41 protein-coding genes (1 of these 41 running past the window's edge) are annotated in these 57,671 nt (G+C 39.9%); 18 read left to right on the top strand and 23 right to left on the bottom strand.

The window, feature by feature from the left end:
• From ADICYQ_RS03295 to fabF, 5 genes are all read right to left on the bottom strand, one after another.
• Window positions 1-333, bottom strand: the 5' portion of a protein-coding gene (locus ADICYQ_RS03295) for an OsmC family protein (RefSeq protein WP_020892214.1). It extends 75 nt beyond the left edge of the window; only the first 333 of its 408 coding nucleotides appear in the window; the start codon lies at window positions 331-333; its stop codon lies beyond the left edge, outside the window.
• A 6-nt stretch (window positions 334-339) separates the two neighbouring features.
• Window positions 340-576, bottom strand: a complete 237-nt coding sequence (locus ADICYQ_RS03290; RefSeq protein WP_040414304.1) for a thioredoxin family protein — start codon at window positions 574-576, stop codon at window positions 340-342.
• 51 nt (window positions 577-627) lie between these two features.
• Complete coding sequence (locus tag ADICYQ_RS03285) at window positions 628-933, bottom strand: ArsR/SmtB family transcription factor (RefSeq protein ID WP_020892212.1); 306 nt, start codon at window positions 931-933, stop codon at window positions 628-630.
• 238 nt (window positions 934-1,171) lie between these two features.
• Window positions 1,172-2,182: a glycoside hydrolase family 43 protein gene (locus ADICYQ_RS03280; protein WP_438830472.1), complete on the bottom strand. Its 1,011-nt coding sequence runs from the start codon at window positions 2,180-2,182 to the stop codon at window positions 1,172-1,174.
• A 532-nt stretch (window positions 2,183-2,714) separates the two neighbouring features.
• On the bottom strand, window positions 2,715-3,956 hold the full coding sequence (gene fabF, locus ADICYQ_RS03275) for a beta-ketoacyl-ACP synthase II (RefSeq protein WP_020892209.1): 1,242 nt from the start codon (window positions 3,954-3,956) through the stop codon (window positions 2,715-2,717).
• A gap of 626 nt (window positions 3,957-4,582) precedes the next feature.
• Here fabF and ADICYQ_RS03265 point away from each other — a divergent pair.
• On the top strand, window positions 4,583-5,926 hold the full coding sequence (locus ADICYQ_RS03265; RefSeq protein WP_020892208.1) for a glucuronyl esterase domain-containing protein: 1,344 nt from the start codon (window positions 4,583-4,585) through the stop codon (window positions 5,924-5,926).
• A gap of 234 nt (window positions 5,927-6,160) precedes the next feature.
• Here ADICYQ_RS03265 and ADICYQ_RS03260 read toward each other — a convergent pair whose 3' ends face one another.
• Together ADICYQ_RS03260 and ADICYQ_RS03255 are read right to left on the bottom strand one after the other, a co-directional pair.
• Complete coding sequence (locus tag ADICYQ_RS03260; RefSeq protein ID WP_020892207.1) at window positions 6,161-7,780, bottom strand: ATP-dependent DNA ligase; 1,620 nt, start codon at window positions 7,778-7,780, stop codon at window positions 6,161-6,163.
• Entirely contained in the window at window positions 7,777-8,793 is a 1,017-nt protein-coding gene (locus ADICYQ_RS03255; protein ID WP_020892206.1) for a ligase-associated DNA damage response exonuclease, read from the bottom strand. The genes ADICYQ_RS03260 and ADICYQ_RS03255 overlap by 4 nt, the downstream gene beginning before the upstream one ends.
• 263 nt (window positions 8,794-9,056) lie before the next feature.
• On the opposite strand from ADICYQ_RS03255, the gene ADICYQ_RS03250 reads away from it, so the two are divergent.
• Entirely contained in the window at window positions 9,057-10,157 is a 1,101-nt protein-coding gene (locus tag ADICYQ_RS03250; protein ID WP_020892205.1) for a PKD domain-containing protein, read from the top strand.
• Between the two features lie 209 nt (window positions 10,158-10,366).
• Here ADICYQ_RS03250 and ADICYQ_RS03245 read toward each other — a convergent pair whose 3' ends face one another.
• Complete coding sequence (locus ADICYQ_RS03245; RefSeq protein ID WP_200861874.1) at window positions 10,367-11,437, bottom strand: aryl-sulfate sulfotransferase; 1,071 nt, start codon at window positions 11,435-11,437, stop codon at window positions 10,367-10,369.
• On the bottom strand, window positions 11,403-11,603 hold the full coding sequence (locus ADICYQ_RS27555) for a hypothetical protein (RefSeq protein WP_200861873.1): 201 nt from the start codon (window positions 11,601-11,603) through the stop codon (window positions 11,403-11,405). The genes ADICYQ_RS03245 and ADICYQ_RS27555 overlap by 35 nt, the downstream gene beginning before the upstream one ends.
• A 354-nt stretch (window positions 11,604-11,957) precedes the next feature.
• On the opposite strand from ADICYQ_RS27555, the gene ADICYQ_RS03240 reads away from it, so the two are divergent.
• Window positions 11,958-12,407, top strand: coding sequence for a KTSC domain-containing protein (locus tag ADICYQ_RS03240; RefSeq protein ID WP_020892201.1), 450 nt, complete (start codon window positions 11,958-11,960; stop codon window positions 12,405-12,407).
• A gap of 224 nt (window positions 12,408-12,631) precedes the next feature.
• Here ADICYQ_RS03240 and ADICYQ_RS25715 read toward each other — a convergent pair whose 3' ends face one another.
• From ADICYQ_RS25715 to ADICYQ_RS03210, 7 genes are all read right to left on the bottom strand, one after another.
• The gene (locus ADICYQ_RS25715) at window positions 12,632-13,252 is read right to left on the bottom strand and encodes a Gfo/Idh/MocA family oxidoreductase (protein ID WP_020892200.1); all 621 of its coding nucleotides are present in this window, start codon (window positions 13,250-13,252) and stop codon (window positions 12,632-12,634) included.
• Window positions 13,231-13,833 carry a Gfo/Idh/MocA family protein gene (locus ADICYQ_RS25710; protein ID WP_152520452.1) on the bottom strand — a complete coding sequence of 201 codons (603 nt, stop codon included), beginning with the start codon at window positions 13,831-13,833 and terminating at the stop codon, window positions 13,231-13,233. Before ADICYQ_RS25710 ends, ADICYQ_RS25715 begins: the two co-directional genes overlap by 22 nt.
• A gap of 293 nt (window positions 13,834-14,126) precedes the next feature.
• Window positions 14,127-15,560 (bottom strand): pectate lyase, encoded by a 1,434-nt coding sequence (locus tag ADICYQ_RS03230; RefSeq protein ID WP_020892198.1) that lies wholly within the window; start codon window positions 15,558-15,560, stop codon window positions 14,127-14,129.
• Between the two features lie 454 nt (window positions 15,561-16,014).
• Complete coding sequence (locus tag ADICYQ_RS03225; RefSeq protein WP_051160103.1) at window positions 16,015-17,046, bottom strand: PorP/SprF family type IX secretion system membrane protein; 1,032 nt, start codon at window positions 17,044-17,046, stop codon at window positions 16,015-16,017.
• Window positions 17,043-22,763, bottom strand: coding sequence for a T9SS C-terminal target domain-containing protein (locus ADICYQ_RS03220; RefSeq protein ID WP_020892195.1), 5,721 nt, complete (start codon window positions 22,761-22,763; stop codon window positions 17,043-17,045). The genes ADICYQ_RS03225 and ADICYQ_RS03220 overlap by 4 nt, the downstream gene beginning before the upstream one ends.
• 339 nt (window positions 22,764-23,102) lie before the next feature.
• Complete coding sequence (locus ADICYQ_RS03215) at window positions 23,103-24,131, bottom strand: PorP/SprF family type IX secretion system membrane protein (protein ID WP_051160102.1); 1,029 nt, start codon at window positions 24,129-24,131, stop codon at window positions 23,103-23,105.
• Window positions 24,128-29,824, bottom strand: coding sequence for a PKD domain-containing protein (locus tag ADICYQ_RS03210; protein WP_235114336.1), 5,697 nt, complete (start codon window positions 29,822-29,824; stop codon window positions 24,128-24,130). The genes ADICYQ_RS03215 and ADICYQ_RS03210 overlap by 4 nt, the downstream gene beginning before the upstream one ends.
• Window positions 29,825-30,219: 395 nt before the next feature.
• Between ADICYQ_RS03210 and ADICYQ_RS03205 the strand changes: the two genes are divergently transcribed.
• From ADICYQ_RS03205 to ADICYQ_RS03195, 3 genes are read left to right on the top strand one after another with little or no spacing between them, the layout of a single operon-like run.
• Window positions 30,220-32,064 carry a glycoside hydrolase family 2 protein gene (locus ADICYQ_RS03205; protein ID WP_020892192.1) on the top strand — a complete coding sequence of 615 codons (1,845 nt, stop codon included), beginning with the start codon at window positions 30,220-30,222 and terminating at the stop codon, window positions 32,062-32,064.
• Complete coding sequence (locus ADICYQ_RS03200) at window positions 32,061-33,233, top strand: aldose epimerase family protein (protein ID WP_020892191.1); 1,173 nt, start codon at window positions 32,061-32,063, stop codon at window positions 33,231-33,233. Before ADICYQ_RS03205 ends, ADICYQ_RS03200 begins: the two co-directional genes overlap by 4 nt.
• Before the next feature lies 1 nt (window position 33,234).
• Window positions 33,235-34,179, top strand: a complete 945-nt coding sequence (locus ADICYQ_RS03195) for an SMP-30/gluconolactonase/LRE family protein (protein ID WP_020892190.1) — start codon at window positions 33,235-33,237, stop codon at window positions 34,177-34,179.
• 149 nt (window positions 34,180-34,328) lie between these two features.
• On the opposite strand, the gene ADICYQ_RS03190 is transcribed toward ADICYQ_RS03195, so the two are convergent.
• Together ADICYQ_RS03190 and ADICYQ_RS03185 are read right to left on the bottom strand one after the other, a co-directional pair.
• Complete coding sequence (locus ADICYQ_RS03190; protein ID WP_020892189.1) at window positions 34,329-35,438, bottom strand: geranylgeranyl reductase family protein; 1,110 nt, start codon at window positions 35,436-35,438, stop codon at window positions 34,329-34,331.
• A gap of 9 nt (window positions 35,439-35,447) precedes the next feature.
• Window positions 35,448-35,804: a hypothetical protein gene (locus ADICYQ_RS03185; RefSeq protein WP_020892188.1), complete on the bottom strand. Its 357-nt coding sequence runs from the start codon at window positions 35,802-35,804 to the stop codon at window positions 35,448-35,450.
• A gap of 444 nt (window positions 35,805-36,248) precedes the next feature.
• Here ADICYQ_RS03185 and ADICYQ_RS03180 point away from each other — a divergent pair, with 444 nt between their 5' ends.
• From ADICYQ_RS03180 to ADICYQ_RS03160, 5 genes are all read left to right on the top strand, one after another.
• On the top strand, window positions 36,249-36,947 hold the full coding sequence (locus ADICYQ_RS03180; protein ID WP_020892187.1) for an orotidine 5'-phosphate decarboxylase / HUMPS family protein: 699 nt from the start codon (window positions 36,249-36,251) through the stop codon (window positions 36,945-36,947).
• Between the two features lie 18 nt (window positions 36,948-36,965).
• Window positions 36,966-37,991, top strand: a complete 1,026-nt coding sequence (locus ADICYQ_RS03175) for a zinc-binding dehydrogenase (RefSeq protein ID WP_020892186.1) — start codon at window positions 36,966-36,968, stop codon at window positions 37,989-37,991.
• 2 nt (window positions 37,992-37,993) lie between these two features.
• Window positions 37,994-38,785, top strand: a complete 792-nt coding sequence (locus tag ADICYQ_RS03170; RefSeq protein WP_020892185.1) for an SDR family NAD(P)-dependent oxidoreductase — start codon at window positions 37,994-37,996, stop codon at window positions 38,783-38,785.
• Between the two features lie 23 nt (window positions 38,786-38,808).
• Window positions 38,809-39,693, top strand: coding sequence for a sugar phosphate isomerase/epimerase family protein (locus ADICYQ_RS03165; protein WP_020892184.1), 885 nt, complete (start codon window positions 38,809-38,811; stop codon window positions 39,691-39,693).
• Window positions 39,694-39,758: 65 nt separating this feature from the next.
• Entirely contained in the window at window positions 39,759-40,631 is an 873-nt protein-coding gene (locus ADICYQ_RS03160) for an SMP-30/gluconolactonase/LRE family protein (protein ID WP_020892183.1), read from the top strand.
• 219 nt (window positions 40,632-40,850) lie between these two features.
• Here the strand turns inward: ADICYQ_RS03160 and ADICYQ_RS03155 are convergent, their stop codons facing one another.
• The 3 genes from ADICYQ_RS03155 to ADICYQ_RS03150 form a co-directional block, all read right to left on the bottom strand.
• Window positions 40,851-42,344, bottom strand: coding sequence for a glycoside 3-dehydrogenase (locus ADICYQ_RS03155; protein ID WP_020892182.1), 1,494 nt, complete (start codon window positions 42,342-42,344; stop codon window positions 40,851-40,853).
• A gap of 98 nt (window positions 42,345-42,442) precedes the next feature.
• Window positions 42,443-43,132, bottom strand: coding sequence for a (Fe-S)-binding protein (locus ADICYQ_RS28120; protein WP_020892181.1), 690 nt, complete (start codon window positions 43,130-43,132; stop codon window positions 42,443-42,445).
• Window positions 43,119-45,329, bottom strand: coding sequence for an FAD-binding and (Fe-S)-binding domain-containing protein (locus ADICYQ_RS03150; RefSeq protein ID WP_020892180.1), 2,211 nt, complete (start codon window positions 45,327-45,329; stop codon window positions 43,119-43,121). Before ADICYQ_RS03150 ends, ADICYQ_RS28120 begins: the two co-directional genes overlap by 14 nt.
• 192 nt (window positions 45,330-45,521) lie before the next feature.
• Between ADICYQ_RS03150 and ADICYQ_RS03145 the strand changes: the two genes are divergently transcribed.
• From ADICYQ_RS03145 to ADICYQ_RS03115, 7 genes are all read left to right on the top strand, one after another.
• Window positions 45,522-46,820: a Gfo/Idh/MocA family protein gene (locus tag ADICYQ_RS03145; RefSeq protein ID WP_020892179.1), complete on the top strand. Its 1,299-nt coding sequence runs from the start codon at window positions 45,522-45,524 to the stop codon at window positions 46,818-46,820.
• A 35-nt stretch (window positions 46,821-46,855) separates the two neighbouring features.
• Window positions 46,856-47,608, top strand: coding sequence for a 3-keto-disaccharide hydrolase (locus ADICYQ_RS03140; protein WP_020892178.1), 753 nt, complete (start codon window positions 46,856-46,858; stop codon window positions 47,606-47,608).
• 12 nt (window positions 47,609-47,620) lie between these two features.
• Complete coding sequence (locus ADICYQ_RS03135; RefSeq protein ID WP_020892177.1) at window positions 47,621-48,505, top strand: phytanoyl-CoA dioxygenase family protein; 885 nt, start codon at window positions 47,621-47,623, stop codon at window positions 48,503-48,505.
• 13 nt (window positions 48,506-48,518) lie between these two features.
• Window positions 48,519-51,638, top strand: coding sequence for a PVC-type heme-binding CxxCH protein (locus ADICYQ_RS03130; protein WP_040414298.1), 3,120 nt, complete (start codon window positions 48,519-48,521; stop codon window positions 51,636-51,638).
• A gap of 34 nt (window positions 51,639-51,672) precedes the next feature.
• Window positions 51,673-52,500 carry a 3-keto-disaccharide hydrolase gene (locus tag ADICYQ_RS03125; protein ID WP_040414297.1) on the top strand — a complete coding sequence of 276 codons (828 nt, stop codon included), beginning with the start codon at window positions 51,673-51,675 and terminating at the stop codon, window positions 52,498-52,500.
• A gap of 70 nt (window positions 52,501-52,570) precedes the next feature.
• A complete protein-coding gene (locus ADICYQ_RS03120; protein ID WP_020892174.1) occupies window positions 52,571-53,647 on the top strand; it encodes a Gfo/Idh/MocA family protein in 1,077 nt (358 codons plus the stop codon).
• Between the two features lie 63 nt (window positions 53,648-53,710).
• Window positions 53,711-54,709 (top strand): 3-hydroxyacyl-CoA dehydrogenase family protein, encoded by a 999-nt coding sequence (locus ADICYQ_RS03115; RefSeq protein ID WP_020892173.1) that lies wholly within the window; start codon window positions 53,711-53,713, stop codon window positions 54,707-54,709.
• Between the two features lie 205 nt (window positions 54,710-54,914).
• Here ADICYQ_RS03115 and ADICYQ_RS03110 read toward each other — a convergent pair whose 3' ends face one another.
• Together ADICYQ_RS03110 and ADICYQ_RS27315 are read right to left on the bottom strand one after the other, a co-directional pair.
• Window positions 54,915-56,585 carry a glycoside hydrolase family 88 protein gene (locus ADICYQ_RS03110; RefSeq protein WP_020892172.1) on the bottom strand — a complete coding sequence of 557 codons (1,671 nt, stop codon included), beginning with the start codon at window positions 56,583-56,585 and terminating at the stop codon, window positions 54,915-54,917.
• 11 nt (window positions 56,586-56,596) lie between these two features.
• A partial coding sequence (locus ADICYQ_RS27315) for a hypothetical protein (RefSeq protein ID WP_040414295.1) occupies window positions 56,597-57,671 on the bottom strand: 1,075 nt, incomplete at its 5' end.

Here is a 57,671-nt window from a genome sequence, read left to right as displayed (position 1 = left end):
CTTCTCAAGGTTCTTCCTTAACAAGGCGGGATTTAATTTTTGATCCTGGCTGTAAATGGTCAAATTGTATTCAATATTGTCCATTCTAGGTGGGTTTTCAAGACGTACTGCATTCACCTCAACAGTAGCTTTTGTGTAAGTGAATTTCATTAATGCTGAAAAACGTTCCACATTTTTTAGCATGCAAGCAGAGAATGATCCCAATAATAACTCGGCAGGATTAGGCAGGGTTTCAGCAGTTTTAGAAGTCGTGCCAAAAGCAATGGCTGACTCTTTTATCTGAATCTCTGCATCTTGGTTTGAAATGGATGAAGCATTGATTTGATAATCCATATTTATTTAATTTAAAAGATCCAAAACTTCTTTTTTTGATGGTACACGACCTTTAATTGTGATCACATTATCGACAACCAATGCTGGCGTGGTCATGACGTTGAATTTCATGATCTCCATGACATCCTCAACCTTTTCAATGCTTGCATCAATTCCATTTTCTGCAATCACCTCTTTTACAACTCCTGTCATTGATTGACATTTTGGACAACCTGTTCCTAAGATTTTAATTACTTTAGTCATAATAATTTGAGTTTGTTTATCGTCAATAGGCGATAGGATTAATAAATAATATCAGTCGAAAAATTGTTGAAACAAAGCTTTAGCAATCTTCCAGTTTTTTTGATTGATACAATATTTTATCTTGGGAGGTTTTAATTCCCCTTGAATTAAACCGGCGGTTTTTAACTCTTTTAGATGTTGAGAAATGGTAGATTGTGCCAAAGGAAATACCTCTACCAAATCGCCAGTGCAACAACAGGATTGGTTTTCAAGATGCTTTAGTATGGCAATACGTGTAGGATGCCCCAAAGCTTTTGCGAATTTCGCTAAAGCTTCGGTTTCTTTTGTGTAAGTGCTATGTTCTAAATTTCTTTTCACCTTTCTAATCGTAAATATACGATAGGTTTTTAAGGGCTTTTGTGACTTAAGTCATGTTTGCAGAAAAAATTAGTTCAAATAGTCTTTTTGTCCCGCAACTTAAGGGGTAGGATACTTAAATTATAACCTATTAAGGTTATAATTTAAGTATCATGGGTTTAGGACCTAAAAATAGTTAATAAGGTATGTAGGGGGAAGGGGGTATCCTTCATGAAGCAAGTAAGGGGTTCTATCAATTTTAATTGTTATTCAAAAGTCTTTTTTGAACCCCTTCATTAGTCATTTTAACTGGATTAATAAAACCCTCTTCATCAAAAGTCATTTCATCTATACAAGTTTCACGGTGGTTACCATTTGTAGTGCCCAAGGGGCGACGGTGGTAAACAATATAATACTCATCTGTATCTGGAATTTTGATTACTGAGTGATGACCAGCACCGGTGGCAATATTTGGATCCTGCTGTAATACTTTACCTATTCGTTCAAAAGGACCAAAAGGAGTATCCCCAATGGCATACGCAACACTGTAATCCGGTCCTCCCCAATTCCCTTCTGACCACATAAAGTAATATTTATCATTTCGTTTGAATACAAAAGGTCCTTCAACATATTCATCAGGAGTTACCTCCTTGAATGTTTCGCCGTCATCAAAAGGCACTATGCTCAATAAATCATCACTTAGTTGGATGATATTACAATGTCTCCAGCCCCCATAATACATGTAATGCTTTCCATCATCGTCTTTAAAAACAAATTGGTCTATGGGCTGAGCACCATTGTGAAATGAATTGATCAAGGGTTTTCCCAGGGCATCTACAAAAGGACCTTCAGGGCTATCGGCCACTGCTACTCCAATTCCCCCCATCTCATCGTCGCTCTGAATATCGTTGGCACCAAAAAATAAATAGTACTTATCATTGGCCTTTATGATGGAAGGAGCCCAAATGGAATAGGCTGCCCATGAAACATCTTTAATGTCCAACACCCGGGAATGCTTTTCCCAATTCACCAGGTCTTTTGAAGAAAAAGCATCAAGAAAAGTTTGCTTCAGGTATTGGGGATTGATCGTATTCTTCTGAAGTGCCAACTGCTGTTCAGTTAAATCTGTTGTATTGTCAGCATCTCCATAATCATCTGAAAAGGTAGGATAAATCCAATATTCATCTTTGAATACTATACCTTCCGGATCTGCATACCAGCCTGGAAATACAGGGTTTCCAGAATAGATTGTTTTTTTTTCTTCTTCCACTTTCTCCTTTTTTTGAGGCTGACACGAGGAAAGAATTGTTACTGCAAGTAAAAATGATAAGATAGGAGACTTCATTGGGTTTATAATCTTTTTTAAATTGGTTAGACCTTTCTTAGCTGGGTATTGGCAAACAAGGTGCTAGTAATTAAGTGTTTTGTAGTTACAAAAGTGAATATAAGTTAAAAAGTTGATCGTCCCAATGAGTTAAATACCTGGGTTGCCTACTTTGTGAAGCCCTCAAAAAAAGTGAGGGGCATTTTTAAAACCAGGACTATTTTAATGGCGAATTATTTTAGATATCTTTCGGTAAAAGAGGTTTTACCTGCGATGAAGAAAGTTTTGTAAACAGGGATTTTTTCGACCTTTTACTAATTCGCACATGGAGTTGCTCTGTTTCTGTGAATGAGTAGATTACAAATAAAGATAAACCAAGTCAAGGGACTTTTATCAGTGCCTTGACCTGGTAAAAAAATGATTATTCCGAAAACCTTAACCAGCCCATAGGGCTGTCAAGGTGAAAATTAAGCAAATTTTAGATGCGCTTAAATATAGTTGTTGCGTTATGGCCACCAAAACCAAAGGTATTGCTCATGGCAACATTCACTTCCCCTTCAGCCGCATCTTTTATCACGATAGGCATTGATTTGGGAATCTCAGGATCAATTTCTTCGGTGTTTATGGTTGGAGGAATGATGTTGTTTTGGATTGCCTTAATGGATAATATAGCTTCAATGGCTCCTGCAGCTCCCATTAAATGGCCAGTCATTGATTTTGTTGCACTAATTTTAAGGTTTTTGAAATTGCTTTTAAATGTTTTGTCTACTGCTTTCATCTCGCTTAAATCTCCTACAGGAGTAGACGTAGCATGCGCATTTAGATAGTTAATCTCTTCCGGATTAAGCTTGGCTTCTTCCATCGCCAATTCCATTGCTTTTATTGCACCTATACCTTCAGGGTGTGTTGCGGAGATATGGTAGGCATCGTCAGTCATTCCAGCACCAACTATTTCAGCATAAATTTTAGCCCCTCGTTTTTTTGCATGTTCATATTCCTCCAGAATCAATGCTCCAGCTCCTTCTCCCATTACGAAACCATCTCTTTGAACATCGAAAGGGCGGGATGCTTGTTGGGGATTATCATTTCGGGTAGACAATGCTTTCATGGCATTGAAGCCTCCTACAGAAGACTCGGTAATCGGCGCTTCTGACCCACCAGTAACCATTATTTTGGCTTTGTTTAAGCGGATATAATTGAAAGCATCCATAATAGCGGAGTTTGAAGAGGCACAAGCGGAAACGGCCGTATAGTTGATTCCCATCAATCCAAATTTCATAGCGATCATGCCTGAAGCCATATTTACTAGCAACTTTGGAATAAAAAATGGGTTGAAGCGAGGGTTTTTACCATTCTCAGCATAATTGATTACCTCATCTTCAAAAGTTTGCATACCCCCCTGTCCTGAGCCCCAAATTACCCCTACGTCAAAGGGAGAGAGCTTTTGCATATCAAACCCACTGTCCTCAATGGCCTCAGCAGCCGAAATAAGTGCGTACTGAGTAAACCGATCACCTCTTTTTATTTCGTTTCGATTAAGGTATTTCTCAGGACTGAATTCCTTCAATTCACTGGCAAAGGTTGTTTTGAATAGAGTAGGGTCAAATTTGGTGATTTTTGATACTCCACTTTTACCATTGATGGCACTTTGCCAAAATTCGTCTACTGAATTTCCAATTGGAGTCAAAGCTCCCAATCCTGTTATTACGACTCTTTTCATAGGTTCTATTTTTTACTGGAATAGGGTTAAGTAGATTTTAGAACTTAATTATCATTGAGAGGTGCATTTTTTAATAAAACACCCTTAATTTAAGATAAAACAAGCGCTTATCCTTTAAACGTCCATCCTTTTAATTAAATTTTAAACATCAAAAATAGCCTTACAAGCCATGATTGATTTATGTTAATTGATTACTTTTGAAGCAACTTCTTTCCTCAAAACATTGCTTCTTTAAGCTGCTTTTTTTTAAAGAGCGCAAAACTAACCACGCGTTTTGAAACAAAAAACTTTTTTACCAGTAATTTATCTTTGAGACAGAATTCACCATATGGGGATTTCCTGCACTTTACTTGATTTTGTAGGATTCCTGGATGAGGGTAGTTAAATACCCTTGTTGACTTAAGAAACGGCCGAATATTACAAATGTCTATTGCCTTTCCTGACAAATTGTTAAAAGTCAGCTTTATAAGGAGAAAATTACTTTACCCTTTCAAAACCTTTCCTATTAAACCATTTTGCTATTTTGGTTAAATAGTCTGTTTGGCGATTTAAATAAACAAAAAATTAGTCAGCTCCTTTTCATTTTATTATTTTAGCCTTGTATTCTTACGTATAACTTGCCCTCTATGACTATTCGGATTTTATTGCTTTCTCTAATAATTGTTTTGCCTTTTTACAGTTTTGCTCAAAGCCTACCAGTTGACTCCCTTAAAGGTTACGAGGTTGCAGGTAAGATTTGGCCCACTAGTTATGGCAGGAATTGGGAAGAGGCGAATGTGGGCGATTATTCCCTTCCAGACCCATTACTAGATAAAACGGGACAAAAAATAACAAGTTCAAAATCCTGGGAAGGAAGCAGGCGCAATGAGATTATGCAGGATTTTTCGGAACTCATGTATGGGCATACTCCAGAATTCAATTTCAAGCAAAATGCTGAAATAGTTTCTGTTCGCAAGGATGCCTTAGATGGTTTGGCTACCCGTACAATTATAAATCTTAGGTTTTTTGAAGACCCTTCTGCGCCAACTATCCAATTGATGCTTTACCTTCCCAATGCTGCTAAGGAGCCCGTGCCGGTCGTGATGAAAATGAATTGGTATGGCAACAGCAGTTTGGAGAAGGATCCTTCTATTCCACATTCTACCAAGTGGATGCGGCCTATTGCAGAAAAAGGGGTTGTTGACAATCGTGTCACCGAAGCCACACGAGGAATCAATGCCTATCGATTCCCCAATTTGAAGGAGTTGATGAAACGTGGTTACGGGCTTGCCACTTTTTATTATGGAGATGTGGAGCCTGATCATATTGATGGTTGGAAAGATGGTATCCGAGGATATGTCATGCGAACGTCAGGTAAATCACAATTGAAACCCAATGAATGGGGAGCTTTGGGTGCATGGGCTTGGGGAATGAGTCGTTCACTTGATTACCTGCAAACGGTTGCTGCTGTGGATTCAGACAGGGTAGCATTAATCGGTCATTCCCGTCATGGAAAAGCCGTTCTTTGGGCTGGTGCGCAAGATCAGCGATTCGCCGTGGTGATTGCCAACGATAGTGGTGAAGGTGGAGCTGCGCTAGCCAGGCGTAATTTTGGTGAAAACATTGCTTATAGCATTGGCCATGCCTCCTGGAGATATTGTGAGCAGTTTAGGAATTATATCGACAAGGCGGACGAACTACCTTTTGACCAACACATGTTGCTTTCCATGATTGCACCTCGTCCTCTATATGTTGCCAGCGCTACAGACGATCTTTTGGCTGATCCAAAAGGGGAGTTCCTAAGCACCGTTCATGCAGGGCCTGTTTACGAGCTTTATGGTCTTAAAGGTTTGGGGACAAATGAAATGCCTTTACCAGATACTTCAATTGGGAATGAAATTCGCTATCATATTCGAAGTGGAGATCATGACCTGACCCAGTTTGACTGGAAACAATACCTGCAGTTTCTAGACTTTCGTTTCAACAACTAATATCCTTTTAATGCATTGTGCTATCACAGTACCATTAGGACTTTTGATGGCCATAAATAATGGGATCATCTGGTACTGGATCGTGGTTTAGCGTATACAATTCGGTTCAACTCAAGAGTAAATATGAAATTAGCTTCGAAGTAGCTGATTCAAGGTGAATACTCGACAGTAAGAATATTATGATTTCGAATAACCTATCAATTCAGCAAATTATATGTAAAGCAAACTATTTCCTTACCCGTACAAATTCAATAGCTTTTCCAGATCATCCAATGTATTGGCTTCATTGGCAGGTTTGTCTTTCCGCCACCTGAACATCCTGGGAAATCGTAAAGCTACTCCTGACTTATGGCGGGAAGATCTGGCAATTCCCTCAAAAGCAATTTCAAAAACCAATTCAGCTTTTACACTTCTTACTGGCCCAAAACGGTCTACCGTATTTCGTTTTACAAAAGCATCCACTTGGTTGATTTCCTTATCTGTTAGCCCCGAATAAGCTTTGGTAAAGGGAACCAGCTCATCACCTTTCCATACTGCAAAAGTATAATCGGTATACAGGTTGGCCATTCTACCATGTCCTCTCATGGCATATATTAGGACAGCATCAATGGTAAGTGGATCGACTTTCCATTTCCACCAATCTCCTTTTTTACGGCCTACTTTGTAGGTTCCATTCTTGTGTTTTAGCATTAAACCTTCAGCATGGTGCTGTCGGGAATTGGCTCTTTCTTTTACCAAATCTTCCCAATTGCGAAATTCAACCAATTCAGAAATAAGTAATTTTTCAGAAGCACTCTCTTTCACCAATTTTTCCAATTCACTTCTTCTATAGTGCATTGGTTTTTCCCGGATATCTATTCCATTGATTTCCAATAGATCGTAGGCAATCATTAAAACAGGAGCCTTTTTCAGAATGGCCTTACTCACATTTTTCCGCCCTATTCGACTTTGTAAAACATTAAACCCTAATGGTTGGCCGTTTTCGTAGGCAATGATTTCTCCGTCAATTACTGTTCCGTTAGGAAGTGCTTTAGTAAGCATTTCAAATTCAGGGAATTTATCGGTTACCAATTCTTCCCCCCTCGACCATACAAACAATTGATTCTCCCGCACTATAAGCTGTCCTCTTATGCCATCCCATTTTCTTTCTGCCATCCAGGTATCAGTATTACCCAATTCCTGAGGATCCACCTCTATGGCATAGGCGAGATAAAAAGGGTAGGGCTGTGAGATTTTATCTGCCGGATCGGATGCTACAATTAATTGATGGTAGCTAGTGGTCTCAGCTCTCCAATTACCCATCAAACGATGGGAGAGGGTGTTTTCCTCTATGCCACTGTGTTTTGCCAAAGCACGGGTCATTAACTTTTGAGAAACACCAACACGCCAGCCCCCGGTCATTAGCTTGTTAAAAACAAAGCGTTCGGTTTCATCCAACTGATTCCAGGCCCAAAGCACTCGTTCCTTCTTGGTCTGAAGAGCATCACTTGATGAGGGAGAGACTTGCTCCTCAAGGTCTTTTAATTCAATGATAAAGTCAATCCATTCACTTAGGCTCTTATCGTGTTTGCTTTCCAGGTTGGGGTGCATTAAAGCCATGGTTTCAGCCAAGTCACCTACGATGTGATAGGACTCCTCAAATAACCACAAGGGGACATTGGCTGCAGCAGCTGACCATTCCCTTAGCAGAGCTGTTCTCACCGTTCTTTTGGGTTTTCGATGGCTTAGTATGGCAATCGTCCACAATTTATCCTCCTCACTTGTATCATTAAAGTAATCGACCAAAGCGGCTACCTTTTTCAAGGTTTTGGTGGTTTGGTCAAGCTGTGTAAAAAGATGGACAAAGTTTTTCATTCTGCATCTGTTTTTTCAGTGGCCTCCAATTGTTCTCCCTCAAATTCAGTTGCCTCAATTTGCGTTTCTATACCCTGGTCATTTAACCATTTACTGAAAATATTGGTATAGCCATGGGTTACAATTACTTTTTCGCATTCTGTGGCTTTAATGGCTGTATTCAATCCATCCCAATCGGCATGGTCAGACAAAACAAATCCCCTGTCTACCGACCGCCTTCTTCTGGGTCCTCTCATTTTCATCCAGCCGGAAGCAATGCCTACCTCAAAGGGTTGAAACTTTTTTTGCCAGGACGTTCCTAAGGCAGAAGGAGGTGCGATTACCAAAGCACCTTTAAAGTCCTTTTTATTTATTTCAGGAGTTACATAGGTTGTTTCATTCAATCCTACCCCCATGTTTCGGATAATCTCATTTGTTTTTTCTATGGCACCATGTGTGAAAATCTTGCCGATGGAAGGGTCAACACCTTGGATTAAACGCTGGGCTTTCCCTAAAGAATAGCCAGTTAGAATGGTGACTTTGTCCTCTTCTTTATTTTTTCTCCACCAATTGTTAATGTCCTCAAATACCTCTTTCTGGTCTTGCCATTTAAATACTGGTAAACCAAAGGTGCATTCTGTAATAAAAGTGTTGCATTTTATGGGTTCAAAAGGAGTTGAGAATCCATCATCTTCCAGTTTATAATCACCTGAAGCCACCCAAACCTCTCCTTTATAAGCTACACGCACCTGAGCAGAACCGATAATATGCCCGGCAGGGAAGAAGCTAAATTCCACGCCATTTATGGATTTTTTCTCCAGATATTCCATTGACTCTATATGAATGTCCCCACCCAGACGGTGTTGAATTATGGGTTTAGACAAGTGATGGCAGAGGTAAAATTTATTGCCCCAGCGAGAGTGGTCTGCATGGGCATGGGTTATAATGGCATAATTTACCGGCTTCCATGGGTCGATATAGACATTTGCTCTTTCGCAATAAATACCTTTTTCAGTGAATTGCAGTAAGGACATATTTCAATAACTGGAATTGGTAAAATAAGTTTGAATTTGTGTATTGGATTTTGAGTAAATTAGCCAAGGCTTTAATCATTGTCACTACTATTCTATTTGCTTAAACTAAAAATGAAAGTTATGCCCGATTTAGCATTCAAAATTTAGTTAGGGATAAATTGTCAATTGTGAATAAATAACTGCTAAAACCCATGTAATCAGCTGATATTTGTTAAATTCAAATTTAGTTTAAGAACAATATTTTGCATAAAACACAAAGGTCCATGAAATTGAAAACTAAATTTGGAGTAATAATTATTTTCCTAGCCTTTTTTGGTTGCAAGGAAGAAACGCCAGAGCCGATATTGGTAAAAGCAATATTCAGTCCAGAAGTAAGTACAATAAAAGAAAAGGAACAGGTAACCTTTACGGACCAGTCCACCAATAATCCAACCTCAAGGAACTGGAGTTTTGAAGGAGGTGTCCCTTCCAGTTCAACAGAAAAATCTCCAACAGTCACATTTGAAAGCCCAGGGCAGTATCAGGTAACCTTGACCGTAACGGGCCCAGACAATAGTGATAATGCAACAGGTACAGTTACGGTAGAAGAATTGGTTCAGGTGGTTCCGATTTTTGATGCTGATACGATGCTGATAAAAGTTGGGGGAAGTATCGTATTTGAGGATTTATCGGAAGGTAACCCTAATACTTGGAGCTGGGTTTTTGAAGGAGGCGATCCATCAAGTTCCTCCGAACAGCATCCCACGGTAACTTATGCAGAAGAAGGTTCTTATGCCGTAAGTCTCACTGTTTCTAATGAAGATACAGACGCCAGTGAAACGATAGAAGATTTTATTACTGTGGAAGTCGAGGTTGCTTCTGGTTTTGGGGATGATGCGGATGGGTGGACAATCGTTGGCGATGCCTCAGGAGGATCCAATATTGATGCAGCTTATTCGCCCTTTGCTGGTCTGGATGATTCCGGTTATATATATGCCGAAGATAAAGTAACTGGAGGAGTGTGGTACTTCAATGCTCCAAATAAATACCTTGGGGATAAAGTTGGCTTTTATGGAGGGGCACTTACTTTTTGGCTTATTCAAGATAGCAATATGCGTAATCAGTTTAACTCCAAGGATGTAATCATCAGAGGAAATGGGAAGGAAATGGTTTATTACCATGACGTTTATCCAAGTAAATCCTGGACTTCTTTCACTGTTCCAATAGACGTAGTTGGAGGATGGGTTGATACAGCTGGTGAAGCATTAACCAAGGAGGAAATGGAAGAAATCCTGGCGGAGGTTACCTCTATTTGGATCAGGGGAGAATTTGAGACAGGAGCTGATACCGGTGGATTGGATCAATTTGAAATGATCAAACCATAATGGTTTCCCGAATAGCGTTATTGACTTGATTACTATTCCAAAATTGAAAGTCAATATTGGAATGTAATTATAGCCCTGTGATTGAAGGGCTTAAAAAAAATATACACCAAATTTCACAACTTAACCAGCATCAATGGTGAATTCAAATCATTGATGCTGATTAGTTGTGAATCAAAAATAGGGAAAGATCTGCCCATCATTGAATGGGATTAAAAGTCTAAAGCGGTAATGGCTGGGTCATCTGAGTAAAATACGTAGGTACGCCATATTGTAGCATAGTTTGTTTTGTATAACCAGTCTACTTCTCCATCATCAGATACTTCCCATAATGTGCCATCCCTACCCTCAGCGATCAGCGTATTGCCATTCTTCATTCTCACAGCACTTGAAAGACCAGAAGAGTACAGGTCATTGTCAGTAAAGCTCCACACAACATTTGGTTCATTGTTTTGGCCGGCTACCAAATTATATGGGGGATTTAATTCATATTCAACTACTTCAGATTGGTTTCCATATACATCGTTGGCATAAGCCAACATGTTGCCAGTTTCCAAAAGGTTAGGGTAATGAACATTACTCAACGTAGCTTCACCTATATTGTCATAGGTTTCAGGGTTGCCAAAACGATAAATAAGATCACCACCAAGGCCATAATTTCCTCCGGAATTGGTGCTGGCTTCAGCTTTAGAGGTACTGTGGTCCAATACCCAAATTTCGCTGTAATTATTTACGGTTAAATAGAGCAGGTCATTTTCTTCATCCAAGGTCAGCCCGTTGATGTGCATAATGTCCCCATTACTCCTTGTTTGATAGTTATAATTTACATCAATTTTATTTGGATTTTCTGCTACTGTTCCGTAGTTAGGTTTTGAATCGTCTATGTCCTGTACAATATGATCCATGGCATGCCATTCCCATACAATTTCCTGTGTAAGAGGATTCATCTCAATAATGGATTCAGGGTTAAGACTGTAACTCCCTCCAAAGCCTTGTTCGGCCGCTTCTGTCTGACTCAATTCTTCCCAGGCGGGAAAGATTATATTTCCATTGGATAAGTATTCAACATCGTGATGGGCAGTGTAATCTGAAGAAGAATAGCTGACTTCCCAATCGATAGATTGATCGGCATTGATTTTTCGAAAGATACCTCCATAACCTCCATAGGTGATGGCTGCATTGTTGTCTTTAAGGCAAACCAACATACTTCCATCTGAGAGCAAGTTTATGTCATTGCCCAGACTACTGTTAAAGTCCCAATTGAAAAAGTTCGTCTCCTGCATAGTTAATTAGATGGGCCTCATTGTTCTGTTGATCGGCAATCAAGAAATAAGTTTCCTCATCAGGAGTTTCCTCCATTTCAAAATCGTTTTCTTCCGACATATCCTCAGTACAAGAACCCAGGAGTGTTAATCCAATAAGGGCGGTATTAATCCAAAGCTTTCTCATATTTTATAATTAATTCAAATTCAACATATGACTCAATTTAAGAAGAGCGCCAATCTGATTAAATAGACGCGGTTTATTCAAAAATCCCTTGGTTGAGGTAGTTATTTTTTTATTTCCTTGATTGTTTTAGTCATGATACGCTCATAAAAGTCCTTTTAATAAGGTTTAAAGAGGGCTTTCGGATTTTAGAGATGCATGTAAATCATTCCATGGGGTTTTCGGAGCATTCACAAGTACTGATTCCATTGCTTAAAAAATGGTCGTGGTTGGTGGACGGTTTTTAATAAAGTTCTGATCAGATAGCAATTAAAGGAAAATTAAGCCGTACTTTTGTGGCCGAAAATAAAAAGTCCGATGAAGCGCATAAATGAATACAAAAAACTCTTTGGAGTTGAAAAGGAAATCGAATTGACGACCTTGAAAAAGAAATACCGTGATTTAGTTAAGGAATGGCATCCTGATAAATTTCAAGAAGGAGATGACTTAAAAGCTGAAGCTGAAATACAAAGCCGAAAGGTTATAGATGGATATCATTTTTTAGTGAGCATAGCGCCTGAAACGATAGCGGCTAACTTAGAAAGCTATACAGAAACGATTAACGTAGCTGGGATTGCAGATTATAAACACAAAGGTTTATTACTTGAAATCATCTTTGTTGATGGATCTACTTACGAATACTTTGGTGTGACCAAACAAGTCTATCAAAAAATGATTAATAGCGATAAGCTAAATCGTTTTGCCAAACGAAATATATATCCGAAGTATGTTTATAGAAAAACCAAGAAGAGTTTAGAAACAGCATAAAGCTTTCGAATAAAAGAAGCTCAATATTTTATTGAAGTTTGACTGTTTGGTGACGCTTTTGTCACTCTTTGAGCGCAGCAAATCTGAATCATCTTGATCAGGTTTGCTGCGCTCTTTTTTATATTGTATGTGCTTAAGACTTGCCTATAATCATAATGGGCAAATCGCAATACAAATCATTTTTGGTATGTGGTGGTGTTTTTTAAAACCTTACCCATTATTAATCATGACAACTGAATAACCTTACCTTCTTCTGCAGACTGGTAGGCCGCATAAATTACATTGACGACATCAACTGCCAAATCAATACCTGAACGTGGCTCTCGGTTTTCATGGATAGAATGAATAAAATCCTCGATTTCTAGCGAAAACCCTCGGAACCAGTCTTCGTCACAACTTGGGCGGTTCCAACCTGCTTTGGTCTCTAATTTTTCTGTAAAATTTTCACTTTCAAACGTTCTTGGATCTACGGCATAGGTTTCAATAACGTCATTGGCAGTCATATTGGCTTTGATAACCCCATCCGTCATGTAGGCCGTTACTCTTGTGTTGAGGCCTCCCAATCCTACATCACTTACGATGACGGTTGCCCGGGATCCATCATCAAAACGGATCACAACATTGGCCCAGTCTTCTACGTCAACAGGGTCTGAGCTAATCCATTGATGAGCATTGGCCTTTCGCGCGTTTTCGGAGGCATCAGTATGAATAAGGTCCGCTGTATCTGCCATTACGGAAACTGGTAGAATACTTTTTCCTCTACGTTGTTGTCCTTCCCATTGTTTTAGGTAAAGACAAGCACCTACAGCGTGAGCTCCCATTCTTAGTAAGGCTCCTCCGCCCATGTATTTCCATTCTTTGGAAAAACAGAATTGGAACCGGAATGATTTTCTTCTGCCCTTAGTTCCAGCACTGAGCCCTTGGAAGCTGCAATCAAATTACGCATTTTAACAATAGGAGGAGCGTAAACCCAATTCTCAGCATAGCAAAATAGCACCTTGTTCGCTCTTACCGCCTCTCTAACGGCCTCTGCATTTTTACTTGCCCCAGCTCTCATTTTTGATCGCGCTACGTGGAGCCCAATAGGCTCAGGATCACCAGGATCTCCAAAGTATCCCGTAAGTGGTTTCTCCATTATAATGTGTTTGCCTGCCTCTGCTGCCTTTATGGCAATCTCATGGTGTGATGCTGGAGGCGTACAGATATCAATGACATCAATGTCTTCTCGGGCAAGCAATTCGTCCAGATTGGTCGTCACAAATGAAACGCCAATATCTTTGGCATATGCAGCAGCACTTTCCTGCGTCAATGAGCAGACACCTCTAATTTCTACCAGACCGGGAGTTAAACTCATGTAATTTGCATGATGCATTCGCGCACCATACCGTGCACCTACCATCCCTATACCCAGTGTTTTTTTAGTCATTTGATCCAAAGGTTTTTTATTATTTTTTAATTTATTAGCAAGTAGGAGTATTCCTACTACTACGAAAAGTATCACAGTGATTGTAATACTAAACTAATGGATTTTTGCTTGTTTTAAAAGGGGCTTAGGTATAAAAAGGTTGTTTTACGGGCAATAGGAGTGAGTCTAGCAGAAGGTATAGGCTCATAAATTTTGACCTAAATTAGTTTGGAAAGGGACTTGGATCGATGGGTAGGTTTAATCCAGGGAGACCGACTAATGTATTGTGATCTCCTTGCTCATTAGGTCTCCTATCAGTATTTATCGAGCTCCTTACTCAATGAGATGTACTCAGAAAGTGTGGCGATATTTTCATTGAAAACGGCGCTGCTTATTCGATCCATTGTTAAATACTGACCATTCCAACGTTCTCCACTCGGCATTCTCTTCTTAAAGCTATCATTTTTGCTTATCCAGGCACCAGATTTTTCCTGAGCTTCAAGTATTGCCATAATGTCCCCAGTGATTTCCTCTAAACGCAGGGAGAGTTGGTCTTTTGAAAGAAAATGATGCTCCGATTTCCACAGGTCTTTGCTTCCTAACTTTAGTGCTTTCTCATAGCGTAAGGAACTTTTATCAAGCCGAGATTGCAAATCAGACTGATATCCATATCCTGTACGACGCTCAGGATGAAGGTCCTCAATATTTTCTACCCGAATCCTAGGTCTATCATAGTAAAGCGGCTTGCCAGTTCCTAGTTCTACAAAACGTGCCCATTTACCATTTTCCATTCTTGTCTCCCGAAGCCATCTTAAAGCATCAGGAATTGGCTCTAATATCGTTTTTTTATCCAATACAATGTACAAATCAATTAGGGTATTGATATTATTGACCGTTACCAAAGGACAAACAGCTGCTGGTTCAAAAGTACGCGCCCAGGCAGGCTGGAGAAACTCGTTGTATTGTTGTGCCCAACCTGGTTGTGGGGGAGGAAGTTGGGAAATATTCATGAATCTAGCAGCTTTTCGAAGGCTTTTCTCAATGGCTTCATCATTGGGGTAATATTGATAAGCCTCTATCATTACACGAATACAATCATTGATTCCTCCATCGTTAAAAGTTGCGTAATCATGGTAATCTCCTTGTTCAGGGTACTTATGAGGCCAACCTCCATTGCTTAGTTGCGTGTGCATCATCATTTTCAATGCCCTTTGGGTGGCAGCATTGATAAGACTGTCTTCAAGTTGCTGGTCCAAGGCCATTAAGAAACTGACAGCAGATTGCGTTTGATTGTCATCGAAGCTTACTTTATCATTGTCCAATTTATTGAAGTTGATGGTATGGTCCCAACCACCATTTATGTTTTGACCACGAATCAAAGCATAGGCTGCTTCTTTGGCAAATTCAAGGGCTTGTTCATCACCCGTTGCCTTATAGACACGTAAAAAAGATTGACCTACTGCGGGCGTTCCGGGAGGCTGAACTTCAATAGTTTGATTGTCCAAGGGCACCTCTCCCCATTTCAAAGACAAATCGGGCGTTACAAAGTAAACATAACCGCCTTCGGTGTTTATAGTCTGAAAAAAGGCCACCCCTTTTCTCATTGATGCTTTCACTTTTTCATTTAAATCAACCCTTTCTGCTTGGCTCAAGCTATTGTTTTGCGCAAATATTGTCGAAATATTAAACACGGCCATTAGCCCAAAAAGTGTACAATAGCTAAGCAATTTTCTTCCTTGGAAAGTCATATATGGGTTTATTTATTTTTAATAATTTGTCTAATAAACGAAAAATGCTGTGTTTTATCAAATAGGAATAAAGGAAGCAAAGAATTTTATTTGGCAATGTTAAATTCATGGATTGAACTGTTGCTTTGTATATTTGATAAAATAGTTTGGGATTAATAGCCTATATCCATTATGAGAAGTTCTCGGGTCAATGATTTGGCTAAAGTCATTGATGGGTATATCTTTTATGAGACCTCCAGCTAAAGCAGAAGGCTATTTATGAATTAAATTCTATTTCAAATTTCATTATTTTATGCAATTATCCAAAAGTCAAAATCTTAATAGGAATGGGCTTAAGCCCATTTTAAATTAAAATGTCCGAACTCGGGCTTTAGCCAAAATTTGATTTTTTTACTTAAAAAATCACTGCCTATTGTTTTAATTAATTTTTTAATCTTAATGAATAAAACACTCTTCAATACCTCCAACTTGCATTACCTGGAGGGCAAGGCAGAATGGTTTGCATAAATTTCTTCTTTCGAAGGTCTGTGAAGTAGATAGATACTTCATGGGAAACGTGAGCAGGGTTGCTAAACTTATTGAGCATATAATCATAGCTGTAGGCCATGGTAATGCCACTTAATAGACTAAAACCTAAAACAGCATTGATGGAGTTTTGATCTGGCAATTCATTGAATCGGGTAACGTTTCTGAAGCCAAGTCCTCCAATGAAATTCTCTACCTGTATTTGAGGAATCACTTCTATCTGTTGGAAGGTTCCCTGTCTTTTGTAATTGAAGGAAACAGAAAATACCTTCCGGATATTACCCGTTTTAAACAACCTTCTGTCTAAATTTTTAACATAGCCTCCATGGAAACCCCATTTTATGGGTAGATTATTTCCTATGCCGTCATCCAGAAAGCCAATATTGGGGCGGGAGAGGTGACTACTGCTTACCCCAAACCAAAAGTCAGGCACTTGTAGCAAAGCTCCAAAAGCAATGTCAGGGTACCATTTGCTGTCTTCCCCTGGTAACAGGTCCATGCTGCCAGGATTGACGGTTCGGTTAAGCAAGTCAATTTGATCTCCAAATACCATTTCCTGTAGGGTAATACTTCTGTTAACTAGCCCGAGTTGTCCGCCAAAGCGAAGGAAGCTTTGATTGTTCAACATCAGTTTATAGGAGAGGTATCCGGCTATATCAGTTGATCTTATATTCAATACAGACTCTGAAAATTGAGAAGCAGAAAAGCCAAATCCTACTTTGGTCTCATCAATATAGCTGTCAAAATACAGCCCATAAGCATTAAAGTCATAGCCTAACCCTGGCCATTGTTTTCTATAGTTGATGCCAACTCTGGTGACTTCCATAGCACCTGTAAAGGCAGGGCTTAGGTTAAGCGGTGCCGCGTAGAACTGCGTAAATTGAAAATCCTGTGCCATTAAGCCCAATGGACTGGATAACATACAGGTAATGTACAGCAAAATAATTTTTATCTCTCTCATTCCAAAAGCATAAATGCACCGGTTTCACTAAAATTTCTTCCGTCTGTGGTGGTATAACTCAATTTGTAAATGTAATTGCCTGGACTTGCCTTTTGTCCCCGAAAGCTTCCATCCCATCCTGCATCGTTCGGATCTTCAGAATGGAATAATATCTCTCCCCATTTATCCATAATGGTGAAAGCAAGGCTTTCTACATGCACAAACTTGGGGAAATAAGTATCATTCATACCATCTCCATTCGGCGTAAATACATTCGGTGTTTTAAGAAAATAATCAGTGATTACAATCTCGAAAGTATCGTAGGTTTCACAACCCCAGTTATCAGTGACCATCAGTGTTACTGTATAAGTCCCAGGGACCTGATAATTATAAATTGGATTCTCCTCTAATGCATTGTTTCCATCTCCAAAATCCCAGTAATACAAAACTATATTCCCGCTACTTTTATTGATGAATTGCACCTCAAAATTAACCAGGTTTTCACCGTATATCGGGAAGGCAGCTGATAAATAGTCTCCTTCGGCCAACACAACATTGTTTTCAACAACAAAGCTTTTGGTCTGAATACAGCCAATACCATCTGTAACAGTCACCTGGTAATTGCCAGGTGCATTGGTTTCCATTCGGTAGCCATTATTGGAGACTTCTCCGCTGCTCCAATCGATGGTGTAAGGGGCAACACCACCATCGATATTGAGGTCTATGGTCTCAAGAATTTCCCTTGGCTCACATTGTGTAGAAGTAGTATTGGCAACATTGATGAGGATTGGGTCAGGCCTTCGAACTTCAAAAGTTTGGCTTACAAAACAGCCTGACTGATCAGAAACTTCTACCGAATAATTGCCATTGGTCAGGTTGAAAATGGAGGGGCTTGTTTCTCCAGTACTCCAGCTATAGTTATAAGGTGGCCTTCCTCCAGAAACGGTAAGGTTAATGGCGCCACTATTGCCGTCTTGGCAAACCAAAGCATCATCGACCTGTCCCACAGCAATCAGTAAGTCGGGTTCCAAAAGGTTGAAAGTTCTCTCAATGGTACAACCTTTGGCATCTTCCAGGTAGACTGAATAAACACCTGGTGCTAAATTATACAAGGAAGACTGCTCTGGTCCATGGGCCCAGGTGGCCTTCACCGGTGCTGAGCCTCCGTTTAGATTTAGTAGGATGCTTCCATCCATAGCACCAAAGCAGGAAATAGGATTAACAACCGGGGTTATTTCGAATACAGGTACTTCAGCAATGGTTGCTTCTTTCACCACCGAGCAGCCATTGGCATCTGTCACTGTAACCTGATAAAATCCAGGACCAATTCCTATAAATGAACTTTGAGTAGAGCCTATGTTCCAGCTTATGTTGTAGGGTTCAACACCTCCTTGTATGTCTATAGAAAGATCAGCATCATTGGCATTGTAACAAGATACTTCTGTATGTATCATTGTTACCTCGAGAGGGGCATCTGGTTGCGAAATTTCAATATTCGAGCTTCCTATTTGACAACCATTGGCATCTGTTACGAGCACACTGTAAACGCCTGCCAATTGCGCATCTATATTTGGAGTGTTTGCCGCTATTGGAAGTCCATCTTTGGTCCATTCGTAAATATAGGTACCCACAATTCCTCCTTCAATTAGTAATGAAATGCTACCGGTAGGTTCTCCATAACACAATACATCTACTTTCTCGATTATATCCAATGACAAAGGTTCTGGAGCTGTAATGGTATATTCCTCTGTCACCACACAATCGTTTTCATCCATAATGGTAACTTCATAATCACCTGGTGAAAGATTACTCACTGTCAATGCATCAGAGGTGAACCCGTTAGGTCCGGTCCAGGACATGGTATAATTCCCTGTTCCACCTGAGGGGTTTAATTCAATGCTTCCATCATCAGCACCATAACAGCTGATTTCATACCCGTTTTGTAAGGCTACTTCTGAATTGGCGAGTAATGGATTTGGTTCGATAATGTTGATTATATCTGTAACGACTTCACATCCGTTTTGGTCGGTAATTGTGAGCTGGTAGTCACCAGGCTTTAAATTGCTAATGGAAGGTTTGTTACCAATAAAACTATCAGGACCTGTCCATTCGTATTGGTAATTTCCAGACCCTCCGGAAGTAGTGACGTCTATCCAGGCGTTATCAGCACCAAAGCAAGAACTATTGAAGCCAGTGAAATTAGATACGGAAACATCTTCAATCTGTAAACCTGTAGCCGGTTGAGTGATTTCCAGGTTTTCAATTTCTTGTAAGCAATTATTTACGTCAGTTACCATTAAAGAATACCTGTCAGCAATTAGCCCCGTGAAATACCAAGTGGTTTCAGTAGTGGGAGGAGAGGTACTTACCACGTCATCCGCTTCATTCAATAAGGTATAAATATAAGGCCCGGCAGAAGTTCTGTTGATGATTGCAGCCAAAACCCCAGTGGCCTGGCCAAAGCAATATACATTTACTTTTTCATCTGCCAATTCTCCTATTTCTAATCCTTCTGGTTCAGTAAGGGTATAGCTCTTGTTGATTTCGCAACCGTTAAGGTCAGTTATGGTAAGATTGTAAGTCCCTTGGAATAACTCTTCCAAATTTTCACTTTGGGAAACAAAACCATCTGGGCCTGTCCATTGTATGGTGGTACCACCTGAACCTCCGGAAATATCCAGGTAGATATATCCTTCGTTGCCACCATTGCATTGTACCCCAAATCCATTGTAATCAGATACTTCATCGATCAGGTTTAAAGGGTCAGGCTCTTCAATGTCAAAATCTCTGCTTAAAGTACATCCAGATTCATCGGCAACTATGAGCTCATATTTCCCTGCTTCTAATCCTACAAGGTTTGCTTCTTCAGAAGTAAAGCCATTTGGACCAGTCCAATTGTAAGACAAAAGGCCCTGGTTTCCAATGATATTAAATGAAATGGAGCCATCACTTTCTCCTGCACAGGAAATCTCATAGTCATTGTAGTCAGACAACAGAAGGTCTGTTAATTGAAGCCCTGAGGCTGGTTGATCGACCAATATGTTATCTAAAATGGTAAGGCATCCATTGGCATCTTCGACAGTTACTTTATAAAGGTCACCAGGAAGGTTTATAAAAGCATAAGATTCTCCTGTGAAATTGGATATACTCTGAATGGTAGTTGACTCATCCATAAGCTCCAAAGTAATGGCATATGGAGGCAAAGAGGATTGGTCGATGTTGATTGTAAAAGCCCCGTTGCTCTCACCAAAACAAGCCACTGGAACGCGTGAAGATAGGTCTTCAGAGACGATTAATTCATTGGGTTCGGTAATCTCAAAGGTCCTTTCGATAAGGCATCCATTTTCGTCAGTAAGCTCAAGCGAATAAGTACCCGCCGAAAGGTTTTGGAGGCTGCTTTCAACAGAACTGAAGCTATCAGGTCCTGTCCAGGAATAAGTATAATTGCCTGTCCCTCCTGAAGGATTAGGGTCAATGCTTGCATCTGCAGCACCAAAACAACTTATCTGAAAACCGTTGTTTTCAGGAATATTTTCATTCAATAATAGAGGGGCTGGTTCCTCTAAAATAATGCTGGCAATACTCGCTGTACAAATATTTTCATCGGTTACTATAAACTGGTATTCCCCTGGTTCAAGATTACTAATGTCTTTGCTGGTGGATTCGAAACCATTTGGCCCTGTCCAGAAATAGTCCAGGGTTCCAACACCTCCTGTAATGTCTAAAGTTATACTTCCATCTGCAGCTCCTGCACAAGATATCTGAAAGCCATTGAAATCGGATACAATATTGTCTTGAATAAGTAAGCCGGTCGGAGGTTCATCTACTAATATTCCTTCCAAAAGGGAATTACAGCCATTTTTATCTTCAATCCTAAAATCGTATAAGCCACCTTTTAATTCTGTAAAAAGCAATGGTTCTGATGAAATGGTATTTATAGGCCCTAATACATCGACTAAATCACCATCTAAAAATACTTCGATTGAAAATGGGGTAGGAGTGTCTTCTTGAATTTCAATAGCAATGGTTCCGGTTTCTTCGCCAAAGCACCTTACATCTTCCCTAAGGTCACTTAATTCAGTTAGCGTTAAAGGTGATGGTTCAGAAATGATGAAATTTTCTGCCACAATACAGCCATTCTCATCCGTTAATAAAACTGCGTATTCACCTGGTTCTAATTGTTGACGTGTAAATACATCATCTTCTGAACTTGGTGGCAAAACATCCAAATCATCGGAATTAGGAACGCTTAAATTGTCAAATTTCCCTTTATACCAGGCAATGGTATAACCGGGTACTCCTCCAGATGGATTGATGGTTAATGATCCATCATCGGCCCCATTACAAGTAATGTCTTGCATGGTATCGGAAAGAAGGAGGGCATCTGGTCCTTCTACCGTTATCCAGGAGGTAGTGAATTCACAAACGAGTGGATCTGCCCCTGCGATATCAAACAATCTACCTCGGTCAGTTATTTTGGCATAATAATCTCCAGCAGGTAAGTTTTCGAGTTTGCTTTCCATCCCTATAATTTCGCCCCCATCAGAGATAAATGTACTGATGTCACCTTCAACCTCTTCACCACCTTCATCAAACCAGGTGACGCCATATTTAATCCAGTTTTCTCTAGGATTTCCGGTAAATGGTTGAGACCAGCCCCCGCTTATCAATAGACTGATTTCTCCATCCATATCGCCATAGCAGGCCAGGTGTTCAACAGTTTCAATTATTTCAACAGGCTCAGGAATTATTATTTCAAAACTTTCCCTTCCATTACATTGGAATCTGTCTTCGATTTCCAGGGTATAAGCCCCAACTTCTAAGTTCTGAACCTGAATGACAGCAAACCCATCATCATCGGAAACCACGTCAAAATTAGTAGGTGTCTCATTTCCATCGCTGTCAATGATTACAAAATTATTTACAGGAAGTGCTGCATTGAAGATAATAAATTCTACTACTCCAGTATCGTCATCCGGGCAAAGGTATCCAGCAAAGTTTAATTCAAAATCCAGAGAATAGGCTTGGCCTAGTGGTCCTGCATTTCTGAAATACTCCCTTCCAATATTATCTATAGCGAAAATTTTATATTGTGCTTCTCTATCCAGATCATTATCTAAGCCAAAAACAACTGAAGCAGAGCTTTCAAATGGGGCAGTATTGTCTACAGTAATTTCTGATATTACATTGTCTGTTTCATCTACCAATTGAAAGGTAAAAGGAAAGGATTCTTCATATCTTTGATCTGGTTTGTAGGCACTCACAGTTAAAGTAATAGTGCCTTGGCAACTATTTTCAAAATAATTGAGTGGCAAAATAGGAGGAATGACAAGAACTGTCATAGGATAAATGGCACTTACATCTACTCCATCGGATACCTGGATATTGACAATTATCTCCTTGCCTTTTGCTTCCCAGGTGTCATCGTAAATAATAGTTGTACTTATGGTGTTTCCTATAAAAGTATAACCTTCACCCGCCAGTACTTCGAGGGTTAGATTTGATTTATCTCCTGAATAATCAATGGTTAGCATGTCCAGAGATAGTTCTAAATCTCCTTTATAATGAACCAGCTCATCTGTCTGGTCGGTAATTGTGACTGGAGCAAAAAAGGTGAATATTTCTCCTTTTGTTTCGAAAACCTGATAGGTGATTAATAAAGCAATAACAATCCCTGGAAATATAATTTTTCCATATTTTTTTATATACTTTAGTAGACTTTTTGTAAAAACAATCAATATCTAAATGGTCATTAAAAATTAGACTTACTTAAAGCTGAACCCAGATCAACGATTAAAATTAGACAATACATATTAAATAATTACTTATATTTTTATATAAATATAAAAATTTTAAAACCGGTTTAAATATTGAGTATAATTCGCAAGAAAGAATACTTTAAGTAAATAATAGGAATGGTCTTTAAACCAGAAATTTGTGATATCCAAGTAAAACCTTGCCATTATAGGTATATATCAACTTCTTGAAAAGTGTTTACCCAATTTTACGGTAAGCATTTATAAACCTTCTAATGAAGTAATATCATCAAAAAAAATACCCCGATTTAATAATTTGTCTTAGAATCCCCTGCTATTACTGGTAGGACAGGGAAGGATAGTTTGCATAAACTTTTTCCTTCTAAGGTCTGTGAAATAAATCGATACTTCATGCGAAACATGGGCAGGACTACTAAATTTATTAAGCATATAATCATAACTATACGCCATTGTAATCCCACTTAATAAGCTAAAGCCCAAAACAGCATTGATGGAGTTTTGATCAGGCAATTCGTTGAATCGGGTAATATTTCTGAACCCAATCCCTCCGATAAAATTTTCAATTTGTACTTGAGGAATTACTTCAATTTGTTGGAAGGTTCCCTGTTTTTTGTAATTAAAGGAAACAGAAAATACTTTGCGGACCTCACCTGATTTAAACATTCTCCTATCCAGGTTTTTAACATAGCCTCCATGTATGTCCCACTTTATTGGAAGGTTATTACCAATGCCCTGATCCAGGAAACCGATATTAGGACGGGAGACATGGCTACTGCTTATGCCAAACCAAAAGTCCGGCACCTGAAGCAATGCTCCAAAAGCTATGTCAGGATACCATTTGCTGTCTTCACCAGGCAATACATCAAAAGTGTTTGGATTAATCGTTTGGTTCAATAGGTCTATCTGATCACCAAAAACCAATTCCTGTAAAGTTAGGCTTCTGTTTACCAGTCCTAGCTGGCCACCAAAACGCAAGAAACTTTCACTGTTAAGCAAAAGCTTGTAAGAAATATATCCAGCAATATCTGTAGACCTAATATTGAGTAATGATTCTGAAAACTGGGAAGCGGATAATCCAAATCCAACGTTTGTTTCTTCTATGAAATTGTCATAATAAACGCCTGATGCCGTAAAATCGTAACCTAATCCTGGCCATTGTTTCCTGTAGTTAATCCCTACTCTTGTTGTTTCCATGGCTCCAGCAAAAGCAGGGCTTAAGTTAAGTGGCGCAGCATAGAACTGAGTAAACTGGAAATCCTGCGCTTTTAAGCCTACTGGGTAGGATAAAAAACAGATTATAAAAAGCATTAAGGATTTTATATTTTTCATTCCAAAAGCATAAATGCACCGGTGTCACTAAAATTTCTTCCGTCTGCTGTAGTATAATTCAATTTATAAACGTAATTGCCAGGGCTTGCTTTCTGCCCACGAAAAGTGCCGTCCCAACCGGGATCTTCCAGGTCTGCAGATTGGTACAGGATTTCTCCCCAGGTGTTCATAATGATGATTACAAGACTATTGATATTTAAGAACTTGGGGAAGAAATAATCATTAAGTCCATCACCATTTGGGCTGAATACATTAGGTGTTTTCAGGAAAAAGTCGGTTATCTTTATCGGAAACGATGTGCTCGTTTCACATCCCCAAATATCAGTAACGGTTAATGTAACTGTGTACGTTCCTGGAATCTTGTAACGATAGGTTGGATTCGTTTCCAGGGAATTGTTTCCATCACCGAAATCCCAATAGTATAAGCCTATGTTTCCATTGCTCTTATTAGTAAACTGAACATCAAAGTTTACCAGGTTTTCACCGTACAAAGGAAATGCATCAGAAAGGTAATCCCCTTTAACAAGGATGATGTTGTTTTGAACTGCAAAGCTTTTAGTCTGTATACAACCACTGGCATCAGTGACAGTCACCTGGTAATTTCCTGGTGCATTTGCTTCCATTCGGTATCCTTCCTCAAATACTTCACCACTGCTCCAGGCTATGGTATAAGGGGCTACTCCACCATCGATATTTAAGGAGTAATTTTCTATTATCTTCCTGGGGCTGCATTGCGCAGTTGTTGTGTTTGTTAGATTTATAGAGATAGGATCAGGTCTGCTGACTTCAAATGTTTGGCTGACAAAACATCCCGATTGATCCGTAACTTCCACAGAATAGGAACCATTGGTAAGGTTGGATATAGAAGGACTGCTTTTGCCATTGCTCCAGTTATAGCTATAGGGTGGCCTTCCACCGGATACAGTAAGTGAAATTTCTCCACTTTGACCATTGAAACAGGAAGAAGCATTTTGCACATGCCCTACCGCTACCAGCAATTCAGGTTCAAGCAAATTAAAAGTTCTTTCAATGGTACAGCCACTGCCATCTTCAAGATAGACCGTGTAAACTCCCGGACCCAGGTTGTATATGGAAGATTGTTCTGGGCCATGCGCCCAGGTAGCTGTAACAGGGGCCTTTCCTCCATCAAGGTTAAGCAAAATGCTTGCATCTGTTTCTCCAAAGCAAGAAATTGGGTTGATTACTGGGTCTATTTTAAAAACAGGCACTTCTTCTATGGTGGTTACCTTTATAATCTTACAACCATTTGCATCAGTAACTGTAACTTGGTAAAATCCTGGGCCAATCCCTTCAAAAGAACTTTGGGTAGCTCCTATGTTCCAACTGATCTGGTAGGGCTTGACTCCTCCTTTAATGGCTATGGAAAGGTTGGCATCATTGGCATTATAGCAAGATACTTCCGTTTGTTCCATTACTACTTCCAAAGGTGCTGTCGGTTGTTTGATAACAATAGGAGCACTGTTGATTTGACAGCCATTGGCGTCAGTGACTGTTACTTCGTAGGTGCCGGAAGAAAGTCCCTCAGGCTTAGGGGAATTAAGTGCTATTGGAACCCCATCCTTGGTCCAATCGTAGCTATAAGTGTTAATTATTCCTCCTTCTAGAAGCAAAGAAATACTGCCAGTTGCTTCGCCATAGCATAAAATATCGGTCTTTTCAACAAGTGTGATTGACAGCGGGGCAGGTTCTGTAATAGTAAATTGTTCACTTACTTCGCAGCCGTTTTCATCCCCAACATTTACGGTGTAAATTCCTGGGGAAAGGTTGTTTAAGCTCAAAGCATCAGAGGTAAATCCTTTAGGGCCTGTCCAGTCAATGGTATGAACGTCAGTCCCTCCAGAAGGGCTCAATTCAATATAGCCGTCATTCGCTCCATTGCAACTGATCCCATATCCATTTGAGATACCCATTTCTGAATTGATCAGCAAGGGTTCAGGTTCGATTAAACTTATAATTTCAGTAAGTACCTCACAACCGTTTTGATCTACGACAGTAAGGTGGTAATCACCTGGAATTAAATTTTTGATTGAAGGTGTGTCTGCTGAGAAATTATCTGGACCGGACCACTTGTAAAGGTTGTTTCCTGATCCACCTGAGGTAGTTATGTCTATCCATCCGTCAGCAGCTTCAAAGCAACTGATATTAAATTTGTTAAAAGAAGAGATGCTTACTTCATCAATTTGTAAGCCTGTAAGAGGCTGTGTAATCTCTAGGTTATTAATTTCTTTAAAACAATTGTTGGCATCGATTATCGTAATGGAATACTTTTCTGCAGGCAAATCAGTGAAAAACCAATTGGTTTCATTAGTGGGAGGGGAGGCATTGATCAATTCATTTGCTTCATTTCTAAGTTCATACCGATACGGACCAGCTGAGGTCCGGTTGATAACAGCTGCCAAAACCCCTGTTTCCTGGCCATAGCAAGAAACATTTACTTTTTCATCTGACAATTCTGCTATTTCCAGACCCTGAGGTTCTGTCAAGGTGTAGGTTTTATTGATTTCACAGCCATTGGTATCAGTTATGCTAACATGGTATGTACCGGGGAAAATATCCTCCAAACGAGAAGCTTCAGAAATAAAACCGTCTGGTCCGCTCCATTCAATTTTGGTGGTTCCTGATCCTCCTGTAATGTCCAGGTAAATAAAACCTTCATTTCCACCATTGCAATGGACTCCAAATCCATTGTAGTCAGAAACTTCATCTAATAGAACCAAAGGACTAGGTTCATTAATATCAAAATTGCTGCTAAGGGTACATCCATTTTCATCAAGAACAAGGACTTCATAATTCCCTGATGCCAGTCCATCTAGATTTGGTTCGTTGGAAGTAAATCCATTTGGTCCTGTCCAGCTATAGGATAATGGCCCCTGATTTCCCGAAACATTAAATAAAATCGAGCCATCAAATGCTCCGGCACATGAAATCTCATAGCCATTATATCCTGATAGTTCGATATCAGTGAGCTGAAGACCAGTTTCAGGTTGGTCAACCAAAATGTCGTCCAACCTTTTAATACAGCCATTGGCATCTTCTACTGTTACCCAATACTGGTTTCCGGATAGGTTCTCAAAAGTGAAGGCATCACTGGTAAAATCTGAAATTGTACGGATTGTTTGGTTTGTACCCATTAACCCTAAAGAAAGGGTAAATGGAGCAATTGAAGCTTGATCTATATTAATGGTGAAAGCACCATTACTTTCTCCATAACAGGCTACCGGTACCTGAAGATCGATGGCTTCAGATAGGATTAACTCATTTGGTTCAGTGATTTTGTAAGTAGCCTCGACTAAGGCTCCATTTTCGTCAGCTACTTCTAGTGAATAAAAGCCGGCAGAAAGGTTTTGAAGGTTGCTTTCTATAGAAGAAAAGCCCTCTGGTCCAGTCCATTTAAAGCTGTAATTTCCGGTTCCTCCGGAAGGATTTGGTTTAATTTCCCCTCCAGCATAACCAAAACAACTTATCTGAAAACCATTGACTTCAGGAATGTTGGGGGTCAAGGTTAAAGGCTCTGGAGCATTTAAGATTACGGATGCCAAACTGGCGGTACAATAGTTTTCATCAGTTACAATAAACTGGTATTCCCCAGGACCAAGATTGTTGATGTCTTTTGTAGTCGCTTCAAAGCCATTAGGACCTGTCCAGTAATAATCATACGTACCTTGTCCACCGTTAATGTCAAGGGAAATGTTGCCATCATTTGCCCCTGGAAATGATATTTGATAACCATTATATTCGGAAATAATAGTATCCTGAATTAGTAAGCCTGTTTCAGGTTGAGCTACAAGTATTCCTTCCAGAAGAAAATCACAACCTGTACTGGAAACAATCCTGAAGTCATACAACCCTCCTTTTAAGTTGGAAAAATAGAGCGTGTTTGAGGTAATACTATTTACGGGGCCCATTACATTTAATAGCTCTCCGTCTTTGAATACCTCTATTGAAAATGGAGTAGGAGTATCCTTGTACAGTTCGATAGCGATGGACCCTGTCGCTTCACCAAAACACCTGACATCTTTTCTGAGATCACTCAGTTCCACTAAGGTTAAGGGAGTGGGCTCGGTAATGGTAAAGTTCTTTGCAATGATACAGCCGTTTTGATCTGTAATCAATACCGCATACTCACCTGGGGTCAATTGTTGCTTTGAATATTCATCCCCACTTGAATTGGCAGGTAAAGCAAGCAGTTCTCCACTTACAGGTGAATTGGGGTTTTCAAAATTACCTGCATACCATTCAATTTTGTATTCAGGAGTACCTCCAGCTGGGTTAACTGTAATACTTCCATCCGCTACCCCATTACAGGAGATGTTTTGCGTGGTCTCAGTTAACGTTAAAGGTTCTGGCCCCTCAATGGTTATCCAGGCAGTTGAATTTTCGCAAACTAGTGGTGCTGCACCTGATATTTCAAACAACCTTCCTTCGTCTATTATTTTGGCAAAATATTCACCTGGAGGTAAGTTTTGAAGCTTACTTTCCATCCCAATAATTTGTCCTCCCAAAGTGACAAATGAATTTACCACATCCGACATTTCATTGCCGGCATCATCGTACCAAGTAACATCGTATTGTATCCATTCCTTTCGATGACTTCCAGGAAAAGGCGATGACCAGCCTCCATTTATTAACAGACTGACTTCCCCATTATTGTCTCCATAGCAAGTCACATGGTTCACTGTTTCAACTGTTTCAACAGGTTCTGGGATTACAATTTCAAAGCTTTCCCTCCCGTTGCACTGAAACCTGTCTTCAATTTCCAAAGTATAAGTGCCTGGATCCATTTCTTTGGTCTGAATAACCACGAATCCATCGGCTTCTGAAACAATTTCAAAATCCGTAGGTTTTTCCTTGCCATTACTGTCTATAATAATAAAGTTGTTTACTGGAAGTGTTGCATTAAAGATTATAAACTCTACTATTCCTGTCTTGTCTTCAGGGCAAAGAAGGCCAGCAAAGTTCAATTCAAAATCCAACGAATAAGCCACACCTAATGGTCCTGCATTTCGTAAGTATTCCCTTCCCAAATTATCTACCGCATATATTTTATACTCTATATCCCTATTTAGTTCAAAATCTTGACCGAAGGTAGCCGTTGCGGAACTTTGAAAGGGGGCAGCATTATTTATAGTAACTACCTTTAAGGTATCTCCAATATCATCTATCAATTTAAAGGTAAATGGAAAAGATTCCTCATGTCGCTGATTGGGTTTGTAAGCACTTAATGTAAGTGATATTATGCCTTTACAACTGTTCTCCGAATAAGCCAAAGGAAGAATAGGGGGAATGACAAGTACTTTAAAGGGATATACTTCGCTGAGATCCACTCCATCGGAAACCTGTATATTAACAAATATCTCTTTGCCTTTGGCTTCCCAATTTTCATTGTATAGTATGTTCGGGAATATTGTTTGGCCTGTAAAGCTATATCCCTCTCCTGGTTGTACTTCAAGTTGGAGCTTGGAGTAGTCACCCGAATAGGTAATGGATAACATTTCTGGAGAGATGGTTAACTCACCATTGAATTTAACCAAAGCATCAATTTGATCTTCGATAACTATAGTTGCAAAAGGGGAGCTTATGTCGCCTTTAATTTCAAAAATTTGAGATGCAAATATTAAAGATAAAATGATACTCGTTAATAAAAATTTACTATTTCCTTTCAACTGTTCCAACAAATGATTTTATAAAAAAAACCGTTATAAAAATGCCTTAACCAATTAAGAATTAACCTTCGGATAATTCAAATCGATAGGTAAAAATAGGTATTACAAATTTAATAAGTACCTGAATCATAAATTATTATGAATGGAAGACAATGCCTTGGTCTTTACTAAAAATTCAAATATTTGCCATAAAACTTAGAAGATCCATTATTCATATTTTCAATACCTTTTTTACCAGTATCAAATGAAAATAGCAAGTAAGAGAAATGAATGGATCCGTGTTATTTTATTTTTTGGATTTCAATTAAATTTTAACCTATTTGATTTAATTTTTTAATATTTTCGCTTAATTCCTTTTATTTAATGTCAATTGGAAATCACATTTCCTGAAACAATTACAACCCATGATTCAAAAAATAACCTGTTGGATTGCCTTATTTTTCATTGGATTTCCTGCTTTTTGTCAGCAAGAAAATTGGCAACCAGTACAAGACAAAATTTTATCGGAATGGTCAGCGGATATTGATCCTGGTGCACCACTTCCAGAATACCCAAGACCACAGATGACCAGAGAAAATTGGTCCAACCTAAATGGAATATGGCAATACGCAATATTGAAGAAAGGAGAAAATAAACCTTCCGATTTTCAGGGAGATATTCTGGTTCCTTACGCAGTTGAATCTGCCCTATCAGGAGTGGGTAAAACGGTAGGCAAGGACAATGAGCTTTGGTACCAAAGAGAATTCGATGTGGAGCGCAGCATGAAGAAAGGAAAGCTATTGCTTCATTTTGGAGCAGTGGACTGGGAAGCGGAAATATTTGTCAATGGAAAAAGTGTGGGCATGCATCAGGGAGGCTACGATCCCTTCTCTTTTGAAATTAGCGATGCTTTGGTCACTGGAAAGACACAACAATTGACCGTAAGGGTTTGGGATCCTACTGACGAAGGACCACAGCCAAGAGGGAAACAGGTCAATAAACCCCATGGAATATGGTACACCCCAGTGACGGGTATTTGGCAAACGGTATGGTTAGAGGCGGTTCCTGATCAATACATTGCATCCATAAGGAATACTCCGGATTTGGATAATAAGCAAATTATTATAAAGCCTCAGGTGATGCATGCAGCGCCAGGACAGGTGGTTAGTATAAGCCTAATGGCTAAGGGTACGCTTGTGGCAGAAAAGAAAGTTGCTGCTGGCGAGCAGGCTGTTTTCACATTAGATGAGCCTAATATTTGGGAACCGAACAATCCATTTCTCTATGATGTAGACGTGAGTCTGATGAGTGGGAGAAAGGTGCTGGATGAGGTGAAGAGTTATACGGCCATGAGAAAAATAAGCATGTTGCCAGATGAGAATGGCAATCAACGATTGCTTTTGAATGACAAGTTTTTGTTTCAATACGGTCCTTTGGATCAAGGATGGTGGCCTGATGGATTGTACACTGCCCCAACGGAAGAAGCCTTGGTATTTGATATTGATAAAACCAAGGAAATGGGATTCAACATGATTAGAAAGCATGTGAAGGTAGAACCTGCCCGATGGTATTACCATTGTGATCAGGTTGGCATGTTGGTTTGGCAGGACATGCCTAGTGGAGACATGGGCAATAGATGGGAATCAAGACCAGGTGTAGTAGGAAAAGGAACAGAAAAAGAAAGAACCCCAGAATCCATTGCCATTTTCAAAAAAGAATGGAAAGCCATTATGGATGCCAATTATAATTTTCCTTCCATAGTCGTCTGGGTTCCTTTCAATGAGGCCTGGGGACAATTCAATACCGAAGAAATTGTAAAATGGACTGTGGCATACGATCCATCCAGAATGGTAAATGGTGCAAGTGGAGGAAATTATACCTTGGAAGGTCAGATTATGGACATGCACAATTATCCAGATCCGGTCATGCCTGATCCAAAGATTTGGGGAACCAAGCAAATTATCGTTTTAGGAGAATATGGAGGTTTGGGATTGCCGATTGAAGGACATACCTGGCAGGAGAAGGACAATTGGGGATACCAAAGCTTTGAGGACAAAGCGGCTTTAAAAGAAAGGTACAGCAAATTGATTAAAGACCTGAAGCCTCTTTTACCAATGGGACTATCGGCTGCCATTTATACTCAGACCACAGATGTAGAAATAGAAACGAATGGTTTGATGACCTATGATAGAAAAGTGATTAAATTAGATCCTCAGTTTTTAAGACAATTGCATGAGGAATTGTACACGATTAAAATCCCAATGAAATGAAAGCATCACCCTTAATGGCCTTTTTAATATCCGGTTTGTTAATGGCCTGTGGCCAGAATAATAAAGAGCAAACTGATAACGAACAAAAATCAGAACCCAAATATTTAACAGCAATGGAAGATTCAGCATTTGAAAAAACCTTAAATGGTAAAACAATAAAATTATACCATCTCACCAATAAAAATGGCATGGAAATGACCGTCACCAATTTTGGTGCAAGGGTAGTAGAGCTTTTTGCTCCTGACAAAAACGGGAAGTTTGAAGATGTCGTTTTGGGTTATGACAACCTAGACGAGTATATCAATAATCCGGGTGGTTATTATGGGGCACCTATTGGCCGATATGGCAACCGAATTGCAAATGCAAAGTTCAGCCTGGATGGTAAAGAATATGCTTTAGAAGCAAACAACGGTCCCAACAACCTTCATGGGGCACCCGATGGCTACCACAAAGTTGTTTGGGAAGTATTGGAAGCGACAGATCAAAAATTGGAGATGAAATATGTGTCTCCGGATGGGGAAGGCGGTTTTCCTGGAGAACTAACTGTTTTCATGAATTACTACTTGACAGATGACAATGAATTCAAAATCACCTACAAGGCGACTACAGACAAACCAACCATCGTAAACCTCACACAGCATTCATTCTTCAACCTCAATGGCCAGGGGGAGGGTAATGTGAGAAATCACATGCTTCAACTTAACGCAGACAATTTCACACCTGTTGATGATACCTTAATTCCGCTAGGTGAAATCAGGTCGGTAAAAGGAACTCCATTTGATTTTAGTGAGCCGCACCTTATAGGAGAACGAATAGACGACGACAATGAACAACTTAAAAAAGGTGGAGGATATGATCACAATTGGGTGATTAACCGTGAAGAAGGAAACAAGGAGACAATAAAGACAGCAACTGTTTGGGTGCCTGAAAATGGTAGGAAAATGGAGGTTTTCACTGATCAGCCAGGTGTTCAGGTGTATACAGGTAACTTCATGTCAAGTGGAGGAGCTTCCAAACATGGTAAAGACTATGTGAAACAAGGTGCCATATGCTTGGAAACACAACATTACCCAGATTCTCCTAATCAGCCTTCGTTCCCATCTGTTACTGTAAGACCTGGAGACACCTACACCCATGAATGCATTTATAAGTTTTCAGTGATAAAATAACATGAAAGCGCTTCATATTTCAAGTATCATTTTTCTATCTGCTGTAGGGGTGTTTTCCTGTAGCGAAAAGAAAATAGCGGATAAGGAACAAGATTACCTTCCCATTACAATCGTTGAGGAAAATGATGGACTTCAGAACATTTTTGCATCAGGGATTGAGGCAAGAATTATAGGAGCTGACTATGAATGGACAGAGGGTCCTCTTTGGGTAGAAAAAGAGCAGATGCTGTTGTTTTCTGAAATACCTACGAATAAAGTTTATGCATGGAAGGAGGGAGCTCTGCCTGAGGTTTACCTTAATCCTGCAGGTCTCACTTCTGCTGAGACAAGAGGAGGGGAAGTTGGTTCTAATGGCTTGCTCCTGGACCCAAGTGGGAAGCTGGTATTGTGCCAGCATGGGGAGAGGCGTTTGGCCAGAATGATGGCCGAATTGGATGCTCCCGCTCCCAAATATGAAAGTGTCATAGCTGAATTTGAGGGAAAACGCTTCAATAGTCCCAATGATGCCATCTATGATTCCAAGGGTAACCTATATTTTACTGATCCTGCTTATGGATTGGAATTTAGAATGGAAGACCCCAAAAAAGAGATCGATTTTCAAGGTGTTTATAGGTACAATAAGAATGGTCAATTACAATTGTTGTTGGATAGTATTAGCCGGCCAAATGGCATTGCTTTATTACCGGATGAAAAACACCTGCTGATAGCCAATTCTGATCCCGAAAAACCTTATTGGTATTTGTATGAATTGGATGGGGACAAAGGTTTAAAAAATGGTAAGGTGTTTTATGATGCCAGTGCTGTTTTAGCCAATGAACCTGGGCTTCCAGATGGATTGAAAATAAAAAGGATGGAACCATCATTGCTTCTGGTCCTGGAGGCATTTGGGTTTTGGTTCGAATGGGGATCTGTTAGGCAGGTTGAAATTAGGCGAACTGGTATCTAATGTTGCTTTAAATGCGAAAGAGGATTTAATGTTTGTTACTGCCGATAGCTATGTGCTTAGCATTCCTTTGAAATAAGCCGTGTTGAGTTTAAAAAATAAGGCCATGTTTCTTTGCTTTTAGATAAATTTCAGCAAGGGAACATGGCTTTTTATTTTCTTTTAAGATCGTCAGGGAAAGCTTTTTTCCCCATGAAAATATCAGTTAATATTTCACAACCTTTCTGGCCAAACTTTTTAAGTAACATATTGCGAATAGCTGGTTGGGCATAACAAATAAAAGCAATGATAGCAGAACTGCCTAGATCAGCTAAAATTTGTTTTTCTAGTAATTCCTGGTAGGCATTTGAGGCAGCAACTTCATCGTAAAAGTTGTCTATAATGGCCGAAGCTGCCAATTCCCCTGAAAGTAATGCATTGGAAATACCTTCGGCTGTCAAAGGATCTGCGAAACCAGCAGCATCTCCAGTAAGGAAAACCCTGTTTTTAGAAAAACCATCCTTTCTTTTTCCTACCGGTATTTGAAAGCCATGTGCTTCAGAGGAAATAATTTCTTTAATGTCTAACTTTTCTAGGTAAGCATTGTAGTATTTTCTAAGATCAATTTTTTGCTTTTTCAAAGTGCAAACGCCTAATGAAAGATGGCCGTTTTTTGGGAAACACCATGCATAGCCATCAGGTACTGCATCCACATCAAATCGAACCTTACTGGATAACCTATTATAATCTTCACTTGAAACAACGACCTCAAATTCCAAAGCAGGAATAAGGGTTCTGCTTTCTTTCCAACCTCCCATTTTTGCAGTATTGCTAAGTACTCCATCTGCACCTATAAGGTATTGACAATGAACATCACCTTCAGTAGTTTTCAGGATTAAGGCTTGTTCTGACCTTTCAATACTTAGGGCTGTTGTTTCTTCCATTAAAACAGCTCCTTTTTTCAAGGCCTTATTGACTAAGAATTGATCAAAACTATCCCTCATGACCATTGAGATAATGGGTTCGTTTCTTTTGGCAGTAAAGAATTGGGGAGAATTTTCAAAAAAGACTACTAGCTCGTGGTATTCTTTTTCTATGACTTCATCTATAGAGAAAGGCAAACGTACCCGGCCCCGGTGAACGAGACCACCCCCACAGGTTTTGTATCGGGGAAGTTTTTCTTTTTCAATTATTACTACACTTTTACCCTTCTCTGCAGCTTTATAGGCAGCCATGGCTCCAGCTGGTCCAGATCCAATGATCACAATGTCAAATTTCTTCATAGGTATTTCTTAAAGATCATCTGGCTCTCTTTCTGGAATATCGGGTCCAGTTAAAATGAGCTGTCCTTCGTCAACATTAAAATTATAGGCTAATTTTATTTTGTCGAGATCCGCTTCATTGATATTTAAGCAGGCATTGTAAAAACTCTTGTTAAACCCCAAAGAGATGAAACCTGATGCCTGAAGTGGTGCTTTCAATGGCTCCAAAAGGTGGATGTTCTCAGCCAATGCTCCATCAAGTTTTGTGTAGAGACTTAAGAATATCTCAAGTTCATTCATGTTCTCTTTTAAAACGCTAGAAAAAGCTGACTCAAAATCTTCCGCCTTTTTTATGTTCTCACTTTTAAAAACCCACTTCTCCTGCATTATTGCATTATTTTTATGTGATAAATGTAAATGGAAAACCTTTAATTTATAGAATAGCCCATTCATGATAAATTGACGTAATTCTATTGAAAATAACAGACAAGATCAAAAATAAATAATTAAATTGAAACAGAATAAAAATCTTAATCCCCAAAATTCAATTAAGCTAGATATAGCATTTTTATCTCAGATTATAAAAATATATTTTAAGTTTTAGAATTAAAATTACTTGAAAATCAGGTGTTTTTTACAAATGTAATTAGATTATAAAGATAAAAATACGCTCTACGACTGGTCGGTTTTTAATCTATTGTTGTTTATTTAAATAGCCTATGGCCAAAACCAGGTGTATATGGCATGTTTCAACTCCCTTTAAAAATCGATTTACTTTAATAATTTAGCAAATAATTCAATTAATATTTATTACAAAATAACCTTAAGCAAATGAAACCAATTGTACAAATTAGTTTAGACCTAACCAATATAGATGAAGCCTTGGAAACAGCTGCGCTTGCAATGAGAGCAGGAGTTGATTGGCTGGAAGCAGGTACGCCATTAATTCTTGCTGAGGGTCTTCACGGAGTCAGAAAGCTTAGAGAAGCATTTCCTGGAGTGCCAATAGTCGCAGATCTTAAAACCATGGATGGTGGATACCTTGAGGCAGAAATGATGGCCAAAGCAGGAGCTACACATGTGGTGGTAATGGCAAGAGCCCATGAAGAAACCATTAAGTGTGTTGTTCAGGCAGGTAAAGACCATGGTGTAAAAGTGATGGGAGATAACTTGGGTTGCCCTGACATGGTTGCTGGCGCCAAATTTCTTGAAGACCTGGGATGTGATTACATTGTGCATCATATTGGGTATGACGAGAGACGTGGTATAGCTGCCCAAGGCAAAAGAATGCCAAGTCCATTGGATCAATTGAAAGAAATCGTTGCAGCGGTAAATGTACCAGTGCAGGCTGTTGGAGGGTTAAGCCTTGAGCAAGCCATTTCTACTCCAAAATATGGTGCTCCTCTAGTAGTTCTTGGTGCTCCATTGACCATTGATGCGGATGCTTTTAAAACTGCAGATGGCAATTTAGAAGATTCATTAAGGAAGATTTGTGAGGCCATCCATGCCTACGGAGATATCAAAATATAACAAAATAATAATAGCGAAATGAAAGCAGCAGCTGTAGTAAACTATGCGGAAACCAAAGGTTCCGTAGAAATAAGAGAAATTGAACAACCAGAGATTGGTGAGGGAGAAGTATTATTAGAAGTGGCCAATGTCGGCGTTTGTGGCAGTGATTTGCACCAATGGACTTCTGATCACAGTTGGCCGGTAAATTATCCTGTCGTGTTAGGTCATGAATTTGGAGGAAAGATATTAGAAGTTGGACCAAGAGTAGAAGGTTGGAAAGTAGGTGATAGGGTAGTAAGCGAAACGGCTGCCGTGATTGATCCTTTGAATCCTATGAGCCGAATTGGACTTTATAACCTTGATCCTACAAGAAAGGGTTTTGGATATGGGGTAAATGGAGCCATGACCAAATATGTGAAAGTTCCTGCCCGTTGTCTACACACTGTTCCTGATCAAGTGCCATTTGAGGAAGCTTGTTTGACAGAGCCTTGTTGTGTGGCTTATAGTGCAGTGGTCGTTAATTCTAATATCAAACCTGGTGACAGAGTTTTGGTAATTGGACCTGGAACTATAGGTGTATTGTGCGCTGTAATGGCCAAGATCAGTGGAGCGGAAGTAGCGATCGTAGGTTTGGAAGGCGATAGAGGTAGATTAGAAATTGCTAAAGGTTATGGCTGTGAAGCGATCATTGGTGATGCTACTGGCTGGGCCAGAGAAAGAGATGGCTTAGGTGCAGATTTAATTATTGATGCTGCTGGAGCAAGTGCAACCCTTAAAATTGCAATGAACTTGGTACGACCTAATGGTCAAATAACCAAAGTAGGTTGGGGACCTCAACCATGTAATTTTTCTTTGGATCCTATCGTACAGAAAAATGTACGTTTACAAGGTAGTTTCAGTCATAACTGGCCTATATGGGAAAAGGTTATTGGCATGATGGGTGCTGGTATTTTAGACGTGAAACCAATAATAGGAGGCGTTTGGCCTGTAACTTCATGGTTAGAAGCTTTTGAGAAAATGCACCATGGTGAGGTGATTAAAAGTGTATTGAAACCAGTATAACCATGCGCTTAAAGGATAAAGTAATTATCGTTACTGGTAGTACTACCGGTATAGGTAAGGCCATTGCCCTCAGAAGTGCAAAAGAGGGTGCCAAATTGGTGATTCATGGCCTGGAAGAAAAATGGGGCCAGGAAGTAGTTGAAATCATAGGCGCTGAAAACGCTGTCCTTCATATTGAAGATTTACAGGAGAATGGCTGTGCAGAGCGATTAGTAGCACTGGCTGTAAGTAGCTTTGGTAAATTGGATGCAGTGGTTAACAATGCTGCCTGGGTGGTTTCTTCTGATATTGAGGAAGTAGACCGTCCATTTATGGAAAAGGTGCTTTCTATCAATACCATCGCTCCTTTGCTTTTAATCAAAGCAGCTCTAAAGCAACTTGAAGCAAATAGGGGCAATGTTTTGAACATTGGTTCTGTCAATGCCTGGAGTGGTGAGCCCAATTTGTTGGCTTATAGTATTTCTAAAGGTGGTCTAATGACCATGACCAGAAACCTTGGCGACAGTCTTTTCCGTGACAATGGCGTAAGAATCAATCAAATTAACCCAGGATGGGTATTGACTGAGACTGAGAAGCAACGTAAAAAGGAACATGGACTTTCAGACAAGTGGTTTGAAGACCTTCCTAAAATGTATGCGCCAGCAGGAAGAATTTTAGCGCCTGAAGAAATAGCAGCAGCTGCTATTTTCTGGTTATCTGACGAGTCTGGCCCTGTGAGTGGACAGGTTATGGAATTGGAGCAGTATCCATTGATTGGAAGAAACGCACCAAAAGACACGAGTACAATTAATTAATACAAAATATTGAAATTATAAATATGCCTAAATTAGCAGCATTTCCTAAAGCCTTTATGCAAGCCCTCTGTAAGGATGGAACAATGAAACTAGAAGAGTGGATCCAATTGGCCTCTACTTTAGAGGTTGAGGGTTTGGAATGGTACGCAGGTTTTCTGGACATGGAAGATCAGTCCAAATGGTCAACTTATAGAAAAATGGTGGAGGATACTGGTAAAAGTATTCCAATGATGTGTTGTTCACCAGATTTCACGCATCCTGACAAAGCTTTCCGTGACAATGAAATAGCCAAGCAAAAGCATTGGATCGACATGACCCATACCCTTGGTGGGAATTATTGTAGGGTCCTTTCCGGTCAAAAAAGACCTGAATTGACCTTGGATGAAGGAGTGAAACTCGCAGCAGATTCAATTATGGCTTGTATTCCTTATGCTGAGGAAAGAGGCATTACCCTGATCCTTGAAAACCACTACAAAGATGATTTCTGGGAATATCCTGAATTTGCACAACAAATGGATGTTTTCTGTAAATTGGTAGACAGCATTGACCATCCAAATTTTGGAGTCAATTATGACCCTAGCAACACTTTTCTAGCAGGAGAAGATCCTATTGAATTGTTGAAAAGAGTTTCTGATAGAGTAGTTACCATGCACGCAAGTGACAGGTACTTGAAATCAGGTACAATTGAAGACCTAAGAAAAGAAGAAGGTGGAGCAGTAGGCTATGCCAAAAGGTTGAGCCATGGAGAGATTGGAAAAGGCTTGAATGATTACGATGCGATCTTTACGGAATTGAAACGCGTTGGTTTCGATAGTTGGATCAGTATTGAAGATGGAGTTGATGGCATGGATCAATTGGAGAGAAGTGTAACTTTTCTTCAGAAAAAAATAGCTATTTACTGGCCGTAATAAATAATTTAGTATGAAAAACCGTGCAAATTCTGAATTTGCGCGGTTTTTAAACCTCTTGTGATTTGGAAGCGATATTATTATTGAATGCACAATGTGTTTTAGCTGAAAGTCCAACATGGCTGGCTGATCAGGGATGTTACCTTTGGGTAGACATAGAAAAGGGGCATTTGTACCAACTGAAACCGGAAGTAAGTGGGGTAAAGAAATGGTCTTTTCCGCATAGGCTTACATTAGTAGTTCCCGATGGTAATGGGAAGCTTGTTTTGGCTTTGGATGCAAAACTTGCCCTTTTTGACCCAAACACAGAGAAGTTTGACTGGCTTTGTGACATTGAGAAAGACAAACCTGAAAACCGTTGTAATGACGGGGCCTGTGACAGTGAAGGAAGGCTTTGGGTAGGTACCATGAGCACCAAATTCACAGACCATGCAGGGGCACTCTATTGTGTTGAAAAAGACCTAACGGTTACCAGAAAAATTGAGGATGTATCCATTTCCAATGGGATTTGCTGGTCACTTGACCACAAAACCATGTACTTTATAGACAGCCCAACACGAGAAGTCAAAGCCTATGATTATGACGGGAGCACAGGTAATATCAGTTTCAAAAAGGTAGCCGTTGAGATTCCGGAATCTCTTGGGACACCTGATGGGATGTGCATGGATCAAAATGGAAAACTATGGGTAGCTCACTATGGTGGCTTCGGTGTTTACCAGTGGGATCCTGAAACAGGAGAACAATTGGACAAAATCAATGTTCCTGCACCCAATGTGACTTCCTGTGCTTTTGGTGGAAAAGAAATGAATGAGTTATTGATTACTACTGCTCAGGAAAACATGACTCCTGAAATGCTGGAAAAATACCCTTTGAGTGGAGGCGTTTTTACTTGCGCCATGCCTGTTAAAGGTGCTGAAGTTTTTGGTGTGCGTTTTTAAAAGCAACCCAAAAGTTAATTAAGAATGCTACCGTTTATTCGGGGTTATAAAGAGTTTTAAAAAAGATGTTCAAGAGGTGTTTCCCACTTGAACATCTTTTTTTTACCTTAGTCCCTTGTTTCATTAGCTTAATTTAATCCGAAATATGCCTAATAAGAGGTTGTGTTATCCCTTCTTTAGCAGGTGCATTAGCATTGGCCTTATTATATAAAGTAAGGTTTATAATTGATCCAACTCAACGGGTAATTTCCATCCATCCCTGTATTCGTGACGGATGTACTGTTTAGCGGCTTCCAATGCCTTTGTTTCCATGAATTTACTTTCGAATACTGGCCTTCCATTTCTCATGGAAAAATGCTTGCTCTCAATTACTTTTATTTCATCTCTTGAATTGATATTGGTAAACTTCATGGAAGGGCCATCCCAATGTAACGTCTTGTGAAGACTTTGCAGCCTAACAGCCAAAACGCCTAGAAGTACCATTTCATTGAATGGGCCTGCATAGGCAAAATTGGATGTACTTTCAACCCTGGATTCAGGTGATTCCTTACAGGCTCTTATCCAGTCTTGTTCATGAGGGCCATCCTTGTATCCTTTGGCTTTTGGGATTCGCCTTAAGTGGGAGCTTACTTTCGGTTCCCTTCCCGATAACAATCTCCTGCCCACTCCTCCAGAACCACAAAAGAGCGTATCCTTGGTCCCTAAAAATATACATCCCCCAAGTCTATCTTCCATTAGGTCAATTCCTTCAGGCAATAAGTCTGGTCTGTAAGGCAATAACCCACCATCGTACCAATAAACAGCCACTTCAGGGAGGTTAAAACCATTTATTGGAGACCTCTCAGGGAAATGAAATTTAACTTGCTCAGATTGTGGAGGACTTTCAGTATTAAAAGGGGAGGAATTGCCTTCGATTTGGTCTGGGTAGCCAAGGTTCAGTGCCGCATAAACGGGGTCCAACACATGGCAGGCCATGTCTCCAAAAGCACCAGTGCCAAAATCCCACCAGCCCCGCCAATTCCAGGGAGTGTATATTTCATTATAGGGCCTGTAGGCAGCAGGGCCTAAAAACAAATCCCAGTCTAAAGTTTCAGAAGGAGTCATGGCTTCCTTCGGTCTTTCCAGTCCCTGAGGCCAAATGGGGCGGTTTGTCCAGGTATGCACTTCTTTTACTTCGCCTATTTCGCCATTTTGAATCCATTCGATAACCTCCTTGGCATCGATTCCTGAATTCCCTTGGTTTCCCATTTGTGTAGCTACAGGGTGAATCTTGGCCAATTGCGTGAGTAAACGGGATTCATAAATGGAATGGGTCAGTGGTTTTTGGCAATAAACATGCTTGTCCATTGTTAATGCAGTTGCGGCCACTATTGCATGGGTATGGTCTGGAGTGGCAATCATGACGGCATCAATATCATTCCCCATATCATCAAACATTTCCCTCCAATCATAGTACTTTTTGGCCCTGGGAAAATCCTCAAAACATGGCTTTGAATAAGACCAGTCGGTATCACAGAGGGCCACTATGTTTTCTGATTTCATGGCATTCAGGTTGAGCCTGCCCTTACCACCAATTCCAACTCCAGCAATATTTAATTTGTCACTGGGGGCTTTATGTCCCAAGCCACTTACGACATGAGAAGGCACTATGTAGAAACTGGCAGCACTTGCTGTGGCCTGTTTGACGAATTTTCTCCTGCTATTGTCTTTCATGATGGGATTTTGGCTTATTGTTAGTTATTAGGGTTGATGTAAATTCAAGGTTATTGTTATCCGATTGGTACTGATCAAAAGGTGTAGCCCTTGCTGTTTTATACTTTAGGTTTAATGACCTCGACACAGGAAACCCAGTGCTTGGTTTTTACACCTGTAAAATGACCAATTTGATGGCGGCATGAAAAGCCACATGCTGTAACTGATGTGTTTTCTGGTAATTTCTTAACCGAAGGGAATAATATTTCATCACCTATTTTCTCCGACAAATCGTAATGTTCCTTTTCATAACCAAAAGACCCCGCCATTCCACAGCATCCGGAAGGTATTTCGTCAAATTCTTCGGGGTTGGCTAAAGTTTGTTTCATCGCTTGGGTGCCATAAAGTGCTTTTTGATGGCAATGACCATGTACATGCAATTTCCCTTCTTTGGCTTGAAGTTTAACGTTTATCACACCATTTTTCATCTCCTGGTGTAGAAAGACATCGATCATTAACACGTTGGTTTTTAATTTAGATGCCAGCCCTTCATCAGGTAATAAATCAGGGAAATCATCATTCAAGGCAGAGGCACAACTTGGCTCACAAACCACTACTTTCAGCCCTTTGTCTATGAATTTAACCAATTCCTTGATGGTTACATATCCAGCATCCTTTGCCTCTCTTAAAAACCCATGTGAGATTTTTGGTCTTTGACAACAGCCTACATTGGCCAAAATCACTTCATAACCACAATCATTTAGGAGTTTTACAGCATCTTTTCCAATTTCAGGTTCATGATAATTCAAATAAGTGTCCGCAAAAAAGCACCACCTTTTTTTCGGCCTTTAATAAAAGTTTCTCATTTTGAACGAACCATTTATAGAAAGGTGTTTTTGCATATTGAGGGAGTGTTCGCCGCTTATCAAAACCTGCAATTTTTTCAAGCCCTGATTTGAATGAAGGGCTGGATTGAATTTTATTTATGGTTGAGGACAGAGGACCTGCAAAGCGCCTGGCCATCTTTGGGGCATCGCGGATCATTTTATCTCTTATTGAAGGTCCATGCTTGTCAAAATACAATTGTTGGACCTCACTTTTCATTTTAGCCATGTCCACATTGCTAGGGCACTCAGATTTACATGCCTTGCAACTTAAACATAGGCTTAACGTTTCCTGGAGCCTTTTGCTGGTTAAACCCTCTTCATCCAATTGACCGGACATGGCCATTCTTAATGCGTTGGCCCTTCCTCGGGTGGAATGTTCTTCGTCTCTTGTTGCCTTGAAACTTGGACACATGGTGCCACCCAACAATTTTCGGCATTCACCAACTCCTGTGCACATGTGCACTGATTCTTGAAAGCTTTGTTCTGTTTTGTAAAGGAACTCAGTCTTGTTGGTTTTGTCGGCATAATTTGCCCCATAGCGCAGGTTTTCAGAAATGGTTTGGTTGGAAATTATTTTTCCAGGATTCATCAGGTTTGCTGGGTCGAACAATTGCTTAATTTGTTTAAATGCCTGATAAAGCTCTTTCCCGAAAAACCGTTCGTTAAATGAGCTCCTTACGAGCCCGTCACCATGTTCACCACTCCATGAGCCTCCATACTCCATGACAAGGTTAAAAGTGTCCTCGGCAATGTCTTCTAGTCTCTGGATGTCTATTTGTTGCCTGAGGTCAAGGATAGGTCTCACATGGATAACGCCAACACTCACATGCGCATACATGGCAACGGCTGTGTTGTGTTTTTTGCAAATCTGGAGTGTCCTGTCTATATAATCTTTTAAGTATTGGGTAGGGATACCTGCATCCTCTATAAATGCTAAGGGTTTCTTTTGCCCTTTTATTCCCAACATTAGCCCGAGCCCTTTTTTTCTTACTACCCAGACATCTTCGTATTCAGGTCCTTGAGGGAAGAGGGGATAGGCATATCCCAATCTTTTTTCCTGGAGATCCTTGACCATTGCCATAGGCCTGTCCATTACGTCTTCCATTGTGTCTCCATAAAATTCCACAATTAGAATGGCTTCCGGGTTTCCGCTGATAAAATGACAGTGACGTTGAGTGGTAAGGTTTTCCCGGCTTAGGTCTACTACAATTTTGTCCAATATTTCCACAGCTGAAGGCTTAAATTTCAGTATGGGTGTAACTGCACCTACCGCATCTAGCAAGGCATCAAAGTGAACAACACAAACTGACTTAAACTTTGGCAGAGGAGCAAGATTAAGTTTTAATTCAAGTGTGATGGCTAAAGTGCCCTCACTCCCTGTAATTAGTTTTGATAGGTTCCAATTGTCATCATGGAGGAATTCATCCATGTTATAGCCACCAACTCTCCGCATTACTTTCGGGAATTTGGTCTCGATTAATGCCTTGTTTTTTTCTATGATTTCGGCGAAAGAACGGTAAATTTTCCCTTCCCGATTGTCTTGTTTGGCAACTGTTTTATACTCTTCCCTGGTTTTGTTCTTCAGGTGGAGCAGGGTGCCATCAGCCAAAAGCACTTTTGCCTCAAGGACATGGTCTACGGTTTTTCCGTAAATTATGCTTTTCGTTCCAGAAGAATTATTGCCTACCATACCTCCTACATTGGCCCTACTAGAAGTGGCAGGATCTACTGGGAAATGTAAACCTAAAGGAGCAAGTTCATCATTGAGAACATCTCTGACCTTTCCAGGCTGAACCCTTACCCAACCCTCTTCTCGATTTATTTCAAGCGTTTGGTTCATGTACTTGGAAAAATCAAGAACAATAGAAGCGCCAACGGTCTGTCCCGCTAAACTGGTGCCTCCTCCTCGAGGTAAAATAGAAATTTTGTTTTTATTTGCCCAGGAAATGACTTTCTGTACGTCTGATTCATCCTCCGGAAGGACTACAGCCAAGGGTGTAATTTGGTAAATACTGGCATCTGTAGCATAAATAGCCAAAGAATAGGGGTCATTTAAGACCTCTCCTTTAATTAGGAAAGTAAGCTCATCTGTATTTTCAACAGAACGTTGTAGTGGCATGGGTGTAGTGGGTTTATTGTCAGTCTAGTCAAATATATTATTTTTTACCGAAACAGAACAACTGCAAATATTAAATTGCGAAATGCCATACCTTTTGACATAAAAATTGTTTGAAGTTGATAAGACATATCGTATTTTACGGATTATTCATTTATTCTATAAGACCAATAGGTCTCTAAACAGTTATAAACTATGGATCAAAATAATAAAAACCGCCGATCATTTTTAAAATCTACTGGAACAGCTATTGTAGCCGGATCGGTATTGCCTTTTGGGTTCAATATCAGAGAAGGATTTGCGGCTCAGAAATCCACCCTTAAGGTAGGCCTTATTGGATGTGGTGGTAGAGGAACTGGAGCAGCTGCGCAAGCACTAAAAGCAGATAAGGATGCAGAACTTACTGCAATGGGAGATATTTTCGAAGATTACCTTGACGAATCTTACCAATCGCTTAAAAAAATGAACCCTGAACAGGTAAAAGTTGAGGAAGCAAATAAGTTTGTTGGCTTTGATGCTATTCAGAAGGTGCTCGCCTCAGATGTAGATGTTGTTATATTGACAACTCCACCAGCTTTTAGACCAGCGCACTTTAAAGCAGCTGTAGAAGCAGGAAAGCATGTCTTTTGTGAAAAACCTGTAGCCGTTGATGCCCCTGGAATTAGGAGTGTTTTGGAATCTGCCAGACTGGCTAAAGAAAAAGGGCTTTCCGTGGTTTCTGGATTTACTTATAGGTTTGATAACCCTAAAAGAGCCGTATTTGATCGTATCAAGAATGGAGAAATAGGTGACATTACCAATGTTTTGACTGTCAGAAATGGGGGAGGATTGTGGTACAAAGAGCGTCAGGAAAGTTGGACTGAGATGGAATATCAATTGAGAAACTGGTATTATTATGATTGGTTATCAGGAGATTATATTGTAGAGATGATGGTGCATAGTTTAGACCTTATGTCCTGGGCATTAGGAGATCGTGTTCCAATAAGTGCTACTGGAACGGGAGGAAGACAAGCAAGAACTGAAGAGAAATGGGGTAATATCTATGACCATTTTGCCATAGAGTATCAATATGAGAACAATATTAAGGGTATACATTTTAGTAGGCAGCAAAAAGGTTGCTCTAATATCAACCAAGCAGATTTCACGGGAACTAAAGGGTCTGCAACTATAAATACCGGTAAAAGAATTCATACTACAATGGGGGAAACCAGATGGGATTATGAAGGTGAGTCCAATAACCCATATGATACACAGCATGTGGAATTATTTGCATCCATAAGGGCAGGAGAACCTATGAACCAAGGCGAATTAATGGCTAACAGTACCATGCTGGCAATAATTGGGAGAATGGTTGGTTACAGTGGACAAACCATTACATGGGAAGAAGCGATGAAAAGTGACGTTAAGTTGGGGCCTGATGCGGCAGATTACCGCTGGGATTTAGTTGTTGATGTTCCACAGGTAGCTATTCCGGGCATTACCAAAGCGGTTTAAAAACTTAATATTTTAAAAGATTAAATATGAAGACAATGTATAAGTTTATAACTGCTTTTGTCCTTTTTGGGCTGTTCTCAGAGGTAGTAGAGGCACAAGAAAAGTTGTTTAAATTTGGGACTGAGCAGGACTTAAGTGCTTTGGTTCAAGGTAAAAAAGCCAAGGGCGAATCAATTAATTGGATAGATGTGAACACCGGTAAAGATACCTGGCGTTTTGATGGCGACGAATTGGTTTGTGAAGGATTGCCAATTGGAGTGATTCGTTCTGAAAAGCAATATGAAAATTTCATCATGTATGTAGAATGGAAACACATGTCAGATGGAGGAAATTCTGGCACCTTCGTTTGGTCAGATGCTACTCCGGGACCAAATGAACTTCCTAATGGCCTGGAAGTTCAGATGCTTGAATTGGACTGGGTAAACCAACATAAAAATGACAAAGGTGAGTTGCCTCCAATCGCTTATGTTCATGGTGAATTATTTGGTGTTGGTGGTGTAGAAACGGTACCGGACACGCCTAGAGGAACACGTAGTAAATCCATAGAAAACCGTTGTTTAGGCAAAGGTCAGTGGAATACTTATGTGGTCGTAGCCGTGGATGGTGTAGTTAAACTTTCTGTCAACGGTAAATTCGTAAATGGTATCAGTAAGGCCACCCAAAAAAAGGGCTATATCTGTCTTGAATCAGAAGGTGCTCCGATTCATTTCCGTAACCTCACAGTAACAGAACTGCCAGCAGGAGTTACCTCTCCTGAACAAATCGCTCCTTTATTGCCAAACCCTTAATTGTCATAACAAATGGTTAATGATTTATCAAAAGTTCATGAACTGCTGTCCGAACTTTTCAAATGGCCAAAAAATGAAAAAGAATGGGAGCAATATCGGCTGACAGATGAGCAGGTAACGTTTTTCCATACCAATGGTTATTTACCCAATATTAAATTATTGGAACATTGGCAGGTAGCTCAGCTTAATGAAGAACTGGAAAGTCTAACTGATCCCAATCAGGCAGGTATGGAATTGTTCTACGATTTCGCTTCCAATGAATCTTCAAATCCTGAGACTGTTCTTTTTCATTCCCTGGGACATTGGCGGATTAAGGAAGGGTTTCATGATATATTGTGGAATCCGGCATTTGTCATGGCGGCCAGTCAGTTGCTGGGAGATAATTCAGTTCGCTTCTGGCATGACCAATTGTTTTGCAAGCCTGCCAAGCATGGTGGGGTGGTGGCCTGGCATCAGGATTATTCCTATTGGACCAGATCTGTGCCCATGCAGCATTTAACCTGCTGGGTAGGCTTAGATGATGTGGATGTAGAGAATGGCTGTCTTTATTATGTGCCCAAAAGTCACCAATGGGGTTTGCTAGACAAGCCGGAACTTGCGGGAGATATGGAAGGGCTAATGGAATACCTTACAGAAGACCAAAAGAAGGAGTTTAAGCCCATTCCTATTGAAATGGAAAGAGGCTATGGCGCTTTCCATCATCCGCTTATGGTTCATGGATCCTACGAAAACAAATCAGAAAGATCCAGAAGAGCTTTTGTGTTGAATGTTTTTGCTGACGGCACAAAATCAAACACTGACAAAGAATTGTTGAAAGGTGTTCCGATTTTTGCTCCAGGTCAGAAGTTAGAAGGTCAATTTTTCCCGATGTTATTTGATAGGCAGAAGCCTGCGTAAATTCTTGTTATTCATGCAAAAAGAGAGAAGTAATAGGAATAAATTATTGTTGGGGTTTACCGCGATTGTCGTTCTCTTAGTTATTTGGGCAACTTTAGGTATCTGGGGAGATTCTTCTAAACAAGTAGCAGGAATTGAGGTTCCTGAAGGCTTTGTGATAGAGGAGGCCATTGTGCCTGGTCTTGTTAAATACCCAATGTTTGCGGTTTTTGATGATAAGGGCGGTCTCTTTGTGATGGAATCTAGTGGGCATACTGAAGGAACCGAGGAAATAGTAGCTGAACCAGACTTTCAAATTTTACTTTTGACAGACTCGGATGCGGATGGCATTTTTGACCATAAAACCGTTTACGTTGACAAAATCCCATTTCCTATGGGTGGTGCCTTTGTAGATGGAAGTTTAATTGTCACAGCTTCCCCTGACTTGATCAAGTATACTGACCATGATGGGGATGGGGTGGCTGAAGAAAAGGAAGTGCTAATTACTGGGTGGACTTTGCATCACAATGCAGCTATTCTAAGTGGCCCATTTATGGGGCCAGATGGCTATTTGTACATGGCTGATGCCAGGCGTGGCTTTGATATTCAAAGTCAGGAATTTGTAAATTTCAAAGGTAAAGGAGCCAGAATTTGGCGTTGTTTACCAAATGGCTCTCAATTACAAAGTTTTGCTGGCGGTGGTTTTGATAACGCTATTGAGCTGGTTTTTACCCCTACAGGAGATGTAATGGGGACCATGACGTATTTTACTGATCCTCAAGGAGGTTATAGAGATGCACTTATGCATTGGGTAGAAGACGGGGTGTACCCTAAAGCCAATCCAGTAATTGGAGAAGATAAATTGGTTCGCACAGGTGATTTGATGCCTGTCATGCATAAAATGGCAAGAGTTTCTCCTGCAGGGCTTATGCGTTATGTTGGGAATAAATGGGATGATGCCTACCTGGGCAATTTATTTCATGCAGAATTCAATACCGGTAGAATTGTAAGAACGGTACTTACTCCAAATGGGGCAACTTATGATGCCGGGAGCCAGCATTTTATGACTTCCAGTCTTTCTGATTTTCATCCTACAGATGTTCTTCAAGAGCCGAATGGCAACTTGTTGGTAGTTAATACTGGAGGCTGGTTTATTGCAGGTTGTCCATTAAGTAGAACTGCTAAGCCAGAGGTTTCTGGTGGAATTTTCAGGATTAGGAAAACAAGTAAGCAATCGGATGAGGACGATCTTTGGGGAAATAGTATTGCCTGGGAAAATCTAACTGTTCCGGAATTGGTGGGTCTATTGGACGATTCCAGATTGAAAGTAGCTGAAAAAGCTGGTGAATACCTGCTAAAGCAGCCACTTGTTGCTATTCCCTATTTAGTGGAACTATTAAAAACGCATCCCGATGAAGCAGTAAGGACCAAGTCAGTTTTCTTGTTGTTCAGAACCCAAAATCCAAGAGCCTGGAGTCAGGTAATTGTAGGTTTACAAGACAAAAGTGACCAGGTGAAAATTGCTACTGCCAGGGTATTGGGCTTGGCAGAAGTTATTTCGGCTAAAGGAGAACTGATTAGTTTATTGGAAAATCAAACAAATTTGGCTTTGGCAAGGCAGGTAGCTATAGCTCTTGGACAAATTGGAGACCCTCAAGCCACAAAACCTTTGCTTAACTTATTAAATTCAAGTCCTTCGGATAGGTTTTTAGAGCATGCCGTCATTTTTGCATTGATTCAAATGGAAAATGAAGAAATGCTTTTGGAGGAAATCCAAGAAGGGAAGTTTAATAAAGCAGCCATAATTGCCCTTGATCAAAAGCAAAGTGGAGCATTAAACGAAGGGTTAATTCAGCCTTATCTTAATAACGCTGACAGTACCATAAGAGGAACAGCCCTTTGGGTTTTGAGAAACCATACCGAATGGGAAAATGCTTTTACTAGCTATTTGAAGTATTACTTTACTCAGGACAATGGAGATATCAATGAGCTTACGGCCATTTTACCCTCCTTTGTGAATGCTGATCCAGTTCAGGCTTTTCTTGCTGATGAATTACGAAGTGCCAATAAATCTGCTGAGGAGAAATTCCAGGTATTAAATTTACTGGAAGAAAATCCGCCTAGGGAGATATCTCCCAAATTGAAAAACAGTTTGTTGGCATTACTGAACAACCCCGATGAACGGATACAGAAAGCGGTTATTAATTTGGCAGTACAATTAAAGGCCGATGACTTTCTTGGTAAGTTCAGAAGCATGTTGGCTGCCAACGAAGACAACCCGTCTCTTAAATTAGCCATTTATAAAGGCTTAGCCTCTTTGGGAGAGCCAATAGGAACGGAAGATTTTGAATGGATAGCCAGTCAATTGCTTGTCGAAGGACAACAACCGATGCATGGTGTGTCTTTAAATATCCTTAGAAACTTAAGTTTAGAAGCCTCAGAATTGTCTTGGCTTCTTGATAATGTTTTCTCAGCCGCTCCAAATGGAGATATTTCTTACCTATTGGAATTGTTTGAGGGGGTTAATGAGCCCGATTTACTTCAAAGGCTGGAAGTGAAATTATTGGAACGTAAAAGCGTTTGGGACAATTTGTCTACAGGTCAATTGACCAAGGTCTTCGATAAAAGCACTTCAGGAAAGGTAATTTTAGACAGTCTTGAGACGAGACAAGAAGGTCGCTTGTCACAATTAGAAGAAATGGCTTCAGGTCTGGTAAAAGGTGATGTGGATAGAGGTAGAACCATCTTCTTTGGAAAAGGTGCTTGCAGCACTTGTCATGCGGTAGCTGGAAATGGCCAAACATTTGGACCTGACCTTACCAATATAGGGGAGATTCGATCTAAACATGATATTTTAGAAGCCATGCTCTTCCCCGGTGCAAGTTTTGCACGGGAATATGAAACGGTCTCTTTACAAACCAAGACCCAGAATTACATGGGAATTGTCAAAAAGTATGAAAGTGGAAGGTATGAACTGGCCATAGGACCAGGAAGTACAGTGCAAGTAGATGAGCAGGATATTGTGTCTTTAGAAGAGTCCAATCAATCTTTGATGCCTGCAGGTTTGCTTTCCAATCTAAACAATCAAGAGGTTAGTGATTTGATGCACTACCTACAGTCATTACCGGATGGTATTTATACCAGAGATAAATAATTTAATTAATTTGAACCAATGAAAAAATGCAATTATGCTTAGAAAGTCAAGTTTCTGTTTAGTGTTGTTTTTTGCCCTATGTATGGTGAATTTTTCTGCCATGGCCCAAAGTTTTCCTATTGACCTACCGGAAAGCTGGCAAAAAGGGGAGGCAATTGAGTTATTTAATGGTAAAAATCTAGATCACTGGTACACCTTTATCAAGGATAGAGGAAGAGATGAAGATCCTAAGAATGTTTTTCAAGTAGCTGATGGTTTACTAACAATTACTGGAGAAGAGTGGGGTTGTATCACTACTAACAATCCTTATGACAATTACATATTGAAAACCTCTTTCCGCTGGGAAGGTGAAACCTATGGAGACCGAAAAGAAAAGGCCAGAGACAGTGGTTTTTTAATACACTCTAAAGGTGAAGATGGAGGATACAGTGGCATTTGGATGCATGGCATAGAAGTACAAATCATCGAAGGTGGTACAGGAGACTTTTTAGCGGTTGGAGATGGCACTGAAACTTTCGGCTTAAGTGCTCCCGTTGCTAAGGAAAAACAGGGAAGTTCACATCTTTTTGAACCAGGAGGAGATTTAGTACGCATTAATAAGGGAAGGATTAACTGGTATGGAAGGTCTCCTAAATGGACTGATACCATTAACTTCAGGGGAAAGAAAGAAGTAGAGAAAAAAGCAGGCAAATGGAATGACCTGGAAATCCAAACCTGGGATGGTAATATTGCTGTCTTTTTAAATGGTAAACTGGTAAATTTCGCCACAAATGTACAGCCTGAATTTGGTAGAATTCAAGTACAATCTGAAGGCGCAACAATAGAATTTAAGGAGATTACACTTTATCCACTAATTAAATAATTCGGAAGGGAGTATTTTAATCAACAACCAAAAAACATAAAAGTTAATTTTAATCAACTAAAAAAATACCATGACCCAAAAATCAGTAAAAATATTAGTAGTAGGATGTGGCAATATGGGGGCCTCCCATGCACTGGCTTATCACCAGTTGGATGGATATGAAATCGTAGGCCTTGTTTCAGGCGGTAAAACCAAGGAAGTATTAAATGAAAAACTTGGAGGTGGTTATGCGCTTTATGATGATTTTTATAAAGCAATGGATGCCACTAAACCCGATGCTGTAAGTATATCAACCTATCCGGATACACATGAAACTTTTGCCATTGAAGCAATTGAAAGAGGCTGTGATATATTCGTGGAAAAACCTCTTGCCGATACTGTAGAAGGAGCAAGAAGAGTGGTTAATGCAGCGGCAAAACACAAGAAAAAACTTGTTGTAGGCTATATTTTAAGGCATCACCCTTCATGGGAAAATTTCATTTCTGTAAGCCATAAACTAGGCAAACCGTTGGTAATGCGTATGAACCTTAACCAACAAAGTGAAGGTAAAATGTGGACCCTCCATAGAAACTTGATGAAGAGCCTAAGTCCAATAGTGGATTGTGGTGTTCATTATATCGATGTGATGTGCCAGATGACTCGTTCCAAGCCAGTACAAGTATATGCAATAGGAGCAAGGCTTACTGAAGAGATTCCAGAAGGAAATTATAATTATGGAAATCTTCAGATCAGGTTTGAAGATGGTTCAGTAGGATGGTATGAAGCAGGTTGGGGACCTATGGTCAGTGAGACTGCCTTTTTCATTAAAGATGTGTTTGGCCCTGAAGGATCCGTTTCTATAGTTGCCAAAGAAGCGGGTGGATCAGGAAAATCTGACAGTATAGAAGCCCATACCAAGACAGAGTCTCTTCTTTACCATAGATCTGAGCTTGATGAAAATGAAAAATTTGCTCACGAAGACGAGTGGATTGATCTAACAGACGAGCCAGATCACAATGGCCTATGTAAGCGTGAGCAGGAATATTTCTTGAAAGCCATCCGTGAGGACATTGACTTGACTGATCATATGGAAGATGCCGTAAACAGTCTAAGAATAGCTTTTGCTTGTGACGAATCTGTGAGAACAGGAAAAGTTGTACATTTATAAAATAAATCAATTGAGTAAAGGCTGGCTAATTTAGCCAGCCTTTTTATCCCTTAATCTATAAATATGTCGAGTGAATTTGATCCTAAAAAATTTCCTGTAGGAATAATTGGTTTGGGAATGATGGGTAGTAGTATTGCTGTATGTATGCTAATAGCCGGACATCCTGTAACAGGTGTAGAGTTGGTAGAAGGTGCTCTTGAGGATGCGCGACTTCGGATCAATAACCATTTCAAATTGGCTGAAGAAAAAGGGCTGCTGAATGGCACAACTGAGGATTATCTTAATAAGCTTCATATATCTTCTGACCTGGGCAGCCTTAAGGATTGTCAATTAGTGATTGAGTCAATCAAAGAAGATATAAATATAAAAGGGGAAGTTTTCAAGGCCGTGGATAAAATTGTATCTAAGGATGCTTATATCACAAGCAATACTTCTGCAATTCCCATTACTGATTTACAGGTTTTTGTAAGTCATCCAGAAAGATTTTTTGGATTGCACTGGATGGAACCGGCATTTACCACTCGATTCTTAGAAGTTATTTGTGGAGAAAAAAGTGATTTGGATAAAGCACAATTTCTTTATGGGCTTGGAGAATTGTGGCAAAAAGAAACAGTTTTACTTAAGAAAGATATCCCTGGCTTTATTGCCAATAGGCTTATGTATGCCATGTACAGAGAAGCCATGCACTTAGTAGATGAGGATTATGCTTCTGTGGAAGATGTAGACAGGGCTTGTCGCAATGTGGCAGGTTATTTTATACCAATGATGGGCGTATTTCGTTGGATGGATTTTACAGGAATTGCTTCTTACAGAAAAGTAATGAAAGACCTTTTTCCAACATTGGATAATTCGGATGCACCAGGCAAACTCATCAATAAAATTGTGGATGAGGGAGGTCTAGGGATCACCAATGGGAAAGGTTTTTATGAATATACGGAAGAGGAAAAAGAGGTTTGGCAAAAACTTTACAGTGACTTCTCCTTTGAGATCAGAGACCTTACCTTAAAGTATCCAGCAGATATTGTTCAGCAAAAATTGAAAGAAAAGAAAGAGGAGAAGTGAAAAAACGGCTAATTGTTCGTTTTCTAATTTTAAATATATATTAGAGTCTTTATAGGGGATTTTTAATACAGGGTTTCAAGCATTTCAGAATTCATTGTGAAACGATTGAAACCCTTTTTTTTATCTTGTTACTATTAAAAGCTTGGTATAAGCTAACACCATAGCGTTTAATTCTCTATTCAATTACTGAAAAATAAGACTTAAATCATTTTTCCAATGGTACAACAATTAGGGATATCTGTTGTCCTTTTTCAAGACTAATCTCAATTCCATCTACAAGTTCTTCACCACGGTAAGTATGTGCTGTTCCCCCTTTTGAAAACGTGACCTTGTACTTTTGGCCTTCAGTGACGGTAAACCACTCAGGAAGTTGATTGATTCTGGGATAGTCCATAGGCAATTTGAAAATGGTTTTGTGCCTCGGTCGGTCAAATTGAATTTTACCTTCCCAGTCTGAATCACTCACCATGCTGATTAAAATGCCTTTGTCCATAGGAGTAGCTCCGAGATAAAGTTGCTCTTTCCATGGAGAAGCTGTTACTCCCTGACTTTTCCATAAGGAATACATGATGCTGGTACGTGCAAAATTCCCATCCCCATGCCATCCTTCAATGACGCCTGTGTTTCTAAAATCCTCAGTATTTCTTCTGTGAGAGGAATCCTGAAGTGACCACATGTGCTGAATTTCACTGTCAATCCATTCCTTGGTCCCAGTTAAGGATTCTCTATTGTATAAATTTAAAGCACTTTCAATTGCATCGGCATAACCATCTGCACTTCCTTCTTCCCAGTCAAAATTGGTGTATTTATGGAGGTTTCCCATGGCCTTAAGAACTGCTTTTTGATAGGGCTGATAATTGTCTTGCAGAAAAACACTGTAATAGGCATTGTACGTGTATCCATAGGTGTCTGCGATTTCTTCGTCTAAGATTTCTCCCGTTTGAGGGTTAATTTGGTTGTAAAATAGTCCGTCTTCGTTTGTGCCAACTTCCAGTATTCTATCCAACATTCTGTAAATAGGTGCCTTATAAGCAGCACTTTTCTCAGGATCACTATTGGCTACCGCAACATACAGTTCGCACAACCCTGATACGATTTCACAACCATGGTCTCTAAGTCTAAGTACTTCAACATCGTCTGTAGGATGGTGCCCACCCAGAAGGTAATAATCTCCCAATCGTTTGGCCCAGTCCAGGTATTTCTCCTCTCCGGTCATCCAATACACCCGAGACAAAGCCTGTAGCAATTCACCATTAACTTCTACATTCAAAGAAGGGATGAGGCCATAGGGCGTTTCATAAGAGGCATTTTTCCAAATATCATCAATCAAGCCGATCATTCGCTCTGACCAAGGCGTTTCCCCTATGTATTCTGTTAAAGGCAAGAGGCCATCCTTGATGTATTCAGAGGAACCGAAAATAATTTCCGTTTTATCAATCTCCTCATTCTCAAATCCTTCTTTCGAAAATGAATAAGTATCTGGAAGTCTGTCCAATCTGGAAGTCAGTTTAATTTCGGTTTGCAGGATTTCAGACATTTTCCCCTCATATAGCTCTTTGTCTAAAATAGCCGAAGTAAGTACCATGAAAGGATAGTTGTCTGCCGCTGCATCTCTGGCGTTCCAAATGTCTTTGCTTTCCCTAAGGTTTTTTGGAATCAATCCGGATTTTTTGTCTGCATATTCTAGCCATGCGTGCACAAAATAAATGCTTCTTCGGTATCCTTCATGGGCAAGATAGCCATTTTCTAGTGCTGCTTTTTGATCTGCTTCACTCGCTATCGGTACGGCTTGTTGGCAGGAGCTTAAATAGAAGGTTGAAGCTATAAAAAGGAAACTAAAAGTCTGGAGAATTTGGGTTTTAAATTGATGTAGCATTGATTATTTTATTATTCTAAAACGATCCCTTCCTCGAAGGTGGCTTTTAATAGTTGATGTGGTTGGGACTTACTTAGGTAGTAAATACCAGCATTTTCAACATGGTAACTTTCGATAAATAAACTGTTTTTCAGGCCTTGAAACTTTACATTTATTTTATATGCCGGTTGATTTTCTATGATTACTTCTTCGGTTACCTTTATGGAGGCATGAATATAATCAGGAATTATCAATTGTCTTTCGGTTTGTTCGGTTTTTGTTGTTATTATTTGGTTTTGGACCGAGAGGTCGAAAAACCCAAGATTGGTTTCAAAACCCAAAGAAAAAGGGAGTTGTTTTAATACACCATAAAACTGGTAAATATCGTATAGTCCAGGATTAGCGGGGATGGAAAGTTGTTGTTCGCCCTGAAGAGGATTGTTCGCTATTAGGGTAATTGTATCCCCATAATGGATTTGAATGTTCGTATTATTAATTTTATACTGCCTTAATAGTGGAAACAAGGCTTTTTCATCCAATAATAGTTCATAGGAGGACTTTTCCATCCGATTGAATTTCTTTGCGTCAGTGGTACTATGGGTATTTTCCATAGCCTCTTTTTCTTGTTCACGAAATTCTGTTACCGTAGTGATTAGAAATGCTTCAAAATCGTCATTTTCAGCTGCGGTGGTCTGTAGCTTATTTTCCATAAAAAGCTGCAAAACAGCTTTTTTTAACTGTATAGTGTCACTGTCTTCGTCAAAGGATTTGAAGATTTCGGTGAAGCCCCCATTTATGGCATTAACCTGATCCATGCTAAGTGTTGGGTCATCTTCCTTTCCTACAGGTTCAGCAGAGATTACATTTCGTATAACAAGTTTTTTGGGTTTGGATTCCTCTATTATTTCTTCAATTTGAAACTTCCAAATTGGGTCGGACCTGAATTTTACGGTTAAATTCTCTTTCCATGTTGAAGGGCTTTCTACCGAATTACTCGTCCCTATTCCAAGATTCATACCATTGAGAGCAGAGTTATGCATACCTACTATTACAGGCATGGGTTTGGGATCAATGGCTATGGAATTACTCGATAGGCTTGATTTTAAC

It is taken from the genome of Cyclobacterium qasimii M12-11B (assembly GCF_000427295.1).
Taxonomy (GTDB): domain Bacteria; phylum Bacteroidota; class Bacteroidia; order Cytophagales; family Cyclobacteriaceae; genus Cyclobacterium; species Cyclobacterium qasimii.
This window is presented reverse-complemented; position numbering and strand designations above follow the sequence as displayed.

Bases quoted from the DNA above. Each gene is read 5' to 3' on its own strand.
- ADICYQ_RS03290 (WP_040414304.1), bottom strand. From the start codon at position 576: ATGACTAAAGTAATTAAAATCTTAGGAACAGGTTGTCCAAAATGTCAA.
- fabF (WP_020892209.1), bottom strand. From the start codon at position 3,956: ATGAAAAGAGTCGTAATAACAGGATTGGGAGCTTTGACTCCAATTGGA.
- ADICYQ_RS03265 (WP_020892208.1), top strand. From the start codon at position 4,583: ATGACTATTCGGATTTTATTGCTTTCTCTAATAATTGTTTTGCCTTTT.
- ADICYQ_RS03260 (WP_020892207.1), bottom strand. From the start codon at position 7,780: ATGAAAAACTTTGTCCATCTTTTTACACAGCTTGACCAAACCACCAAA.
- ADICYQ_RS03255 (WP_020892206.1), bottom strand. From the start codon at position 8,793: ATGTCCTTACTGCAATTCACTGAAAAAGGTATTTATTGCGAAAGAGCA.
- ADICYQ_RS03250 (WP_020892205.1), top strand. From the start codon at position 9,057: ATGAAATTGAAAACTAAATTTGGAGTAATAATTATTTTCCTAGCCTTT.
- ADICYQ_RS03245 (WP_200861874.1), bottom strand. From the start codon at position 11,437: ATGCAGGAGACGAACTTTTTCAATTGGGACTTTAACAGTAGTCTGGGC.
- ADICYQ_RS27555 (WP_200861873.1), bottom strand. From the start codon at position 11,603: ATGAGAAAGCTTTGGATTAATACCGCCCTTATTGGATTAACACTCCTG.
- ADICYQ_RS03240 (WP_020892201.1), top strand. From the start codon at position 11,958: ATGAAGCGCATAAATGAATACAAAAAACTCTTTGGAGTTGAAAAGGAA.
- ADICYQ_RS25715 (WP_020892200.1), bottom strand. From the start codon at position 13,252: ATGGGCGGAGGAGCCTTACTAAGAATGGGAGCTCACGCTGTAGGTGCT.
- ADICYQ_RS25710 (WP_152520452.1), bottom strand. From the start codon at position 13,833: ATGACTAAAAAAACACTGGGTATAGGGATGGTAGGTGCACGGTATGGT.
- ADICYQ_RS03230 (WP_020892198.1), bottom strand. From the start codon at position 15,560: ATGACTTTCCAAGGAAGAAAATTGCTTAGCTATTGTACACTTTTTGGG.
- ADICYQ_RS03225 (WP_051160103.1), bottom strand. From the start codon at position 17,046: ATGAGAGAGATAAAAATTATTTTGCTGTACATTACCTGTATGTTATCC.
- ADICYQ_RS03215 (WP_051160102.1), bottom strand. From the start codon at position 24,131: ATGAAAAATATAAAATCCTTAATGCTTTTTATAATCTGTTTTTTATCC.
- ADICYQ_RS03205 (WP_020892192.1), top strand. From the start codon at position 30,220: ATGATTCAAAAAATAACCTGTTGGATTGCCTTATTTTTCATTGGATTT.
- ADICYQ_RS03200 (WP_020892191.1), top strand. From the start codon at position 32,061: ATGAAAGCATCACCCTTAATGGCCTTTTTAATATCCGGTTTGTTAATG.
- ADICYQ_RS03195 (WP_020892190.1), top strand. From the start codon at position 33,235: ATGAAAGCGCTTCATATTTCAAGTATCATTTTTCTATCTGCTGTAGGG.
- ADICYQ_RS03190 (WP_020892189.1), bottom strand. From the start codon at position 35,438: ATGAAGAAATTTGACATTGTGATCATTGGATCTGGACCAGCTGGAGCC.
- ADICYQ_RS03185 (WP_020892188.1), bottom strand. From the start codon at position 35,804: ATGCAGGAGAAGTGGGTTTTTAAAAGTGAGAACATAAAAAAGGCGGAA.
- ADICYQ_RS03180 (WP_020892187.1), top strand. From the start codon at position 36,249: ATGAAACCAATTGTACAAATTAGTTTAGACCTAACCAATATAGATGAA.
- ADICYQ_RS03175 (WP_020892186.1), top strand. From the start codon at position 36,966: ATGAAAGCAGCAGCTGTAGTAAACTATGCGGAAACCAAAGGTTCCGTA.
- ADICYQ_RS03170 (WP_020892185.1), top strand. From the start codon at position 37,994: ATGCGCTTAAAGGATAAAGTAATTATCGTTACTGGTAGTACTACCGGT.
- ADICYQ_RS03165 (WP_020892184.1), top strand. From the start codon at position 38,809: ATGCCTAAATTAGCAGCATTTCCTAAAGCCTTTATGCAAGCCCTCTGT.
- ADICYQ_RS03155 (WP_020892182.1), bottom strand. From the start codon at position 42,344: ATGAAAGACAATAGCAGGAGAAAATTCGTCAAACAGGCCACAGCAAGT.
- ADICYQ_RS03150 (WP_020892180.1), bottom strand. From the start codon at position 45,329: ATGCCACTACAACGTTCTGTTGAAAATACAGATGAGCTTACTTTCCTA.
- ADICYQ_RS03145 (WP_020892179.1), top strand. From the start codon at position 45,522: ATGGATCAAAATAATAAAAACCGCCGATCATTTTTAAAATCTACTGGA.
- ADICYQ_RS03140 (WP_020892178.1), top strand. From the start codon at position 46,856: ATGTATAAGTTTATAACTGCTTTTGTCCTTTTTGGGCTGTTCTCAGAG.
- ADICYQ_RS03135 (WP_020892177.1), top strand. From the start codon at position 47,621: ATGGTTAATGATTTATCAAAAGTTCATGAACTGCTGTCCGAACTTTTC.
- ADICYQ_RS03130 (WP_040414298.1), top strand. From the start codon at position 48,519: ATGCAAAAAGAGAGAAGTAATAGGAATAAATTATTGTTGGGGTTTACC.
- ADICYQ_RS03125 (WP_040414297.1), top strand. From the start codon at position 51,673: ATGCTTAGAAAGTCAAGTTTCTGTTTAGTGTTGTTTTTTGCCCTATGT.
- ADICYQ_RS03120 (WP_020892174.1), top strand. From the start codon at position 52,571: ATGACCCAAAAATCAGTAAAAATATTAGTAGTAGGATGTGGCAATATG.
- ADICYQ_RS03115 (WP_020892173.1), top strand. From the start codon at position 53,711: ATGTCGAGTGAATTTGATCCTAAAAAATTTCCTGTAGGAATAATTGGT.
- ADICYQ_RS03110 (WP_020892172.1), bottom strand. From the start codon at position 56,585: ATGCTACATCAATTTAAAACCCAAATTCTCCAGACTTTTAGTTTCCTT.